Source organism: Corynebacterium lehmanniae, from assembly GCF_043161975.1.
GTDB classification, from domain to species: Bacteria; Actinomycetota; Actinomycetes; order Mycobacteriales; family Mycobacteriaceae; genus Corynebacterium; species Corynebacterium lehmanniae.
In genome coordinates this window covers 1,807,912-1,862,907 of record NZ_CP170998.1, presented here as the reverse complement: position 1 = coordinate 1,862,907, position 54,996 = coordinate 1,807,912, and the positions used below count along the sequence as shown (strand labels likewise).

The following is a 54,996-nucleotide window of genomic DNA, read 5'->3' as shown; positions in this document are numbered from 1 at the left end:
GGACAACCTCAAGTGCGAGGAGCTCGTGGCGTTCGCCACCTCCGCGGTCCGCTCGGCCACCAACTCCGCGGACGTGCTCAAGCGCGTGGAGAAGAAGACCGGCGTGAAGCTGAACATCCTCTCCGGCGAGGAGGAAGCGCGGCTGACGTTTTTGGCGGCGCGCCGCTGGCACGGCTGGTCCGCAGGCCGCATCACCAACTTCGACATCGGCGGCGGCTCCCTGGAGATCTCCACGGGCACCGAGGAGATGCCGGACCTGGCGGTGTCCCTGGACCTGGGCGCGGGGCGCTTGACCCACGAGTGGTTCGACACCGACCCGCCGGAGCGCAAGAAGATCAACATGCTGCGCGACTACATCGACGCGGAACTCGCCGGTCCTGCCGAGCAGTTCAAGGCGATGGGGGAGACCGGTCTGGCCGTGGGCACGTCCAAGACGTTCCGTTCCCTGGCCCGCCTCACGGGTGCTGCGCCGTCGTCCGCCGGCCCGTTCGTGCAGCGCACGCTTACCGCGCCGGGTCTGCGCCAGCTCATCGCGTTCATTTCCCGCATGACGGCGGCGGACCGCGCGGAGCTCGAGGGCATCAACTCGGACCGCTCCCACCAGATCGTCGCAGGTGCGCTGGTGGCGGAAGCTGCGATGCGTGCGTTGAATGTTGATAAGTTAGAGATCTGCCCGTGGGCCTTGCGTGAAGGTGTGATTCTCAAGCGCATCGACAAGGGGTCTTTGGACGCTGAGATTCAAGCCAAAAAAGGAGACGACAACTAATGGCCGACAAACAGCTCACAGTTGCCGAGCTCCTCGCGCGCGCCGAAAAGGAAAACCCGTCCGGCGCGCGCCGCCCGCGTCGCCGCCGCAGCCTCGAGGACGGCGGCGTTTCCGTCGCCGAGCTGACCGACTCGTTTAAGAAGGTCGAGGCCAAGCCGACGGAGGTGAAGCACTCCAGCGTGCCTATCGACGCACCTTCGGATACCCCCAAAAAGACCCCCACCCAGGCGCCGAAACCTGAGCCGACGCCGGCCGCGCAGAAGCCGGCGTCGAAGACCGAGCCGAAGCCGGTGTCGAAGGTGGCTCCGAAGCCGGTGCCAGAGGCCGAGACGAAGGTGGCGCCGAAGCTGGCTGACAAGCCCGCGCAGGCGGAGTCCGTGAAACTGCGTCCGGCAGCCAAGCCGGCTGAGCAGGCTCCCAAGCCGGTGGAAAAGCCGGCCACTGCACCTGTGTCGAAGCCGGTATCCAAGCCTGTAGAGAAGCCCGCCCGGCGCCCGCGGCTTCCACCACCACGAAGGTTCAGCCGGCCAGCGACGACACGACGGTGCTGCGCAAGGTCGAAGCTGAGCCCGAGGACGAAGCTAAGCCCGAGGGCAAGGCGGAGCCCGTCGTAAAGCAAGAGCTCGCGCAGTCGGACGACACGGGCGAGATCCGCACCGTCGACGCGCCGGAGCCGCAGGCGCGCGAGGACTCCCTCGACGCCCCTGAGGCCGAATACGACACCGACTACGAGGTCGAGGAGGCGTCGGTCAACCCGATCCTGCTGGTCCTGCTGGTGTTCTTCGGCGTGCTGCTGGGTGTGCTGGGCTTCCTGGCGTTCAAGTGGCTGTGGGCCAACACGATGGCGATTGTGGCGGTACTCGTCGGCGTCGCCGCGGTGGCAGCGGCGGTCGCCGCCGTCGGTGCGATGGCTGGCAGCCGCGACAAGGTCACCATGATCATCGCCGGCCTGGCTGCCGCGGTGGTGGCCTTCGGCCCGGCACTGCTGTAAAACGCGCAACGACTTTTCAAAGGAGCGACATGGAACGCATCGCCGTCATTGGTGCAGGCAATATCGGCGAGGCTTTCATCTCGGGCCTCGTTGCCAATGGGGTGGAGCCGGGGTCTATTACGGCGACGAACCGGTCCTCGTCGAGAAGCGGTGAGCTCGCGGAGCGCTACGGGGTGCGCACCACCTCCGACAACCGCGAGGCCGTCCGCGACGCGGACGTGGCGCTGCTGTGCATCAAACCCGCGCAGATCCTGGACGTCATCGCGGAGGTCGGCGAGGAGCTCACCGACTCCGGCTCCGCCACCGTGCTGGTCTCCATGGCAGCGGGCGTGACCCTCGCCGCGATGGAGGATGCCGTCTCCGCCGCCGGCACCCCGATCGTGCGCGTCATGCCGAATACGCCGATGCTGGTGGGCAAGGGTGTCCTCGCCGCCGCCTGTGGACGCTTCGTCAGCGACGAGCAGCGCGAAGCCGTCGTGGAGCTGCTGTCCGCCGCGGGGCAGGTCGTGGAGGTTGCCGAATCCCAGATGGATGCCGTGACCGCGATCTCCGGTTCCGGCCCGGCGTACTTCTTCCTGGTGGCTGAGGCGCTTGTGGACGCGGGCGTGTCCCTCGGCCTGCCGCGCGACCTGGCCGAGCGGCTCGCCTGCGCTACCGCCGCCGGCGCTGGCGCGATGCTCGAGGGCGGGGACAGCCCCGTGCAGCTGCGGGCGAACGTCTCCTCGCCGGCCGGCACCACGGTGCGCGCAATCCGCGAGCTGGAGGAGTCCGGCCTGCGCGGCGCGTTCTACCGCGCCACCGAGATCTGCGCGGAGCGCTCGGACGAGCTGGGCAAGTAGCCCAAATCCCAACTTTCACAACCGTTTCTGTGGGTTCACTGCCTGCACTTTGAAAATTTTCTTCCACTTAAGTCGCACTCGACGCTGGTTTCACGTTAGGGTGGTTCAAGCACGTGCGTGTTCGTCCTGCGGGAGGGGAAGCCTGCAGCGCGTTTGCGTGCCGAGAGGTATGAATTAGTGGTTAACGAAGATAAAGGAAAGTTCCTGACGGTTGCCGAGGTCGCGGAGATCATGCGCGTATCCAAGATGACCGTCTACCGCCTCGTTCACTCCGGCGAGCTGCCCGCCGTCCGCGTGGGCCGCTCCTTCCGCGTGAACGAGACGGCAGTGAGCGAGTACCTGGAGTCCTCCGTCTACGACGTGGGATAGTCCAAGGGTCTCATTTACAGGACCTCGAGAACACACCCGCCGCACCGGTTTTCCGGTGCGGCGGGTGTTTTTGGCCCTGAAAAGCCCTGCCGGTATGCTTTGAACGATCAGGTCGGCCACTTCCTGTGGGAGTGTGCACCTCCCACGAACCGCGGAAGCGGTTGCGCCGGCCGCGTACGTACGCACTTTGAACAGGAAAGAGGTAGCCCAATGGGTTCAGTGATTAAGAAGCGCCGCAAGCGCATGTCCAAGAAGAAGCACCGCAAGATGCTCCGCCGCACCCGCGTGCAGCGTCGTAAGCTCGGCAAGTAAGCCGCGAGCGTTCACCCGCCTCCGTTTCGGGAGGCGGGTTTTTCGTGTCCGCGGCAGGATGACCGTCCGAGGATGCTTACTTCTAAACGCTTACTTCTCGACGAACACCCGGCCGCGACCGCCGCGTCACTCGAGAAGTAAGCATCCTGGGGTAAGCATCTAGCGCCGGTAAGCATCCTGGGGTAAGCATCTAGCCCCGCCGGCGCCACCACCACACACCGGCCACAGCCAACACGGCCGGAACCACGCCGGCGCGCACCACCCGGCGCACGGAGCGGTAGTCGCGCACCGCCCAGCCCTGGGCCTTGGCGTGCTTGCGCAGTGCCCGGTCCGGGTTGATCGCCACCGGCGAGCCGACCATTTCCAGCATGGGCAGGTCGTTGATGCTGTCGGAGTAGGCGGTGCACTTGGACAGGTCCAGCTGCTGCAGCGCGGCCAGCGCCGCCACGGCGTGCTTCTTGCCGGGGCCGTGGAGGATGTCGCCGACGAGGCGGCCGGTGAACTTGCCGTCTTTTTCCTCCGCCACGGTGCCCAGCGCGCCGGTGAAGCCGAGCGTTTCGGCGAGTGCTTGGCCGATCTGCACCGGGGTGGCGGATACCAGCCACACCTGCTGCCCGGCGGCGAGGTGCATGGCGGCCAGCTCGATGGTGTCGGCGTAGGACTTCTCCAGCATCCGGTTGTCCACGATCTCCCGGCACGCCTGCTTGAGCTCCGCCACGCTCTTGCCCTTCACAACAGCCAGGGCCTGCTCGCGGCCCTCGGCGATGTCGTCGGCGTTTTCGGAACCGGAGACGCGGTAGCGGATCTGCTTGTGTAGCGCAGGGGCGAGCTCGGACAGGGTGATAAACCGCTTCTTAAACAGCCCCTGCGCCAAAAGGATCAGCGATGAGCCCTGGATGAGCGTGTTGTCCACATCGAAAAACGCGGCGGCTTCGGTGTCCTGGGGGATCTCCGGATCGGGCGGGGTGATCTTCTGGCGGCCGGCGGTTTCGAAGGCGCCGCCGACGGAGTCCACGCCGAGCGCGAAGTCGTCGATGTTGATGCCGAAGGTCTCTTCCACCGCGGCGGCTGCGGCGGCGCGGCCGGCGGTGCGCTGCGCGTCGTCGTCGAGCGGGGGCATCACGCGCTCCTCTAAGAAGCGGCGCAGGTTGCCCTGGGATTGGGACCACTGCGCGAGGATTTCGCGCTGATCAGACATGGAACTACGGGCCCTTTCGGGTGGGGGTGTTAGCGTGTGCAATCGTACAACGCCCTGGCAATGGCACTCACAGGAGGAGCGGGGATGAAAAAGGTGGAGCTGATGGTCCGGTCCACGTGCGGTTCGTGCGAGCGGGTGGCGGGCCAGATCGCGCCTGTCGTCGCAAAGCATGGCGTTCAGCTCGCGCTTGTGGACGTGGACCAAGACCCCGAGTTGGCCGCGGAGTACGGCGACCGCGTGCCTGTGGTTGTCATTGACGGCGAGGAGTTTGCCTGCTGGGAAGTGGACAACGACGACCTCGACGCGGAGCTGTCCAACTAAAGGACTATTCTCTAGTGTGATTTTCAACTGACTGGAGGGTTTTGCGTGAGTGTTCTGCTTGTGGGGATGTCGCACAGGTCGGCGCCTGTGGCCCTGCTGGAGCGGCTCAGCATGGACGCGGAGGTCCAAAACGGCACGGCGGGCGCCCTCATCGCGAAGCCGTCGCTGTCTGAGGCGATGATTATCTCCACGTGCAACCGCCTGGAGGTCTACACCGTCACCAACGCGTTCCACGCCGGGGTGGAGGATGTGCTGCGGGTGCTTGCGGACGTCTCCGGGGTCGACGCGGCTGAACTGCGCCGTTATCTCTACGTGCGCTACTCGGACGCGGCCGCGGAGCACATTTTCACGGTGGCGTCCGGCCTGGACTCGATGGTGGTGGGCGAGCAGCAGATCATCGGCCAGGTGCGTTCCGCCTACGTCGACGCCGTGGAGCGCGGCACCGTGGGCCCGAGCCTGCACTCGCTGGCCCAGGCGGCGCTGCACACCGGCAAGCGCGTCCACTCCGAGACGGGCATCGACGATTCGGGCGCGTCCATGGTCACCGTCGCGCTCGAGGAGGCGATGGAGCGAATGCTTGTCGACGACCTCCGGGGCAAAACCGCCCTCGTCCTAGGCGCCGGCGCGATGAGCTCGCTGGCCGCAACGCATCTGGGCAAGAAGGGCATTGACAAGCTGGTGCTGGCCAACCGCACCCGCGACCGCGCGGAGCGCCTCGCCGAGCACTCCCGCGAGGCCGGCGTGCCCGCCGAGGTGGTGGACTTCGCCGACCGCGCCTCGGTGCTGGACCGCGTGGACCTGGTGGTCTCCGCCACCGCCTCCGACGAGTTCACCATCACCCCGGCCGACATCCCCGGCCCGCTGGTGCTGGCGGATTTGTCGCTGCCGCGCGACATCGACGACGCGGTGACGGACATCGACGGTGTGCACCTGGTCAACATCGAGTCGCTGCACGAGAAGATGCGCGGCAGCGACGACGAGGACTCCCGGGCGCTGCGCCGCGCCGAGGAGATCGTGGCCGAAGAGGTGGACACGTTCGGCTCGGAGCAGCGCGTGCGCGAGGTCGCCCCGGCGGTGACGCGGTTGCGCCGCAACGCCGCGGAGATTTCCGGCCAGGAGCTGCAGCGCCTGCGCACCCGTCTGCCGAAGATGTCCGAGGACGACTTTGATCAGGTCAGCCGCATGGTCAAGCGTGTCGTCGATAAGCTTTTGCACCAGCCGACAGTGAAGATCAAGGAGCTGGCGGCAGCGTCGGAGACGGTGAGCGTGGAAGAGGCGGTCACCGAATTGTTCGGGCTGGAAAGCCCCTCCGTGGCGGTGGACGCGCAGAAGCTGCCGCTGCCCGAGGAACTGCACGGCAAGGAGAAGTAGATGTTCAAAATTGGCACACGCGGATCCCACCTGGCCACCACCCAGACCGGGCACGTCCGCGACGCGCTGGGCGAGCACGGTCACGCGGCCGAACTGCAGATCGTGACCACCCCGGGCGACTTGTCCCAAGCGCCCGTGGAGCGCATCGGCGTCGGCGTGTTCACCTCCGCGCTGCGCGACGCGCTGTTTCACGGCGAGGTCGACATCGCCGTCCACTCGTTCAAGGACCTGCCCACTGCCGACGAGCCGCGCGCCCACATGATCATCCCCGTGCGCGAGGACAGCCGCGAAGCACTCATCGCCCGCGACGGCCTGACCCTGGCCGAGCTGCCCGAAGGCGCGCGCGTGGGCACCTCCGCGCCACGCCGCGTCTCCCAGCTCAAGGCCGTGCGCCCCGACCTGGACATCCGCCCGCTACGCGGCAACATTGAGCGCCGCATGTCGTATGTGGAAGACGGCGAGCTGGACGCGATCATCCTGGCCTACGCAGGCCTCGTGCGCGGCGGATACGGCGACCGCGCCACCGAAGTCTTCTCGCCCGAGGTGTTCATGCCGGCTCCCGCCCAGGGCGCGCTGGCCGTGGAGTGCCGCTTCGACGACGCCGTGGCGCGCGAGGCGATTGACACACTTATCGACGCCTCCGCCACCGCCGAATCCACCGCCGAGCGCGCCGTGCTGGCCCGTTTGGAGGCGGGTTGCACCGCGCCGGTCGCCGCCTCGGCGGTGTTCGACGGCTCGGGCGTGACCCTGCGTGCCGGCGTGTTCGCCCTGGACGGCTCCCGCCAGCTGGTGGAGGAAGCCCAGGGGGCAGACCCGGCCGAGCTGGGCCGCAAGGTCGCCGAGGTGCTGCTGGAGCGCGGCGCCGCCGACCTGATGGAGTAGCGCTGGAGCGGCAGCTTTGCGGATCGTCTAGCAGTCTCGCTCGTGCTGCTAGACGATCCGCCTGCGCGCGAGGCATTTCCCCAGGTGATATTGGAAATGCTTCTCGGCAGCGGCGAGATCGTCTAGCAGAGTTACTGCGCTGCTAGACGATCCGGGGGTTGAGGCTCCGGGCGGTGCGGACGGAGCGGAATACAGCGCTGGTTTTGTTCTCGGGCTGAAGCATTTTATGGTGGAGATACCATACGTTCAATACCCTCCGCGCAATCGGGTCGGTGGGCCGTTGTGAGGCCGATCAACACCGCGAACCCAGCCGCGCGGGGGCGGTTTATTTGTGCCTAGAAGAGATTTCTCCATGACAGAGCCCACTCACACCCCCCAGCCGGGGAAGGTGATCTTCGTTGGTGCTGGACCGGGTAACCCTGAATTGCTCACGGTTCGCGCTCGCGAAGTAATGGAATCCAATTCTATCGCCCTCGTGGACCCTGAGGTGTCAGCGGGGGTCCGAAGTGTCGTCGCGGCGGCGCTGCCAGTGCCGAAAGCCAAGATGGACGCGGCCAACGAGCGCTACGAGAAAATGTGCGCGGAGGCGAAAGAGGCTGGCGCGCGGCGCAAGCCGCCCCGCCCAGAGGACCCGACTGCTGCGGAGTTGCAGGAGGTTGGGCTGGACGGCGGAGTGATCGTCGAGAAGCTGAAGCTCGCGCTTAACGACGCCGCGGAAGCGGTGGAGCGCGGCGAAGCCGGCGACGGCGACGTCATCCGCCTGGTATGCGGCAACCCGCTGACGCGCGACTCAGTGATGGAGGAGATCTCCGCGGTGGCCGCCGAGGGCATGGAGTTCCAGGTGGTGCCGGGGATGTCGCTGCCGTCGACGGTGCCGTCGTTCGCCGGAATCGCGCTGGGATCGACGTACACGGAAGCCGACCTCAACAACGGCGGCGTGGACTGGGACCAGCTCGCATCCGCTCCGCAGCCGCTGGTGTTCCAGGCGAACCAGGAGCACCTGGCGGAGATGGTGGAGCAGCTCACGCAGCGAGGCTTCCAGGCGTCCACCCCGGTGACGGTGACCACGCGCGGTACCACCCGCCTGCAGCGCACGTTCGACGCGACGCTGGGTACCGTGGGCAAGCTCGACGCAGAGCTGGAGGGCCCGCTGGTGGTCACCCTCGGCACCGCGGCGGACGACCGCTCGAAGTACTCGTGGTGGGAAAACCGGCCGCTGTACGGCTGGCGCGTGCTTGTGCCGCGCGCGAAGTCGCAGGCAGGGGTGATGAACGCCCGCCTGTCGCAGCACGGCGCGATCCCGCAGTCCGTGCCCACGATCTCGCTGGAGCCGCCGCGCAACCCGGCGCAGATGGACCGCGCGATCAAGGGCATCGTGGAGGGCCGCTACCAGTGGATCCTGTTCACCTCGGTCAATGCCGTCGATGCCGTGTGGTCGAAGTTTGAGGAGCTGGGCCTGGACGCCCGCTCGTTCGCCGGCGTGCACCTGGGCGCGGTGGGGCAGAAGACCGCCGACGCGCTGATCGCCCGCGGCATGCAGCCGGAGCTTGTGCCGCACCGCACGAAGCAGAACGCGGCCGGTCTGGCGGAGGCGTTCCCGGAGTACGTCGAGGACATCGACCCGGTTTCGCGCGTGCTGCTGCCGCGCGCGGACCTCGGCTCCGACGTGCTGGTGGACGGCCTGCAGGAGAAGGGCTGGGAGGTCGACGACGTGGTCGCCTACCGCACCGTGCGCGCCGCCCCGCCGCCGCCGGAGACGCGCGACATGATCAAGACCGGCGGCTTCGACGCCGTGTGCTTCACGTCCCCGTCGACGGTGAAGAACCTCGTGGGTATTGCGGGCAAGCCGCACTCGCGCACGATCATCGCCTGCATCGGCCCGGTCACCGAGGCGGAGGCGCGGGAGCAAGGCTTGCGTGTCGACGTCGTCCCGGAGGTCGCCGACATCCCCAACCTCGTCGACGCCCTGGCCGACCACGTGGCAGGGCTGCGCGCGTCGGGGCAGTTGCCGCCGCCGCGCAAGAAGCGTCGGAAGGCAGCGAAGGCTGAGAAGAGCGCCGGCGGGGACACCGCGGCCGCAGCCGGCTAGAAACGCGCCGGCTGGGTCGTGTCGGGTGCGCGTTCTAAGATGTGGCGCATGGCTGATTACGACTTGATTCGACGCCCCCGCCGCTTGCGACAAACCCCCGCTCTCCGTGAGTTTGTCACGGAGACGCGCCTGCACCCGGCCGACTTCATCCTCCCGCTGTTCATCGCCGACGGCATCGACGCTCCGCGCGAGATCCCGTCGATGCCGGGCGTGTACCAGCACACCCCGGAATCGCTGGTAGAGATCTGCCGCGAGGCGCTCGACGCCGGAGTGAAGTGTGTGGACCTGTTCGGCGTGCCGCGCGAGGAGGACAAGGACGCCACCGGCTCCGTCGCCGTTGCCGAAGACGGCGTGCTTAACCGCGCGATTGCGCTGCTGCGCAAGGAGTTCGGCGACGAGCTGATCATCATGGCGGACACCTGCCTGGACGAGTTCACGGACCACGGCCACTGCGGCGTGCTCACCACCGACGCGCACGGCAGGGAAGTGGTGGACAACGACCCCACCGTGGAGATCTACTGCGACATGGCGGTGGCTCAGGCGCGCGCGGGCGCGCACATTGTCAGCCCGTCCGGCATGATGGACGGCCAGATCGAGCAAATTCGCAGGGCGCTTGATCGCGCGGGTTTCGCCGACGTCGCCATCATGGCCTACTCCGCGAAGTACGCCTCCAAGTTCTTCGGGCCGTTCCGCGACGCGGTCGGCTCCTCGCTGAAGGGCGACCGCCGCACCTACCAGCAAGACCCGGCGAACGTGCGCGAGTCGCTTTTGGAAACGGAGCTGGACATCGCCGAAGGCGCGGACTTTGTCATGGTCAAGCCCGCGCTGCCGTACCTGGACGTGCTGGCCAAGATCGCGGAGATGTCCCCGGTGCCGGTGGCCGCCTACCAAGTCTCCGGCGAGTACGCCATGCTCAACGCGGCCGGTCAGAACGGCTGGATCGACTACGAGGAGACGATGATGGAAGCACTGATGTCCATCAAGCGCGCCGGGGCAGACCAAATTTTCACCTACTACGCCATCGAGGCAGCAAAGAGGCTCAATGGTTAGCTTGCCCCCAATGAATCCGGGATCACCGAGCCGGGTGGGACCGGAGGCCGTCGAGAAGCACAAGGGCTCCATGCCCGAAGCTGTGCGCTACATGCTCGCGGCCTGGACCGTGATGATCGGCGGGGAACTACTGCACCAGATCTTCGCCGTGGCGGCGAGCGTGATCGACCCGTCCGCGCTGCGCGAGGTGGCCAAGGAGCGCGCCACCAACGGCGACGGCGAGGTCTCCGAGGCGCTGATGAACGCCAGCGTGTACGGCTCGATCTTCATCATGGCGCTGCTGCAGCTCGGCGTGATCCTGCTGTTCGTCTTCGCGCTGCGCGCGGTACAAAAACAGGCGAAATGGGCGGAAAACGCCCGCAGGCTGCTGCAGATCTTCTCCGTCTTCTTCGCCCTGCGCATGGTCACGCTGTTCATGATGGTGCCGGCCTCCACCGCGGTGCCGACGGCCATGTTCGGCATAGACGGCGTCATCCAGATCATCCTTGGTGTTGCGGGCATCCTGGGCATCATCTATTCAGTTGACAAGGATTCCGTGGCGTGGACCAAGCCGCCCAAGGACAAAACCAGCGGTAATGCTGATGCGGCGGGAGCGCCGGAGAAGAAGGAGAGCTAAGCGGTGGCAGGGATGTTCCCAACCATGGTGTCGGACCCGAACGACAGGAACCGGCGCTTCACCGGCGAGGTCGGCCCGGCGTGGCCGAAGCCGCTGAAAATCGGCTACTACCTGTGCCTTACCGCGGCGGTGCTGATGTTCGTCATCGCGTTTTTGACCATGGCCAACGGGGTGCCGGACCGGCTACCGGATACGTGGATGATTGAGGGGGCCGACGAGGAGCTCATTGATAGATTCGCGCGCAACCTGCGGGTCTACACCTGGGGCAGCATCATCCTCGGCGCACTCATTACCTCGTGCTGCGCCTACCTGCCAAAAGGCTCGAAGGTGGCGCGTCGCTGGCTGGCCGGGTTCATCGGCCTGGCGGTGTTTTTGCAGCTGGCCAGCTTCTTCGTCGGCGTGGCCGGCTGGGCCGCGTTCGTGGTGGTCGGCGTGCTGGTCTTCGCCCTGTTCTTCATGTTCCGCCCGGCCGCCAACGCGTTTGTAGATAAGCGCAGCGGCGACGTCTGGGAAGGCGTGGAATGAGCAAATACGAGGGCGGGGACCTGGAAAAGCTCAGCACCACCGGGCGCGAAGGCGCCAAGTTGGAGCAGCTGAGCGGCGAGGAGCTCGACAACTACATCGAGGCGGCCCGCGACGCCGCCCGCCAAGCTGGCATCGACCCAGCCACGGCACGGCGCGACCTGGACGGCGAGCTCGTGCGCCCCAACGCCTCCTACGCCTTCGAACTGCGGGGAGTGGAAGACGGCCCGCAGCTGACGGAGATCGAGGACGCCCTGGAATCTATGGAAGGCGTCTCCGCCCGCCTGGTGTACCCCACCCGCATGGCGTGGGTGACCGCACCGGCGACCATGCCGCCGCACCACCTGATCAAGATCATCGAACAATTCGGCGTTACCGCAGTGATCACGGACTCCACGCTGCAACGCCGCGCGCACGGCCGGTACTGGTCGGAGCACCCGATGCCGCGCCGCGCCAAGCACCACCGCAAGGAAGAAGCGGCACACCTGCTCGCCCGCGCCCAAGGATTCGTGCAGAACAAGCCCCGTACGGGGCGCCGCAGCGGCGACGTGCTGTTTACCGCCCGCGACTTGGTTACCCCGGGAAGGCTTTGGCTGGCGGTGGTGCTGACCATACCGGTACTGCTGCTCACCTACGTGCCCGCCCTCGGGTTCCCCGGCTGGCAGTGGGTAGCGTTCGCCCTGACCACCCCGGTGGCGCTGTGGTGCGCCTCCCCGTTCCACCGCGCGATGGCCGGCGGCGTGCGCCGCGGCCTTTCGGCACTGGACGGCGCGAGTTCCATCGCTATCTTGGCGGCCTACCTGTGGTCATTCGCCGTGCTGCTGTTCACTGAGGCGGGCCACATTGGCTACGAGTCCAGCGGCGCCTGGGCGCCGCTGGAGATCGGCCGCGGCCCGGAGCTCTACCTCGAGGTCGCCTGCACCGTGACCACGTTGCTGCTGCTCGGCCGCTTCTTCTCGATACGCGTGCGCACAAACCTGCTGGACGAGCTGGAGGCGCGCCGCCCCGGCGCGGAGTCCCTTTACGAGGTCACCCACCGCAAGAAGGGCGGCGGCTGCGAGCGGCTCCCGGCCACAGAGATCATGCGTGGCGACGACGTCCGTGTGCGCGCCGGGCAGGTCATCCCCGTCGACGGAGAGGTCGTCGGTGGCTCCGGCGAAATCGGCTGGGAGCTGGTGAACACCCACGACAGTCCGCAGATAAAGGTAGGCAAGCGCGTGGTCGCCGGGTCCGTGGTGCGCGAAGGCGACATCAAGGTCCGCGCCGTCCGCGTCGGCCACACCACGCTGTTGACCGCTGTGCAACGTTGGCTGGAGGAGGCGTCGCGCCATCAAAACGCCGCGACGATGGTCTCCACCCGGTCTGCCAGCATGCTCATCCCGGCCGCGTACGCGATTGCCGTGCTGGACTTCGGCCTGTGGCTGCTGTTTACGGGCAACGTCAACACCGCGGCGTCGACAGCCTTGGCGATCCTGATCGTGGTCGCCCCGTTCAGTTTGGCCATTTCGCCGGCGCTGGCCATCCGCCAGGGCATCGAGGCTGCCGTGCGCAACGGCGTGCTCATGCGCGACGGCAACGCGCTGCGGATTCTGTCCAAGGTGGACACGGTGGTGTTCAACCGCGTGGGCACGCTCGTGCTGCCGGAGATGCACGTGGAAACGGTCACCGCCGCAGCCGGGGAAAGCAGCGAGCTGGTGCTGCGCATCGCCGGCGTGCTGTCCGCGGACTCGGACCACCCGGCCTCCCGCGCCATTGTGAAGGCGGCCCGCGAAGTGCGCGACGCCCGCACCGGGGACCCGCGCCTGCCGGACTGGATCGAAGTCAGCGACGACACGATCACCCCGGACGGCGAGTTCGGCGGCCGCGTCACCGCCACCTGGGGTAACGGCGATAACGCCCGCACGCAAACGTACGACGCCTCCCTGTGGCGCCCGACCAACCTCTCCCAGCTCAAAGGCAAGCTGTCGGTGGCCGCCACCACCGGCGGCACCCCGGTGGTGGTGCGCTGGGACGGCAAGGACCGCGGCGTGATCACCTTGTTCGACCCCGCCAAGGAAGACGCCATTGAGGCGGTGGACACCCTGGAATCCATGGGCGTGGAAACCGTGATGCTCTCGCGCGACACCTACCCGGTGGCGCGCCGCTTCGCGGACTTTTTGGGCATCTCGCAGGTGCTCGCCGGCATCCGCTCCAATGAGAAACCCGCCGCGGTGCGCGCCCTGCACACCCAGGGCGGCATCGTGGCCATGGTGTGCGATTCCAGCGTGCTGCCGGTGCTGCGCGTGGCGGACTCCGGCATCCTCTACGCCGGCGAGGACCTCTACAGCACCAAGGTGCCGAACTGGAACAACGTCAGCGACGTCGTGCTTATCCGCAACGACGTCATGGCTGTGCCCCAGGCCATCGAGCACGCCCGCCGCGTCAACCGCATCGCCGACAGGAACCTGTGGTTCGCCGGAATCTACAACGCGGCCGCCATCATCCTCGCGGCCGCGGGCGTGCTGCCGCCAGTGGGCGCGACCCTGCTCATGCTGGGAAGTTCCCTGCTTGTGGAGTACAGCTCCCGCCGCGCCAGCCGGTTCCGGGTTCACGGCCTGCGCCGGTAGGCTTGAGTGCCATGACCAGACGCGACCTCCCCAACGCACCACTGCTCGAGGCGGCCCACGGCCGCACCCCCTCGCGCACCCCGGTGTGGTTCATGCGCCAGGCCGGCCGCTCCCTGCCCGAGTATCGCGAAGTGCGCGAAGGCATCCCCATGCTGGACTCGTGCTTCATGCCGGAGCTGCTCGCGGAGATCACGCTGCAGCCGGTGCGCCGCCACGACGTCGACGCCGCGATCCTGTTTTCCGACATCGTGGTCCCGCTCAAGGCGGCGGGCGTGGACGTGGAGATCGTGCCCGGCCGCGGCCCGGTGATGGGGGAGGCGGTGAGGGGGCGGAGTGACGTCGAGAAGCTGCCTGTGCTTGACGACGAAGTCGCCGCCGTGTCCGATGGCATCCGCATCATCCTCGACGAACTGAGCGACACCCAAGCCTTGATCGGGTTTGTCGGCGCGCCGTTTACGCTGGCCAGCTACCTCGTCGAGGGCGGACCGAGCAAGAACCACGAGAAGACCAAGGCGATGATGCACGCCGAGCCGGAGACCTGGCACGCGCTGATGCGCCGCTTGGTGCCCACCATCGTCGCCTTTCTGCGCACGCAGGTCGAAGCCGGCATCGACGCGATGCAGCTGTTCGACTCCTGGGCGGGTTTCCTCACCGAAGCGGACTACCGCGAATTCGTTCTGCCGTACTCGGTGGAAATCCTCGAATCCGTGGCAGGAGAGATCCCGCGCATCCACTTCGGCGTGACCACCGGCGAACTGCTCGGCGCGATGTCCGAGGCCGGCAGCGAGGTCATGGGTGTGGACTGGCGCGTGCCGCTGGACACGGCCGCGACGCGGTTCGCCTCCCCGCGCGTGCTGCAGGGCAACCTGGACCCGGCCATGCTGTTCGCCGGCACCAACGTGGTGCGCGGCGAGGTCGCGCGCATCAAAGCCGAGGCCGCGCGTGCCATTGCAGCTGGCGACGCTACCGGGCACATCTTCAACCTCGGCCACGGCGTATTGCCCACCACCGACGCGGACGCGATCACCGAAGCCGTAGCGATCATCCACGAGGAGAGCTAATGAACATTGCCATCATCGGCGCAGGTCTTGCGGGGCTGACCGCCGCATACGAGCTTCGCAGCACGGGCTCCGCCCGCGCAGGGGAAGAAGACGACCTCAAGGTCGACGTCTACGAGGCCACCGACCGCCTCGGCGGCAAGCTCCACACCGTCGCCTTCGAGGCCGGCCCCACCGACATGGGCGCCGAGGCGTTCCTGGCGCGCCGCCAGGACGCCGTGGAATTCTTCACCGAGCTCGGCCTCACCGACTCCCTGGTGGAGCCCTCCGGCCTGCGCTCGCTGGTGTGGGTCGACGGCGAGGCGCGCGCGCTGCCCACCGGTGGGGTGATGGGCATCCCGTCCACCTCCGAGACTGTCAAGCACCTGGTCAGCGAGGACACCGCGCAGCGCATCGACACCGAGGCCGACCGCGAAGGCTTCGACTGGGAAGTCGGCGGCGACGTCAACGTCGGCAAGCTTGTGCGCGAGCGTTACGGCGACGAAGTGGTGGACAACATCGTCTCCTCCCTGCTCGGCGGTGTGTACTCCTGCATCGCCGACGACCTCGGCGTGCGCGCGACCATCCCGCAGCTAGCGGAGGAGTTCGACCGCCTCGCCGCCGACGGGCCAGTGCACCTGTCCACCGCCGTGGCCAACCTGGAGCGCTCCCGCCGCGAGATGCCCACCGGCCAGGGCGCGGTGTTCAAGACGTTCCGCGACGGCTACCAGGAGCTCTACGAAACCCTTGCCGAAAAATCCGGCGCCGACATCTACATCGACGCGTTTATTTCGGCCATCAGTCTCGAAGGCTCGGCTGAGGCACCGAAGTACCGCCTCAAAGGCGGGGAGGACAAGGCCTACGACCACGTCATCCTCGCCGTACCCGCCCCCACCGCGGCGCTGCTGCTCAAGGACATTGCGCCCGAGGCCTCCGAGGCGCTGAAAACCGTGAAGCTGGCCAACTCGGCGGTGGTGGGCATGCGCTTTGCCACCGACGAGGGCCTGCCGCAGAACTCCGGCGTCCTCGTATCCACCGGCGCCGAGGACGTCCACGCGAAGGCGTTCACGTTCTCCTCGCGCAAGTGGCCGCACCTCGCCGAGCGCGGCGGGGCACTGGTGCGCGCCAGCTTCGGCCGCTTCGGCGACAACGTCGCCATCACCGCCTCCGAGGACGACCTCGTGGACTGGGCCCTCGACGACCTCGAAACCATCACCGGCTTCGACGGCCGCGCCGCCGGCCTCGAGGAAATCTACGTCCAACGCTGGCTCGGCGGCCTGCCCCGCTTCGACGAGAACCACCTCGCCACCGTGTCCAAGGTGCGCAGCCTGCTTCTCGACGAACCAAAGGCCTCCCACATCTCCCTCACCGGCGCGTGGGCCGGTGGGGTCGGCGTGCCGGCGGTTATTGCCGATGCGAGGGCCGTGGCGGCAGCTGCCGTCGCAAAGCAAAAGCCCTAAACCAGCGGGAGGTCCCGGCTGCCAGTGCGCTCTGGAAGCTCGAAGTTGTCGAAGCCGCCGTATTCCCGTGAAAGCTCGTAGATGAGCCGGCCGGCATCGACAGGGCGTGTGCCTCGGTCGGATTCGTTTTGTGGTGTTTCCATGTTGCGCCTCCTCTCTGAGTCGCGTGCACGCAGAACCTAGCACCTCATTCTCCGCTTGGGTAGGGGGTGCGGGCGGATGTGCACTAGGTTGATCACCTATGGAAGAACACGCGGATCCACGCGAGAGGGCTGCCGAGCCTGCTGAGCCTGCCGAGAAGGAATGGTGGGAAGAAGACGGCCTGCCTTGGAACGGCAAACCCACCAAAGCCGACTACTGGTGCCTGGGCTGGTTCGGCTTCGTCGGCATCTTCGGCCTGGCCATGATCCCGCTGCGGGCGTGGCTTTTGGGCCTGGACCCGCCGATCATGCTGGCGCTGACAGGCTCACGCGTCGGCGCCGCGTCCACCGGTGCGCTCGCCGCGGTGGGGGAGGCGCCGCACTGGCTGCTGTTCCTGCTCATCGGCTCGATCGTGAACATCAAGTTCGACTGGATCTACTGGTGGGCCGGCAAACTCTGGGGCCGCGGGATCCTCGACGTGCAGGCCGCGAACTCGCCGCGCGCCGCGAAAAACATCGAGCGCGTGGAGAAGTGGGCCATCAAGCTGGGCTGGCTGGGCATCTTCCTCGCCTACGTGCCCATCCCGCTGCCGATCGCGTTCGTGGTGTTCGTGCTCATGGGCATGACCGGGATGCCGCTGTGGAAGTTCATGGTCCTGGACTTCATTTCCAAAACCATCTGGTCCTTCCTCTACCTGGGCCTGGGCTGGTGGATCGGTGAGCCGGTCGTGATGGTGCTGGAGCAGTACGCCAAGGTGGCCAACTGGATCGCCATCGCGCTGCTGGTGGTGGTGTTCTACGGCATCTTCCGCAACCAGGGGAAGAAAAAGCCCGAAGCCGAGGTCGTGGGCAACGAGATCGAGGCCGGGCGGTAGGGCGGCCGGGCGGCGCCGAAAGTCGAGCGGCGGAGGTCGAGTTCGCCCTGTTTTAGGCCCGGACTCGACCTCCCGGACTCGACTTTCGCGTCGCTGGACCGAAGGGGGCCTGACAGATTCCGCCGGGCGTCTGCGCCGACCTGGGGCGATGGGGGCAGCCTGACAGATTCCGCCGCGAAGTGCCGGGCACCAGGGCGCGGCTAACGGTTGACCACGACGGTGGAGAAGTCCTCGTCGCCGTGGCCGGCGTCCTGCTGCGCCTCCAACGACGCCAGGGCGGCGGAGACGGCGGGCAGGTCCTGGTCAGCGGACGCGAGCATCAGGCGGGCGTCCTTGGCGATGGCGTCGGCGGTGAAGTCGCCGGGCGAGGTAGAGCGCTCGCCAAGCAGGAACGGCGACTTCATGTTCACAATGAACTCCAGGCCGGTGGAGTCGAGCATGTCCACCACCTGCTCTTCCGACAACCCCTGGGATTCGCCCAACACCAGCGCTTCCTTGAACCCTTCGATGGTGACGGCCAGGGCGAGGTTGGCAAGCAGTTTGCCCACGGCGGCGCCGGCGGCGGTGTCCACCTCCTTCAGCCGCTCAGGGTTGGCGGCGGCCCAGGGGGCAACGACGTCGGCGACTTTAGAGCGTCGAGAGGCATCGGCGCCCCCGACGTACACGCCGAGCTTGCCGGCGCGCGCGGGCGGGAGCGAGCCGACGACCGGGGTGTGCACGTAGCCGGGCACGGCGTCGGCGAAGGCGGCGGCGTCCGCGGGCGAGATGGTGGTGGCGTCGGCCCAGGTCACGCCCTCGGGGATCAAACCTGGCTCGATCACCACCTCACGCACGATGTCGGGGCCGAACAGGCAGGTGATCACCAGCTCGGCGCCCTCGACGGCTTCCGCGGGGGAAGACGCAGCCTGAGCCCCGCGCGAGACCAACGGCTCGGTCTTCTCGGCGGTGCGGTTCCATACGGTCAGTTCGTGGTCGTCGACAAGCTTGAGCGCGAGCTCCGTGCCCATGCGGCCGAGGCCTAAAAACGCGATTTTCATATGGCCTAGGATAGACAACCATGACTGCGGAAAAGCCGACTTCAGCTAACACCCAGCGCTCGCACGAACTGTTCGAGCGGGCGCAGAAAACCACCCCGGGCGGCGTGAACTCGCCGGTGCGCGGCTTCGGCTCGGTGGGCGGGCAAACCCGCTTCATCCAGAGCGCGCACGGCTCGAAGCTTGTGGACGTGGACGGCAACTCGTACGTGGACCTGGTGTGCTCCTGGGGCCCGATGGTGCACGGCAACGCCCACCCGAAGATCGTCGAGGCCGTGGAGAAGGCCCTGCGCAACGGCCTGAGCTTCGGCGCGCCCACGGAGGCGGAGATCGAGATCGCGGAGCACATTGTGAAGCGCACGTCGGTGGAGGAGGTGCGCATGGTCAACTCCGGCACGGAGGCCACCATGTCCGCCGTCCGCCTGGCGCGCGGGTTCACGGGCCGGCCGAAGATCCTCAAGTTCGAAGGCTGCTACCACGGCCACGTGGACGCGCTGCTGGCGTCTGCGGGCTCCGGCATCGCCACGTTCTCCCTGCCGGATTCCCCGGGTGTCACTGGCGCGCAGGCGAAGGACACCATCGTGGTGCCGTACAACGACATCGAGGCGGTGGAGCGCGCGTTCCGCGAGAACGAGGGCGAGATCGCCGCGGTCATCGCCGAGGCGGCCGCGGGCAACATGGGCACCGTCGCCCCGCAGAACGACTTCAACGCCAAGCTCAAGGAGCTCGCGCATCTCAACGGCGCGCTGCTGATCCTCGACGAGGTCATGACCGGTTTCCGCACCTCCTACGCCGGCTGGTACGGCGTTGACAACGTTGCGGGCGACCTGACCACCTTTGGCAAGGTCGTCTCAGGCGGCCTGCCCGCCGCGGCGTTCGGCGGCCGCCGCGACATCATGGAGCACCTCGCGCCGAACGGCCCCGTCTACCAGGCGGGCACCCTGTCCGGTAACCCGGTGGCGATGGCGTCCGGCCTGGCCTCGCTCGAGCTGGCCAGCGAGGACATCTACCCGACGCTGAACAAGAACGCGGATCTGCTGGAGCGTTTGCTTCACGACGCCCTCACGGCCGAAGGCGTCACCCACCACATCCAACGCGCGGCGACCATGCTCTCCGTCCGGTTCGGGGAGGGCGAGGGCCACAACTTCGCCGACATGCAGGCCGCCGACACGTTCCGCTACGCCCCGTTCTTCCACGCCCTGCTGGACGCTGGCGTGTACGCGCCGCCGAGCGCGTTTGAGACCTGGTTCGTCTCCACCGCTCTGACGGACGAGGACTTCGGCCGCATCGAGGACGCGCTGCGCTCCGCCGCGAAGGCCGCCGCGGCGGCGAAACCCGCGGAGGCCTAAATGACCAGGACGACGGTGCACCTGGTGCGCCACGGCGAGGTGTACAACCCGAAGAAGATCCTCTACGGGCGCATGCCGGGCTACCACCTGTCTTCCCGCGGCAACTCCATGGCCGTGGCCACCTCAAAGTTTTTCCGCGGCCGCGATGTGGTCTACCTTGCGGCGAGCCCGCTTGAGCGCGCGCAGGAAACAGCCCGCCCGATCGCGGAGGTCACCGGCTGCGAGGTGGACACCCGCGAGGACATCCTGGAGGCCGGCAACACCTTTGAAGGCCTGCGCACGAAGGGGTGGCGCTCGCAGCTGATCAACCCGATCCGCTGGCGGCACATGACCAACCCGTTCGAGCCGAGCTGGGGCGAGCCCTACCAGGAGATCTTCGAGCGCATGTGGTCCGCCGTCGAGGATGCCCGCGACAAGGCCGAAGGCCACGAGGCCGTGATGGTCAGCCACCAGCTGCCGATTGTCACCGTGCAGCGCCACGTGCAGGGCAAGCGCCTGGCGCACGCGAGCCGCAACTGCGACCTGGCGAGTGTGACCTCACTTGTGTTTGACGGCGGCAGTGTTGTTGACTGGGCCTACAGCACTCCTGCCCAGCACATTTGAGAGGTACTATGCGCAAGCTTTTCGCCGCGCCGCTTTGTGCGGCCGCGCTTTTGCTGACAGCCTGCTCCGGCGCGGACAACGGCGGCAACTTCGCGTTCCACTCGCCGGGCGGGCAGACTGAAATCTTCTACGAGGAGGCGGACCGCAAGCCCCTGGCCGGCTTCGAGGGCGAGTCGCTTCTCGACGAAGGCCAGACCATCGCCCTGAGTGATTTCGAGGGCGAGATCGTTGTGCTCAACGCGTGGGGCCAGTGGTGCGCGCCGTGCCGCGCGGAAGTGGACGACTTGCAGCAGGTGCACGAGCATTTGCAGGAGCAGAACTCCGGCACGGTGCTGGGCATCAACGTACGCGACCCGAACCCGCAGATCGCGCGGGATTTCCTGGCGGATAACGGGGTGACCTACCCGTCCATCTACGACCCGCCGTTTAAGACCGCCGCCAACTTGGGCGGCGTGCCGTCCTCGGTGATCCCGACGACGATCGTGCTGGACAAGCAGCACCGCCCGGCGGCGGTGTTCCTCCGTGAGATCACCGCGGACGATCTGCTCGAGGTCATCGACCGCCTCGACGGGGAGGCCTAGGTGGGCTTCGCCGATTTTGTCGCCGATGGCCCGCTGCTGCTCGGCCTGCTCGCCGCCGCGGTTGCCGGGTTAGTCTCGTTCGCCTCGCCGTGCGTGATCCCGCTGGTGCCGGGCTACATCTCGTATCTGACCGGCGTGGTCGGCGGCGAGATGACGCTGGATGAAAAGGGCGCGCGCGTGTCCCGCAAGCACTGGGCGGTCGCCGGTGCTGCCCTGCTGTTCATCGCCGGGTTCACCGTGGTGTTTCTGCTTGCCACCGTCACGGTGTTCGGCGCGGTCAGCGCCATCGCGCTCAACGCGCAAACGCTCACCCGCATCGGCGGGGTGGTCACCATCCTCATGGGCCTGGTGTTCATGGGGGCTGTGCCCGCGCTGCAAAAAGACACCCGCTTCCAGCCGAAAAAGTGGACCACCATCATCGGTGCGCCCCTGCTCGGCGGGATCTTTGCACTCGGCTGGACACCGTGCCTGGGTCCCACACTGACCGCCATCGTCTCGGTGTCAGTGGGCACCCAGGGCTTCACCGCGGCGCGCGGCGTGCTGCTCGTCATCGCGTACTGCATCGGGCTGGGCTTGCCGTTTCTGCTTGTCGCGTTCGGCTCGTCAAAGGCCGTGCGCAGCATCGACGTGCTGCGCCGCCACTCCCGCGGCATCCAGATCGCTGGCGGCGTCGCCATGATCGTTGTCGGCATCATGCTGCTCACCGGCGCCTGGGACGTGTTTATCGGTTGGTCGCGCCAACTCGTCGACGGATTCGGAGGGACGATCATCTAAATGAAGACGGCACAGACCTGGCTGAAAAAGGCGTGGCACTGGCTCACCAGCATGCGCACCGCGCTGATGCTGCTGTTCGTGCTGGCCGTGGCGTCCATCCCAGGCGCGCTTCTGCCGCAGCGCACCGTGTCGTCCTCGCTGGTGGACGACTACCTCAAGGCCAACCCCACCACCGGCCCCATCTACGACAAGCTGCAGCTTTTCGACGTCTTCCAGTCTACGTGGTTCCTCGCCATCATCCTGCTGCTGACCATCTCCCTGGTCGGCTGCATCATCCCGCGCTCCATCGACCACTGGCGCGCCTACAAGGCCAAGCCGACGCGCGCGCCCAAGTACTTGGGGCGCATGCCGCACCACGTGGAGGGGGAGGTTGCGGGGGCGCCGGAGGACGTCGAGAAGCAGTTGCGCAAGCAGCTGAAACGCTGGCACGTGGCGTCCTACAAACCGGACGAGGACCGCGCCGGGGCGTTCTCGATCTCCGCGGAGCGCGGCTACACCCGCGAGCTGATGAACCTGATTTTCCACATCGGCATCGTCGCCATGATCCTCACCTTCGTGGCCGGCCGCATGGTCTTCTACGAAGGCCAGGTCATCGTGGTCACCAACTCCGAGGCCGAATCCGCGGTGCCGGTGGAGCAATCGCGGGTGTTCTGCAACACTTCGCCCGCCAACTTCGACGTCTTCCGGGCAGGCCCGCTTTTCGACGGCACCGGCCTGACCCCGTTTTGCTTCGAATCCCAGAACTTCTCGGCCACCTACCTGAATAACGGGCAGGCCAACGAGTTCTCCTCCGACATCACCTACACCGACGACCTGTCGGTCCCGCAGGAGGAGTGGACGCCCACGAGCCTGGCGGTGAACCACCCGCTGCGCGTGAGCGGCGACCGTGTCTACCTGCAGGGCCACGGCTTCGCCCCGCAAGTAACCATCACGTGGCCGAACGGGGAGACCCGCACGCAGATGATGCAGTTTCGGCCCACTGACGTGTTCACGTTCCTGTCCTCCGGCGTGATGCGCTTCGACCCGCCCGCCGGCATGTACCCGGACCTGGCGGAGCGCCGCCAGCACCAGATCGCCATCGAGGGCAACTTCGCGCCCACCGCCCGCTGGGCCGGGCCGAACGGCGACCAGCTGCAGTCCGCGTTCCCCTCCATGGACGACCCGGCAGTGTCCGTGGACGTCTACGTCGGCGACGCAGGCCTGGACACCGGCCGGCCGCAAAACATCTTCGTGCTGGACCAGTCCCTGGTGGCCGACGGGCGCCTGGAAAAGGTCTCCCGCGTCCAGCTCACCCCCGGCTCCGAGGCCACCGTGGACACCGGCGACGGCGAGGTGAAGGTGCGCTTCGACGGCGCCGCCGAGTACGCCAACTACCAGATCTCCCGCGACCCGATGCAGGTGTGGGCGCTGGTCTCCACCGCGATCATGCTCGGTGCGCTCGCCGGCTCGTTGGCCATCAAGCGCCGCCGCGTGTGGGTAAGAATTCGCCCGGGTACCTCGGGCCACACCCACGTCGAAATCGCCGGGCTCGCCCGCACCGACCGCGCCGGGTGGGGCCGTGAATTCGACGACATCGCCGCCGCCATCCTCGGGCTCGACCCCGACGACGATGAGGGCGAGCAGGGGGAGTTCAACCCCTATGACCTTTGATAACGCCTGCTAGTGGGGTAGGTTATGGGCATGCTCGTCAACACAACCATGGCGGAGCTGTCTGACCTGACGTTCCGCACCGCATTCATCGTCTACATCGTGGCGCTGATTCTGGCGTTCATCTACTACGGCCGCGTCAACAGCGTCATCGAGGCGCGCCGCGAGGCCCTGGCGGAGCAGAAGGTGCTGGTTGGCGCTGGGGGACCGGAGGTCGTCGAGAAGCAAAAGTCCGACGAGGACATGATCGCCAACGCCCGCAAATGGGCCGGCATGACCCAGGCGCTTGTCTGGGTCGGCGTGGCGCTGCACCTGGTGGCGTTTGTCACCCGCGGGCTCGCCGCCGGGCGGTTCCCGCTGGGCAACCTGTACGAGTACATCCTGTTCATGACCGCCGTGATCATGGTCGTCGCCGCCGTGGTGGTGCAGCGCAAGAACTGGCACACCGTCTGGCCGTGGCTCCTGTTCCCCATGGTCATCGCGATGTTCTTGAACTCCACGGTGTTCCACATGCAGGCCGCGCCCGTGGTGCCCGCGCTGCAGTCCTACTGGATGCCAGTGCACGTGTCTACGGTGTCCATCGGCGCGTCCGTGGGCCTGGTCTCCGGCGCGTTCGCCCTGCTGTACCTGCTGCGCATGCGCCAGCCGCGCGGCGAAGAACACGGATTCCTGGGTGCGATCCTCCGCCCGCTGCCGGACGCGAAAACGCTGGACCAGATCGCGTACAAAACCGCGGTGGTGACGCTGCCGCTGTTCGGCATCGGCATCGTCTTCGGTGCCATCTGGGCCGAGGTGGCCTGGGGCCGTTTCTGGGGCTGGGACGCCAAGGAAACCGTCTCCATGATCACCTGGATCCTCTACGCCGCCTACCTCCACGCGCGTGCCACGGCCGGCTGGAAGTCCACCGCCGCCGCCTGGATCAACGTATTCGCCATGGCCATGACGATCTTTAACATGACTTACGTCAACACCGTGATCGCCGGCCTGCACTCCTACGCGGGGCTGAACTAGTGAAGGTCCTGATCACCGGCGGGGCCGGCTACATCGGCTCCACTATTGCGTCGTGCTGCGCGGACGCCGGGATCACCCCGGTGATTCTGGACGATTTCTCCACCGGCCTGCGCGTCTTCGGGCAGCGCTTCGCCTGCTACGAGGGCGACGTCGCCGACGTGGACTTGCTGGAGCGGGTGTTCGCGGAGCACCCGGACATCGACGCGGTGATCCACTGCGCCGCCAAAATCGTCGTGCCCGAGTCCGTGGAGCAGCCGCTGGTCTACTACGACAACAACGTGGGCAAGGCCATCACGTTGCTGCAGGTGTTGGCGCGGCACGGCGTGCGCCGGTTCGTGCTGTCCTCCACGGCGTCGATGTACGAGCCGGGCGAGGACTACATGGTGGACGAGACCAGCGCCGTGGATCCCCAGAGCCCGTACGCGGCGTCGAAGTGGCTGCTTGAGCGGGTGCTTCGCGACGAATCCGCCACCGGCCGCCTCGGCGTTGTCGCCCTGCGCTACTTCAACCCGATCGGCGCCGACCCCGCGCTACGCACCGGCCTGCAGAACCCGCACCCCACCCACGCCATGGGCAAAATGATCGAGGCCCACGCCGCCGGCGAGCCGTTCACCGTCACCGGCGTGGACTGGCCCACCCGCGACGGCTCCGGCCTGCGCGATTACATCCACGTCTGGGACCTCGCCCGCGCGCACGTGGCGGTGCTGCAGCGCTTCGACTCCGTGGTGGGGGATTCCGGCTACGACGTGATCAACCTCGGCACCGGCCACGGCACCACCGTCTTCGAGCTCGCCGAGGCGTTCGGCGAAGCCACCGGCACACCGCTCGAGGTCCGCACCGGCCCCGCCCGCCCCGGCGACGTCGTCGGCAGCGCGTCGCGCACCGACAAAGCGAAGTCTGTCCTGGGGTGGTCCGCGGAGCGCTCGCTTGTCGACGGCGTCCGCGACGCCCTCGCCTGGTCCGAGAAACTGCCCGCAGTGCTCGCCGAGGAAGAGGGCCTGAAGGAGGCCGGCCGATGAGCGACGCCCACCACAAACCCCGCAACAAGCAGGGCAAACCCGCAAGCGACGACCCGGTGCTGCTGGCGCTGGGCGAGCAGATCGCCTTACGACGCCGCTCCGCCGGCCGCCTCCAACAAGACGTCGCCGACGCCGCCGGGGTCTCCCGCTCCACCCTGCACACCATCGAGCACGGCGGCGCCGGCGTGCGCTGGGAGAAGGTCATCGCCGTCGCGGCCGAGCTCGGCCTGCGCGTCGGGTTCACCGAGGCGTAGGGGGTTCCGCCGGCCGCCGCGCCTGGGCCTCCCGGCCGCGTTCCGCCCCCGCCGCTGACACTCCGCGGCGGAATCTGTCAGAGTGGCCCTATCTGCCCAGGTCGGCGCAAACGTCTGCCGTGATCTGTCAGGAACCCGGCGCCTTTTCGAAATTTGTTCACTCTCAGGCTCGTCCCGGGTGAACAAATTCCGGGCGACCGGGTAGCGACCTGGGGGAATGAAGCTCGCCGCCCCGAGAAATGGGCCCAAAACCCGAATTTGTTCACTGAGCTAGTGAACAAATCTGGACAGGGGCCGCCTAGCCCCAAATATCTAGCTGTCGTCGCGGCGCCGGCGGCGTTCTTCTTCCTCCCGGCGCTTGCGCTCGGCCTCTTCACGCGCGCGGCGCTCCTTGAACCGGTTCTTTTCGATGTTCCAGAGGAACTCTTCGTCGTCGTCAGGCCCCTTGATCACGGGTTTCTGCTCGACCTGCCGCTGCGAACCGCCGCGCAGCGACCCGTAGCGCTCGGCGGAGCCGGGGCCGAACGCGCGCCAGAGCAGCACGGCGGCCAGGACGACCAATGCGAGGAGTAGCAACCTTCCCATGGTTTTAAACATACTTGGCCACCGGATAGGGTGAACAACCGTGACTGATCAACGTTCTCCGCAGGTAGACCCCGGGGCGAAATCGAGGGCGAACAAGGCCGTGGCCATCTACGGCTTGGACCGCCTGCTTTTGTTCATCGCGCTGACGGTGGTGATCCAGCTCGCCGCGGTGCTCATTGGCGCGCCGGTGCCGGTGATTATGTCGGCGCTGCTGGCGCTGATTGTGGCGTTCCCGCTGTCGATGCTGCTGTTTAAGCGCCACCGCATTGAGGCGAATGAGGCTGTCGCGGAGCTGAAGCACCAGCGCCAGGCGCGCAAGGACTGGATTCAGTCCGAGCTCGCCGAACGCTAGCTCGCTAATCGACGCACCAAAGGTTTAGTCCCGCCTCAGCTCATGGCTGAGCGCCTCCAGCTCGCCGCCGCCGGCCATCTGGTGGGTCAGCTCCTCGAGGGTGACCTCGGAACGGGGCGCGTCGAGCTCCTGGTGGCCGAGCTTCAGGATGGTGAAGTGGTCGCCCACCAAGAAGGCGTGGTGGGGGTTGTGGGTGACTAGCACGACGGCGATGCCGCGATCGCGGGCGGCGGCGACCATGCGCAGCACCGCCCCGGACTGCTTCACGCCAAGCGCCGCGGTGGGCTCGTCAAGGATCAGCACGCGGGCGCCGAAGTAGACGGCACGGGCGATGGCGATGACCTGGCGTTGGCCGCCGGAGAGGTTGCCGGCCTCGACGTCCACGTCGGGGATGTCAATGCCCATCTCTAGGAGCTGCTCGGAGCAGATCCGCTTCATCTCGGCCTGGCGCAGCACACCGAGCGCGCTGGTGAGTTCTTGGCCGAGGAAGAAGTTGCGCCACACGCTGAGCTCGTCGACGATCGCCAGTGTCTGGTGGACGGTGGCGATGCCGGCGCTGATGGCGTCGCGGGGGGAGGTGAGGGTGGTGGCGGAGCCGTCGATAAGCATGGTGCCCGAAGTGGGCTGATGCAGGCCCGACAGGATTTTGATCAGGGTGGATTTGCCGGCGCCATTGTCGCCGAGCACGCAGGTGACTTCGCCTTCGCGCACGGCGAGGTTGACGCCGCGCAGCGCCTCGAAGCTGCCGTAGGACTTGGTGATGTTTTCCAGTTCGATGACAGCCACTTAGCGCCCCTTGGTGTATTTAGCGAAGGAGGTGTTGGCGAGCACCGCCACCAGCAGTGTCGCGCCGAGGAAGAACTTGAACCAGTCCGGGTTCCAGCCGGCGTAGACGATGCCCTGGTTGGTCATGCCGAAGATCAGCGCGCCGATGGCGGTGCCGACGGCGGTGCCGCGCCCGCCCGTCATGGCGCAGCCGCCGATGACCGCGGCGATGATGTAGAGAAATTCGTTGCCCACGCCCTGGCCGGCCTGGATGGAGTCGAAGGCGAACAGGGTGTGCATGCCGACGAACCACGCGGCGAAGCCGATGCCCATGAACAGCAGAATCTTCACGCGGCGCACCGGCACGCCGACGGCGCGGGCGGCGTCGGCGTTGCCGCCGACCGCGGTGATCCAGCCGCCGAGCTTGGTGCGGAACAGCACGAACGATGCCACGGCGACGAAGAAGATCCACCACAGGACGGTCACCGAGATGCGCACGTTGCCGATGTGGAACTCGCCGGCGAACACGGCGTGGGCGGACGGGAAGCCCTCCATGTCCGCGATGGTGGGGGTGGCCACCTGGCCGGTGACCAGCTTCGTCACCGCCAGGTTCAAGCCTTGGAGCATGAGGAAGGCCGCCAGGGTGATCAGGAAGGAATCGATGCCGGTGCGCGTGACCAAAAAGCCGTTGAGCGCGCCGATGGCCAGCGAGATCCCCAGCGCGAGGAACGCGCCCACCCACGAGTTCAGGTGCAGGTTGTAGTTCAGCATCGTCGCGGCCAGCGCGGCGGTGGTCACGGCGACACCGGAGGAGAGGTCGAACTCCCCGCCGATCATGAGCATGCCCACCGCAAGCGCCACGATGCCCAGGGTGGAGCTGGCGTACAGCGTGGTGGCCAGCGCCTCAAAGGAGCGAAACGCCGGCGCCACGGAGAGGAAGAAGACAAAGATAGCGATGAAGCCGAGGAGGCTGGCAAACTCCGGGCGGCGGATCAGGCGCGCGAACCCGGTGCGGGTTTTCAGGCGGTCGTCCCTCATCGCATGCCCGCTTTCGCGGCGTCTTCGACCTTGTCCACGTTAGTGGCGTCCACGAAGCTCGGGCCCGTGTAGACGGGGCGCCCGCCGCCGAGGGTGCCGCCGTTGCGTTTTGCAATCCACAGCGAGTCCACCGCCAGGTAGCCCTGCAGGTACGGCTGCTGGTCCACGGCCCACGCCACACGCCCGTCCGCGATGGCGCCAACGAGCTCCGCGTTGGTGTCGAAGGTGGACACCTGCGCCTGCGCGCCGGACTGGGCGACGGACTCCACGGCGCGCATCGCCACCGGCGCCTGCAGCGCAAACACGGTGTCGAAGGAGCGGTCCTGGGAAAGCTTCGAGGTGATGGTGGACTGCACGGCGGTGAGGTCCTGGCCGTTGACGTACAGCAGCTCCACCGCGTTTGAGTCGCCGCCGAGGCCGTCGCGCACACCGGCGCAGCGCGCCTCCTGCGAGGAGTTGCCCTGCTCGTGGATCACGCACAGCACCTTCTTCTTGCCTTCCTCCTTGAGGCGCTCGCCGGCGGCGCGGCCGGCCACGGTCTCGTCCTGGCCGAAGAAGCCGGTCAACCCGTAGTCCTGGTACGCGGTCATGCCGGCGTTCAGGCCGACCACGGGGATGCCGTGGTCCACGGCGTCGCGCGCCGCTGGGCCGATCGCCTCCGCATTCGGCATGGTCACGGCGATGCCGTCCACGCCCGCGTCCACCGCGGAGCGCACGAGGTTCGCCTGGTTGGGCGCCTGCGGGTCGGATGAGTAGCGCAGCTCGATGTTGTCCTTCTTCGCGGCGTCCTCGGCGCCCTTGCGCACGAGGTCCCAGTAGGTGTCGCCGGGCGCGCCGTGGGTGACCATCGCCACCACGTACCGCGGGGTGTCCACGCCGCCCGCCGTGCCGCCGCCGTCTTCGTTGCGGGGGGCTCCGCCTGTCGACGAGCATCCGCCCAACACCGCTGCCACCGTCAGTAGCGCGGCTGCCACAGTTTTCCGTGCCTTCCTCATTGCCAAAGTGTGAACCACTGCACTCGGGTGCGTCAAGCGGACTAGACGTATTGACCGGAGACGTCAATTAATTGGCTGAGATCCGCCACGCTGGGTAAACTCTGCCTCATGTACTCAGGCATCGCTTCCATGAAGCTGCGTTCCGCCCGCTGACGGCGGCGGGACCCCTTCTGATCTCTCGTCTGCCGTCCTGGCCATCTGCCGGGCGGTCATTTAGTGCTGCCCGGCTCCATGACGAGCTGAAAGTACGAAATGCCAATCACACCAACCTTGCGGTCATGTGTGTGGAACGGAACGCCCCGCGGGCCAGTCGCACACATCCGTGCCGAATCAATCCACATCACCTTGGGAGACAGGCACCTCCTGAACGGGCTGGATGTCACCGTCTCCGCCGGCTCACGCCTGGCGATCGTCGGCGACAACGGCCGTGGTAAGACCACCTTGCTCCATATCTTGGCGGGGCTCCTGACCCCTGACTCGGGAGTAGTGACCCAGATGGGTTCCCTCGTCCTGGTCAAGCAGGACATGCCCACCGAAGGCAACCGCACCGTCGGCGATCTCATCGCCGAAGCGACAGCTCCCTCCAGGGCTGCACTTGAGGCACTCGACGTGGCGAGCGCAGCACTCGCCGCAGGAAACGACGCGGCCGATGCCTATTCCGCAGCGCTCGAGACCGCCACGCTATTGGATGCCTGGGATGCAGAAAGGCGCGTGGACATCGCACTTGCAGGCCTTGACGCTTGCAGCGACCGCGCTCGCATACTGTCGACCTTGTCGGTCGGGCAACGGTACCGGGTCCGGCTTGCCGTCGCACTTGGATCGACCCCTGACCTGCTCCTGCTGGACGAGCCCACGAACCACCTCGACGCTGCAGGACTGTCCTTCCTAACCGAACGACTGCGTGATCACCCCGGTGGCCTGGCTCTGGTCAGTCACGACCGCGCTCTGCTGCGTGATGTGGCGACTACCTTCCTGGATCTCGACCCGACCCGAGATGGCGTGCCGCGAACCTACTCGGGCGGCTACCAAGGCTGGATTGAAGGCCGCCGACGAGAACGCCTCGTGTGGGAACAGGACCACGCCGCCCAGGTCGCCCGGCACAATGAACTGACACGCGCTGCAGCCGAGGCACGCTCCCGCCTGTCTCAGGGGGGATGGAGACCTGACAAGGGCACAGGCAAGCACCAACGCGCCACACGCGCTGCTGGAGTGGTCCAAGCCTTCAACCGACGTATAGAAGACCTGAAACGTCATGAGATCGACGTGCCGGCACCGCCACTGCGTCTAGCGTGGCCCGCCTCGACAACTCGTGCCGGGCAGAGCATCATGAACGCCACCGAAGTTACTGTGAAGGACCGGTTGGACACTCCGGTGTCGGTTGACGTGAACGGCGGTGACCGGTTGGTGGTCACCGGACCAAACGGCGCGGGAAAGTCCACCTTGTTGGCAGTTCTTGCACAGCGTCTGGCCCCCACCACGGGACATGTGCGAGTGAACCCGAGAGCACGCATCACTCTGCTGTCTCAAGAGGTCTCCGACTGGGATCACTCCAGCCCCGCACACGAGGTCTACGAGGCGTACCTAACAAAGCTGGGCCGCCGATCTCAGGCGCCTACTCTCGGCTCGCTCGGGCTGCTCGAGGCCTCTGCAACCAACACGCCCGTGGGGCGCCTGTCGCAAGGACAGCAACGCCGACTCCACCTGGCCATGTGTCTGGCACAGGACCCAGACCTGCTGCTCCTGGACGAACCCACCAATCATCTGTCATCGAACCTCGTCGACGACATCACCACCGAGCTCCAACAGGCCTCCTGCGCGGTGATCGTCGCCACCCATGACCGGCAGATGCTCCACGACTTTTCCGACTGGCCCCACCTGAACCTTGACTTGAAGGACATGCCATGAACCCGCTTCACCCCTTGACCATCCCCACGTACCGCCAGTTGTTCGCAGCGATGGTGCTGACCATCTTCGCCCAGGGCGCCTGGGCCCTCTACCTGACCATGCAGACCCTCGACCTGGGCGCCACGCCAGCCACCTTGTCGGGTGTCGTGGCCTGGAGCGGCATCGGCCTGCTTGCGGGATCCCTCCCAGCTGGCGTAATTGCCGACCGGATCCCCAACAAATCCGTCATCGTGGGTGTGCTCGCCCTGAATCTCGCCATCGCGACCGCGATGTCCACAGCAGCAATCCTCGACTTTGTCACCTTCTGGATGCTCGCGGTCTCCGCGTTCATCAGTGGCGCTTCAACCGCCTTCTTCTTCCCCGCCTACACGGCACTGGTGCCAGTCCTGGTGGATAGCGACGACCTCATGGCCGTCAACGGCCTCGAAGGCGCCACCCGTCCCTTGGTCGGGCAGGCACTTGCGCCCGCTGTCGTCGGAGCGCTCATCGGCGCAAGCATGCCCGCCGCTGGCGGGTACCTCATCGCAGCAGCAATCGGACTTGGCCTGCTCGCGGCCCTGCGGCTTCCCACCCCCACCCGCGCCGAAACGGAGGCCAATGCCGACGCTGCGGCAGACTCACCGATCACCGATCTGCTCGATGGCTTCCGCTACGTTTCCCGCACACGCTGGGTTCGCTCCAGTGTCCTGTTCGCGGCCGTCATGGGACTGGTCGTGACCGGACCACTCGAAGTCCTCCTACCCGCTCTTATGCGCTCCTCGCATGACAATGGACCTGCCCTCTACGGGGCCGTCCTGGCTGCCCTCGGCGCGGGCGGGTTGGTGGGCTCCCTGCTGGCGGGGTCGTGGCGCACACCGGAACGCTTCCTGCCCGCAATGGTCGGCGTCTGGGCGCTCGGATGTCTGCCCTTGTCCATCCCGGCGCTCACCAGCAATCCGTGGGCCATCGGTGCAGGACTCGCGTTCTACGGGGCGCTGATCGGGATCGGGATGGTCATCTGGGGAACAGTGCTTCAAGAGCACGTCCCCTTGGAGATGCTCGGCAGGGTCGCCAGCCTCGACTTCTTCATTTCCATCGCCTTCATGCCTCTGTCCATCGCCCTCACCGGACTCTTCAGCCGCTTCATCGACTCCAGAACTCTGTTCATCACCGCCGGCCTGGTGCCACTGGCCACGGCAGCACTGCTCCTAGCCCTGGGTCAACTCAAGATGCCACAGAAGACGCTGGCCGAGGCATGAGAGACCTAAGACACGCCAACATCATCCTCACACCTCTCCACCGCTTTGCTACCGCGGCGAGCTCGACGGCTGGTTGCACTGGGTTTTCACGATTGACCAACGTTTGAGGTCAGTACAGCTAGAACACTCCGGCGATCAGCAGCATGGCCGGCAGGGCCAGGAAGGTAGTCAGGAACACGGTGTCGCGGCAGATCACTTCACCCGAGCGGTACGTCGCCGCGTAGTTGTACACGTTCTGCGCCGTGGGCAGCGCGCAGAGGATCAGCGCGGCGTACATCTCTTCCGGCCCCAGGTGCAGAAGCTTTGCGACGATCCACGCCACCGCCGGCATACCCACCAGCTTCAACGCGGTGGCGGTGAGGGTGGGGCCACGGTGGCTTGTCAGTACCTTCTCGCCGGTGAGTGAGGCGCCGAAGCTCATAAGGATCAGCGGGATGGACGCCCCGCCCAAGATCTCCAGCGGCGCCAGCACCGGCTCTGGCACGGTCCAGGATGCCGCGGAGACGGCGAAGCCCGCGAACGCCGCGACCACCACGGGCGCGGTCAGCCCGGACAGCACGGACTTGGCAACGCCGGAGGAGCTGCGGTTCAGCCCGGCGATGACGATGGGGGAGAGCACCGCCATTTGGAGGACGAGGGCGGGCACGACGAAGGTGGCGTCGCCAAGCACATAAGTTGCAATGGGCAGGCCGATGTTGACGGAGTTGTAGTAGCTCGACGACGCCGCACCCGCCATCGTTTCCGTCGCGTCCTGGCGGAAGAAGAGCGCGCTGATCGCCCAGTAGATGAGCATGGTCACCACCGTGGCGACGGCGATGACCAGGATGACCGGGGAGAAAAACGCGTCCGTGTCCGAGACCGCCACCGAGGAGAAAATCAGCGACGGGGTGGCTACGTGGAACGCGATGCGGTTGAGCTGCAGGCGCTGCTCGCCCGGCCCGATGACGCCCTTGTGGGCCAGCCACCACCCCGCCGCGATGACGGTGAAGATGATGGCGAAACCGGTGAGGACGTCAAGCATGCCCGTGAGTGTATCGCCGGGGCTGGGGGTGGTCGCGTTTGGCAATGTGGCAAATTTTTGCCACATTGCGAAAACGCGACACCTAGCTGTGATGTCCAGGGACGTTGTTCTGGCCCCCGCCCGTAATGACACCGTGCCGATTCAAGAAGTATCTGTCCAGACCGCTTGCCATTGAAGGCATGTTAGAGTTTGGGGCATGTCGAGTCCCGAATCAGACAGGTCAGGGGTTGTCGGTCACACCGCCAGCCCCTTGAACCACTAGTTACGACGCCCACGATCTGTGTGGGCGTATGTCTGGCGTACCCGGGGCGCTGGCCGTGGTGACAAGAAGAACCATTTCTTGATCTCACACCTCGGAGTACTCGATGCCTTTTGCCCTCTACATGCTTGCCCTGGCGGTCTTCGTCATGGGCACTTCAGAATTCATGCTCGCGGGATTGCTCCCCGCGATCGCGACCGAACTTGACGTCTCGGTCGGCACTGCGGGCCTGCTGACCTCCGCATTCGCAGTCGGTATGGTCGTCGGCGCGCCAGTGATGGCGGCATTCGCTCGCCGTTGGCCACCGCGGCTCACATTGATCGTTTGCCTTCTCGTGTTCGCGGGAAGCCACGTCATCGGAGCGATGACACCAGTGTTCTCTCTCCTGCTCATCACCCGGGTGCTCAGCGCTCTCGCAAACGCAGGATTCCTCGCCGTAGCACTGAGCACGGCCACTACCCTCGTGCCAGCGAACCAGAAGGGGCGTGCACTGTCGATCCTGCTCTCCGGCACGACGATCGCAACCGTCGTGGGCGTCCCCGCCGGGGCACTGCTCGGCACAGCGCTGGGCTGGCGAACGACGTTCTGGGCGATCGCCATCCTCTGTATTCCCGCGGCCGTTGGAGTCATTCGTGGCGTCACGAACAATGTTGGTCGGAGCGAGACTAGCGCGACCTCACCAAGGCTCCGTGTCGAGCTCAGCCAGTTGGCGACGCCGCGGCTCATCCTGGCCATGGCACTCGGAGCGCTGATCAACGGAGGGACCTTTGCGGCATTCACCTTCCTGGCACCCATCGTGACCGAGACCGCGGGCTTGGCCGAAGCGTGGGTGTCCGTCGCGCTGGTGATGTTCGGCATCGGATCGTTCCTTGGCGTCACGATCGCAGGACGACTATCAGATCAACGACCTGGCCTCGTGCTCGCAGTCGGCGGACCGCTATTGCTGACAGGCTGGATCGTGTTGGCAGTGGTCGCATCTCATCCCGTTGCGCTTATCGTCCTCGTCCTCGTTCAGGGATTCCTGTCGTTCGGCGTCGGCAGTACTCTGATCACGCGTGTGCTGTATGCAGCATCGGGTGCGCCAACGATGGGCGGTTCGTACGCAACCGCAGCATTGAATATCGGAGCTGCAGCGGGGCCCGTGCTTGGTGCGCTCGGGCTCGCGACCGGGCTGGGGCTGCTCGCGCCGGTTTGGGTCGCTTCGGTGCTGACAGCGATCGCTCTCGTCATCATGCTTCTCACCAGACGCGCGCTTACGAAGACCGCGGCGGAGGCCAATTGATGACCCATCCGAACGCTCTTCTCACTCCTCGTGCCCGTCTCCGGTTAGCTCGGCTGATTGTCGAAGACGGCTATCCGGCCACGATCGCCGCAAAGATGTTCATGGTCTCCCCGATCACTGCCCGGAAATGGGCAGGCCGCTACCGGGAAGAGGGTGAGTTTGGGATGCAGGATCGCTCCAGCAAGCCGCACCGGATCCCAGGCAGGACGCCCGAGCATGTCAAGAAGAAGATCATCAACCTGCGCTGGCGGCTTCGACTGGGGCCAGCCCAGATCGCTGCGCGACTTGGTCTCTCGACGTCGACTGTTCACGCGGTCCTCGTCCGTTGCCGCGTGAACCGCCTCTCGCATATCGATCGTGTCACTGGCGAGCCATTGCGGCGATATGAGCATCCTCATCCGGGATCGTTGATTCATGTCGATGTCACGAAGTTCGGCAACATCCCCGACGGCGGTGGACATCGTTACGTAGGTCGGCAGCAAGGCGCACGGAACAAGCTCGCGACTCCGGGATTACCACGAGGAAAAGATCACAAGCCGCGCACCGGGACGGCGTTCGTTCACACAGTCATCGACGACCACTCCCGCGTCGCATACGCAGAAATCTGGTCGGATGAGCAGGCGAGCACAGCGGTGGGAGTTCTCGAACGCGCCGTGGCCTGGTTCGCCGAACGAGGCGTGACCGTCGAGCGAGTCCTATCCGACAACGGGTCGGCATACAGATCCCACGCATGGAGGGACTTCTGCGCTCGGCTCGGCATCCGACACAAGCGGACACGCCCCTACCGGCCGCAGACGAACGGGAAGATCGAGCGATTCCACCGCACGCTCGGGGACGGCTGGGCCTATGCCAGGTTTTACGGTTCAGAGGCCGAACGACGCCTGGCGCTGCCCGGCTGGCTCCACTTCTACAACCACCACCGACACCACTCTGCGATTGGCGGCGTACCCTTCGACCGACTCAACAACGTCCCTGGACATCACACCTAGCGCGACGCCAACGGCGCGTACGGCACGGCCTCGCCGATACCGGCGAACTGACCCCAGAACGACCAGCCGAACCACGCGAACGCCACCGCGGTGACCACGGCCCAGGCCAGCATGGTCTTACCGTTCAGCCCCAGCACCGGGATGAGCTCTTTGCCCGAAGCCCCGCCGCGAACCTTCAAAACGCTCGCCACCGCCAGCGGCAGCGCCACCAGAGCCGCTAGCGCAGACACGGTGGTCATCGACAGCACCACTGAGATGAAGAACGGGAACAAGGTCAGGACGGTGAAGAGGGTGCGCGCGTTGTCGTCGCCAAGCCTCACCGCAAGTGTGCGCTTGCCGGCGGCCGCATCGGTTGGGATGTCGCGGATGTTGTTGGCCAGGTTCACCGACGCGGAGATCGCGCCAATGGCCAGCGCGCACAGGAAGCCTTCCCACGACACCATTCCGGACTGGGTGTATTCGGTGCCCATCACGGCGACCAGCCCGAAGAACACAAACACCGAGAGTTCGCCGAAGCCGGAGTAGCCGTAGGGGCTGTCGCCGCCGGTGTAGAACCACGCCGCGGCGATGCACAGCGCGCCCACCAGCACGAGCCACATCGCGCCGGCCACCGCGGACAGGATCACGCCGAACACCGCGGCGGCGCCGAACGCGATAAACGCCGCAAGCTTCACCTGTTCCGGCGCGGCCAGCCCGGAACCGGTTAGGCGCGTCGGGCCGGTGCGGTCGTCGTCGGTGCCGCGGATGCCGTCGGAGTAGTCGTTGGCGTAGTTCACGCCGATGATCAGCGCCCACGCCACTGAAAGCGCGAGCACGGCGCGGCCGGGGTGGGCCTGCAAGGTCAGGGCCGCCACGCCGGTGCCGGCGATGACGGGGGCGAATGCGTTGGGCCAGGTGTGGGGGCGGGCGGCTTCCCACCAGTCGCGGGGTGTGGCGGTGTGAGTCCCAGTGTCAGTCATGCCCTCCATCATGCACCCTCCCTCGCCGGTCGGCTAGGGTAATGCGCCATGTGGATTGACTACGCCGTGCGCCAAGGGTTCGTGGCCACCGGCGCATTCGTTCGTCTCCCGTTGCTGCTCAACGCGGCGCACAACTCGGACAAGCGCTTCCCGGCAGACGGCGAGACCGTCATTTCCTTAACCACCCACGGCACCCGTTTGCGCTCGGCTGCCGCGGCGATTGCGTCGCTGCTGGTGGGCACGGTGCGCCTGCCGGTGCACCTGTGGCTGGACCCGGTGGATTTCCACGCCCGGTGGCCGGACGCGCTGCAGTCGCTTGCGAATCGCGGCCTGCAGGTGCACGAATCCACCGGCGGCTTGGGCCCGCACACCAAGTACTACGGCACGTTCCAGCAGTACCCGGACCGCAACGTCATCACCGTCGACGACGATGTGCTCTACCCGCGCACGTTTGCGCAGAAGCTCATCGACGCTCCTTCGGCCTCCACCATCACCGCCTACCGCGCCCACAGAGTCGTGCTGGACGAAGAAGGCATCGCCCCGTACAAGAAGTGGCGGCCGGTAAGGAGCACAGAGCCGTCGATTTTGCACTTCGCCACCGGCGTGGACGGCGTGCGCTACCCGAAGGAGATGGTGCGCTACGTCGCCGAGCGCGGCACGGAGTTTTTGGACCTCGCACCACGCGCCGACGATGTGTGGCTGAACCACTGCGCCCTGAGCGCCGGGTTCCCGGTGAAGCAGGTTTCGGAGCGCTCGGCGAACTTTCCGCTGGTCCCGGGCTCGCAGCGTGTGCGCCTGTCGCGGGTGAACCTCTCCGGCGGCAACGACGTCCAAATCGCGGCGACGTATTCAGCAGAAGACGTAGCCAAGCTGCGCGCCGCGGAGTAGCGTTTGGCCGGTGAATGACACAGCCTCCAAGAGGTGGCTCGGCCCCGCGCAACTAACTGCGCTGGGCTTTCTAGCTCTGATCCTCACCGGCACAGCGCTGCTTTCCATGCCGTTCGCCTCCGCTGACGGCGCGCCTACAGCGCTGATGAGCGCGCTGTTTACCGCCACGTCCGCGACCACTTTGACCGGCCTGGTCACCGAGGACACCGGCAGCCACTGGAGCCTGGCCGGACAGTTCATTGTGCTGGCGCTGATCCAGGCCGGCGGCCTGGGCATCATGAGCATTACCTCGCTTACCGGCATGCTGCTCACCGGCCGGGTGAAGCTGCGTTCGCGGTATGCCACGGCAGCTGAGGGGCGGCCAATTTTGGAAGGTGGGGTGAGGCGGACGCTCGTGGCAACGCTGCTGCTCACCTTCTTTTTTGAGGGGGTGGTAGCGGTGATCTTGGGCATTCGCTTCGCCACCGTCTACGGCATGGCGCCGGGGCGCGCCGCATACGAGGGCGTGTTCCACGCGATTTCCGGGTTCAACAACGCCGGCTTCGGACTGCGTCCGGACAGTCTGGTCTCCTACAACACGGACGGGTGGATCCTCATCCCGTTGGCGGGTGCGTTGATGATTGGCGGGCTGGGCTACCCGGTGCTTTCCGAGCTGGTGCGCCGCGGCCGCGAGCAGATGCGCGGGCTGGTCCACGGCGCGCCGGTGAGCTCGCGGCGGCTGTCCATCACCACCCGCATGACGCTGCAGGCGACCGCGTTTCTGGTGGTCAGCGCCACGCTTATCATCGCACTACTGGAGTGGCGCGGCTTCCTCGCCGGCATGCCAACCAGTGTCAAGTGCCTCAACGCGTTCTTTTCCGGGGTGACGCCGCGCACCGCGGGGTTCAACTCTGTCGATTACGCCGAGGCGCACCCGATCACGCTGATGGTCACGGACATTTACATGTTCATCGGCGGTGGGTCCGCGGGCACAGCCGGCGGCATCAAGATCACCACCGCGACCGTGCTGCTAGCGGCCATGCTGGCGGAATTCAAAGGCCGCGACGCCACCACCGTGGGCCACCGCACCGTGCCAAAAAGTGTGGTGCGCCAGGCCATGACGGTGGCCGCGGCGGGACTGGTAGCGGTGACCGCAGGCGTAGCTACGCTGCGTATTTGCGACCCCCAGTTCACCGCCGACCAGGTCAACTTCGAGGTCATCTCGGCGTTTGCCACCACGGGGCTTTCCACCGGCATCACCGCGGATTTGTCCACCCCGTCCCAGCTCGCGCTGTGCCTGCTGATGTACCTCGGGCGCATCGGCCCGTTCACACTCGTCGCAGCGCTGGCGCTGCGCACCGTTTCCCGCAGGTTCGACTACCCCACAGAAAGGCCGTTCATTGGTTAACTTCCCCCGTTTCACGTCCACGCAGCGTTTGAATATCCCGCCCGTGGTGGTCATTGGCCTGGGCCGTTTCGGCGGTGCGATCGCCCAGGAGCTCACCCGCTACGGCGTGGAGGTCCTAGGCGTCGACGCGGATGAGCGGCTGGTACGCGAGCATGCGCCTTTGCTTACCGACGCCACCGTCGCCGACACCACCGACCCCGAAGCCTTACGCCAGCTCGGTGTTCACGACGTCAAACGCGCTGTACTCGGCATCGGCTCCGCGCTGGAGGCGTCCATCCTGACCGCCTCCAACCTGGTGGATCTAGGGGTGCCCGACATTTGGGCGAAGGCTGATTCGGAGTCCCACGCCCGCATTTTGCAACGCCTCGGCGTGCACCACGTGGTGCGCCCGGAGCACGACACCGGCCGCCGGGTGGCGCATCTGCTCGGCGGGAGGTTCCAGGATTTCGCAGAGTTGGCGGAGAACTACGGCGTGATCAAGATGGCCCCGCCGCGTGCGCTGCTGTCCGGCCCCTGCGACGCGGAAAAGCTGTGGGACAAGCACCGCGTGCAGGTGGTCTCCGTGCGCAACAGCAACGGCGAGTGGCAGCCGTTTGTGCCGGGCCAGGAGCTCTCCCCGTCGAACCTGATTGTGATGGCGGGTGCGCCGGACGACTTAGAGCGTTTCTCCCAGCAGTAGGGGCATGTGGCAGTCTTTGGACCAGTTCTGCTGGGAGTGGTTCTGTCTCAGCTGGTAAGTCTCAGTCCATCTGCAGCACGGTGCGAAGTTCCGCGAACAGCTCCGGGCGCAGCCGGTGGAGGACCGACCTGCCCAGGCGGCTCTTTTCTAGGAGGCCAGCCTCGGTAAGTTTTTTGAGGTGGTGGGAAACCGTCGGTTGGCTTAGCCCAGAGCGTTGCGTCAGTTCGCTCACGCTCATCGGCTCGCAGCCCTCTTCGGCGAGCCAGGAGAGTAGTTGCAGCCGGCCGGGGTCCGCCAAAACTTTGAACAGGGCCGCGTAACGCGTCGCGTCGTCTGCGGAGAGCAAGCCGGAGCCCAGCGAGCAGCAGTCGAGGCCAGTGTCTGCTGTCGTGGCGACAGAATCTTTCATGCTTCCTACCTTTTCATATTGACAGCGATAAATGTGCCTTTTAGTGTTCGTATTGATAATCGTCAATAGATAAGGATTCCAGATGGAAGACACAACCTCTCAGCCAGTAGAGCGCATGTCATTTCTTGACCGCTTCCTACCGGTGTGGATCATGCTCGCCATGGCGGCGGGCCTCGCCCTCGGCCGCGCAGTGCCGGGGCTTTCGGGCGCACTCGAGTGCCTTGAAGTCGGCGGGATCTCGCTGCCGATCGCGCTCGGCCTGCTTGTGATGATGTACCCGCCGCTGGCCAAGGTGCGCTACGACAAAACCCGCGAGATCGCCACCGACAAACGGCTCATGACCGTATCCATCATTTTGAACTGGATTCTTGGCCCCGCGTTCATGTTCGCGCTCGCGTGGATGTTCCTGCCTAACGAGCCGGAGCTGCGCACCGGCCTGATCATCGTCGGGTTGGCGCGCTGCATCGCCATGGTGCTGGTGTGGTCCGACCTCGCCTGCGCAGACCGGGAAGCCACCGCCGTGCTGGTGGCCATCAACTCGGTGTTCCAGGTGCTCATGTTCGGCGTGCTTGGCTGGTTCTACCTGCAGGTCCTGCCGTCCTGGCTGGGCCTGGAGACCACCTCGGTGGATTTCTCCTTCTGGGCGATCGTCTCCTCCGTGCTCGTCTTTTTGGGCATCCCGCTGCTGGCCGGGCTGCTGTCTCGCATCATCGGTGAGCGCACCAAGGGCCGCGACTGGTACGAAAACACCTTCCTGCCCCGGATCTCCCCGCTGGCGCTGGTCGGCCTGCTGTACACGATCGTGCTGCTGTTTTCCCTGCAGGGCGACCAGATCCTGTCCAGGCCGTTGACTGTGGCCACGGTGGCGCTGCCGCTGCTGTGCTACTTCGTGGGCATGTTCGCCGTGGCACTTGTGGTGGCCAAACTCTCCGGCATGGACTACGCCCAATCCGCCTCGGTGGCGTTTACCGCCGCCGGCAACAACTTCGAGCTCGCCATCGCGGTGGCGATCGGCACCTTCGGCGCCACCTCCGCCCAGGCGCTGGCGGGTACGATTGGCCCGCTCATCGAGATCCCGGTGCTCGTCGGCTTGGTCTACCTCATGCGGGGGATCGGCCCGAAACTGTTCCCCGGTGACCCAACCCTGCCTAACCAAAGGAGCCTTACATGAAGCCCTCAGTCCTGTTCGTCTGCGTCGGCAACGGCGGCAAGTCCCAGATGGCGGCGGCGCTCGCCGAGAAGCACGCGGGTAGCCAGCTCGGCATCCACTCCGCAGGCACCAAACCCGGCACGAAGCTGAACCAAGAATCGGTCGAGGCGATTGCAGAGACTGGCGCCGACATGTCGCACGGCACGCCCAAACCCATCGATCCGGAACTGCTGCGCAGCGTTGATCGCGTCGTGGTGCTCGGCGAAGACGCGCAGGTGGAAATGCCTGACGGCGCCCGCGGCACGCTGGAGCGCTGGCGCACCGACGAACCCTCGCACCGCGGCATCGAGGGCATGGAGCGCATGCGCCTCGTGCGCGACGACATTGACGCCCGTGTGCGTTCGCTTATCGACGAACTCCTGTAGCGCCTTAATACGCCGGGATCATCGGGATTCGCTGCTTGTTGCGGAACCTCGACGCCTGCATGCGCGCCGGCGAGGTGCCGCGGTAGTGGGTGGTGGAGGGGGAGGTTGCGTACTTCGGATTCGTGGACGGTTTGCGGGAGCGTAGCTTCTCGTGCCTCACACCACCGCATTGTGGCACGAATTACACGGTTGTGCTTTGCGAGTGGTTGCTTTCGAAACGCACGGGCCCCAGTCAACGCGTTTGCTACTGCGGCGCATTGACTTTGTATCCCGCATCCGCAAGCAAAAGCACTGCGCGAGGCAAATTGTCCTGGATTACTCGGTCCACTTCTGCGTCGTAGTAACGGTTGCGGTGGGCGCTAAGAGATTCGTACCATCCATCCTCCGTTGCAGCGCCGAATTCTCGGACAAGCAATTCAATTACATCCGTCAGATGCAGCCGGAACTGCGAACCACCCATGGGGAAGTGGATATCTTGTTGCTGTGCTGCGATTTCATATTTTCCTGCTCGGGCCAATAGCAGCCCGAGTGGTACCGAATCGGCATGGAACTGAAAATGTGAAGCGGGTTTGTTTCGAGCGTGCGATTCATACTCGAATCGCACAACCGGCACGGGTTTCTTTCTTGCGCGAACTTCTATTGAACATACTTTTCTCAACTTCGAGCTCGCCTGAGGCTGCCTCATGCCGGAGTAGGTAGTCATAGCGTAGGACAAGGCGGTCACTACCCGAGTGAGCAATTGTTACAGGATATGTTCCCTCGACAATGGCTCGTTCACCATCGGCCAGAACTTCTGCGTTAATCGGGGACGATCCCTCCAAGGTCGTCTCCAGCAATTGGACGGTCATGAGCATTAAATCTCGTACCGCATCTTCGATCCCCCGCGGTGAAGTCACGCTACTCCATACCGGAGCCACATGCAGGCATCGTATCTGTCGAGCAAACGCTCTTCGTCGTACTCGATCGCACCAGCGTCTCGCAGACGGCGAAGGTGATCAACGGTCAGAGGGGCCATCTGTGCCTTCAAATCGGCAAGTTCGCGGTCTAATTCTTCAGTGGTCCTTCGAATCGGCGGTGATACCTCGTTCATGGCACCTCCATTCTTGTTTTGCAGTTTTGGCGTAATAGTTTGGAAAGTAGCACGGCTTTGATTGGTTTAGCAGCGCTTCGATTCGTTATCGCCCCTGGTGAGGACGGATGAGTGATTCGCGCGTCATGGAAGAACGCTCCAGGAAGATTTCGTCGCTCCCGATGCGGAAGTGGCTTATACAGTCAGCATGCGGTAGTGGGTGGTGGAGGGGGAGGTTGCGTACTTCGGATTCGTGGACGGTTTGCGGGAGCGTAGCTTCTCGTGCCTCACACCACCGCATTGTGGCACGAATTACACGGTTGTGCTTTGCGACGATCCTCCGGTAGCCCGCCGCCAGGTGCCCTGCTGAGAGCGGCTTGTGGTTGCGTCCCTTAGTGTGGTGTAACGCTTGCTGATGGTGGGCCCTGGCAGATATAGGGGCGGCCATCGTCAGTAACCTTTCGACTCAACTACCACATCTCACCGAAAGGCACATGACGATGACCGCTGCTCCGCATTCTATCGACCCTGCAACCTATCTGGACGATCTGCTGGCACAGGCCTCCCCGGATCTGATGCGGCAGATGCTGCAAGGGTTTATCAACCAGATCCTCTCCGCCCAAGCTGACACCGTTTGCGGGGCTGAGTATGGTGTCGCTTCTGCCGAGCGGGTCAACCACCGCAACGGGTACCGTCACCGCGACCTTGATACCCGTGTGGGCACGATCGATGTGGCGGTGCCGAAACTGCGCCACGGCGCGTTCTTCCCGGACTGGCTGTTAGAGCGCCGCTCACGGGCCGAACGCGCCTTATCGACTGTGATCGCGACCTGCTACCTCAAAGGGGGTTCCACCCGCAGGATGAATGACCTGGTGGCAACACTTGGGATTGCCAATATGTCGAAATCTCAAGTCTCGCGCATGTCGGAAGAACTCGACGAGATGGTTACAGATTTCAAAAACCGCCCACTCGATCCCGGCGGGTACGCCTACCTGTCGTGCGACGCGCTCACGATCAAAGTCCGTGAAGGCGGCCGGGTGGTCAAATGCTCCGTACTGCTTGCCACTGGGGTCAACGCCGACGGCTACCGCGAAATGCTCGGCATGCATGTCGCCACCGCGGAATCCAACGCATCGTGGAAAGGCTTCTTCCAAGATCTAAAAGCCCGCGGGCTGCGTGGTGTCTATTTGGTCACCAGTGACGCCCACGAAGGCATCCAGCACGCTATCTCCGAAGTGCTGCCTGATGCATCCTGGCAGCGGTGCCGCACCCACTTTGCGAAAAACCTCTACGAGAAAGTCCCGAAAACACAATGGCCGATGGTCTCGGCGATGTTCCAGACAATCTTCCAGCAACCCGATGCCGCATCCACCTGGGGACAAGCCCGCGAGGTAGTTGACCTGTTGGAACCGAAATTCCCGCAGGTTGCGGCGTATCTAGAGGAATCCCTCGATGAGGTGTTGGCGTTTACCGCAGCCCCGAAACCAGTCTGGACGAAAGTCTGGTCAAACAACCCCACCGAAAGGTTAAACCGGGAGATCCGCCGGCGCACCGACGTCATCGGCATCTTCCCGAACCGCGAATCCATCATCCGGCTCGTCGGCGCTGTCCTAGCCGAACAGCACGACGACTGGATCCAGCAAAAACGCTACATGTCACTGTCCGCACTCGAACACACCAAACAACTCATGCACCACTCAGGAGATGATCATGGCGACCATCACCAGCTAACCGCCTAACCACAACCCCGAACTACATACCGAGCCGAAAGCTAGACGGCTACACCACTACACGGGACTTGACCCGGCTTGTTGGTAGGGGTGTTGTGGAACGGTGGTAGGGCTGGATTCCGACTAGGTGGTAGGGCCGGGCGGCTGACCTTGTCGGGGCCAGCGGCCGGGCCTCTCATCCGGTCGACTACGACATGCGTCAAAACCTCGCGCACGCTCAGACAACCGTAGACAGCTAACCTTCACTGACCGGCGAAACCCGACTTCGCTTCTGGGCTCTCGTCGGTCAACCCCCGGCTGCGGTACCAACTAACCGGAAACAGGCAGTACCCCGGATCCGCAACCGCGGTACCAACTACCCGCGCTCAGCAGCGCCAGCACAAGTTGTGCCAACGCCACCTACACAATGACCGAAATCAGGGAGCCCTACCACCTATCCGGAAAACCCCGACCAACTACGCGGATTGCCCCTACCAACTACGCCGAAACGGCACGCCCCACCGAGGCAGCCGGGGCAAACACCGATCGACGCGAGCGGGTAGAGGTTCGTAAAGGTTGACGAGCTGAAAATCTGACCTGGGGCAACTACGGAATCCTTCGCGGGGCTTAACAGGATGCCGGCACCTTATGCGATCCGAAACAGCGCGAGCACCCAACTCCAGGCAATACCTTCGGACTTGGTAGCTACACTGCTGACCCATGCCGACCCGGCAGCACTATCGCCGGTGTCATCTGCGTGGGGATTGGAAGTAGTTATCAACGCTGCTTTCTAAGACTTCACTCCGTCGAGGGAAACGAATCAGATCGGAAAGACGCCGTGCCATGGTCGCATCGCCCCGGCAAAAAGGAAGACAATCGCCTATGAACTAGCAGACAATCTGGAAAGCGGCACCAAGTCATCGCCATCTTGCAAGGCCCAGAACTCTTCGCCCTTGAGGTTCGTTACGCCGAGGAAGTGCGCGGCTTCATCCAGCGAGTCAAAAACGTTGATGCCATCGATGACAAGGTGGCCGTCCTCATTAATGACGGCATCGACAATCCAATCTGGATCAACCGGATCGAGAAGGTCGCCGGATTTCAATAGTTCGGCCTCAAAGAACTCTTGCAGGGTCCTAGACCCGGCACGTTCTTCAACGTCAGACGTAGAAATCACCGGTGCGGAGTCAGCTGTGATGTGTGCGAAAGCACCACGGATAACCTGGGCAATGAGCCTGCGGCGGTTGGAGAGGAACTCGTCGTAGGCCATGTTTTCCCAACCTTCTGGAATGGCGTGCCAGTACATCTGTTGTTTCAGCCATTCCTCGCCCTGCGAGCGCTTCTCGACGAGTTCTTGCCAATAGTCCTTTGGGGCGCGATCTGAAATATGGATGTTGGTAGCCCAATCAGTTGGTGCGAAGTTCGCTACCTGGTTGATACGCTTGAAGTCCGTAATCCCCAAAACCTTTTCCTGGTATTTGCGGGGGAATAGATGGTGTCCCTCTGTGCCTTTAGCCGCGGGTTGGTTGGGATCCATCCAATCACGGACGCGTTCGTTAAGCATGAACAACTTTGCATCCAGGATGTTCAGCGCAGCGAGGTAGCACTGGTAATGTGGCGATAGGGAAGCGCCTGATGTGACTAGGTTCTGCGGTAGATTGAAGCGCCAGTAGTCTTCGGTGAGCTGAGTGTCAATCGTACGGTTAAGCAGCTCTTCGAAGCCCTCCGCGTCGCCTTTGTTCAGCGCAGCAATCTGGTCGAGATCCTTCTGGATTTGGGATTCCGATGAGCCCGTGTAGCGGGCGGTGAGTTGCGACATGAAGAGCCAGCGGGCAACCAGCGCGCGAAGGCGAGCGAGCTCGACACCGAAATCGTTGCGTCCTAGCAAAAAGATGACGTAGGAGTAGATGATATTCATGTGCGAGGTGACGTTCCGGTTCGTTCGGAATCCAGCTGCCTGAATCGACCGGATGAACTCCGTCCAATTGGTGGGATTTACCACGACCGGAAGAGCCTCCTTGAGGAGTCCTAGTTCGCGTTCTTGGCGCTCAGGGTTCACGCGACCGGTGTGTCGTTCCTTTGCCTGAAGGGCGGCGTACGCATCTTGCAGACGGCCTCGCCGCTGCCCGACAGCGACCATCGCGCGCACGATGTGTCCGTTCTCAACGTCAATATACGGGTTGTGAGCCGTCCACCGGATTTCCTTCCCCAATGCGGAGCTCGCATGGGCTGGGGACATACGGGAGTTGCGTGAAAATTCCTCGATTTGCTCACGGCCTTCTGGCCAAAAGACGCTGAGCCACGTCAGAATGTAGTCGTATGCCTTTAGACGAACTCCTTCTGAGTTGATGCGCACGAAGACGTCAGCAACGAGGCGCTTGTCAGCCTCGCTCTGAAGGTGAACGACGTTAAACTGATATTTCTCCAGCCCAGACAGTTTGCTAAAAACCTCATGAACTGCCTCTTTTTCTTCATCGCTGAGAGTTTCGCCAGACTCTTCATACCTCTCGAAAAATGTCTTTGTTGCCTTGTAGGAGCTGGCGAAATAGGTCGAAATGTCTTCGATCCACTCCGGGGATTTAGCAATAGGTGGTGTCCGCACCTCAAACTTCTCACTAAATGGATTGAACGCAATACGGATCTGCTTCTCGTTATAGTTAACGTCCCGGACAGGAAAGCCTTTTATCGCGGCATAAAGACTGGTCAAGCGCTGCTGGCCATCGATAATCTGGTGCTGGCCGATGAAATTCGCGTCACCTGAAATTGATCGAGACTCACCATCGGCAGCAACGTCCCAAAACATAAGCTCGCCTACTGGGTAGCCGCGGTACATCGAATCAAAAAGGTCACGGACCTTCGATGTGGGCCAGACAAATGGCCTCTGGAGATCTGGAAGTTGAATTTTTCCAGAGTGAACGTCATTGACTAGTTGCTGCACTTCCCACGAGACAGTGCGGAAGATGGAGGCCATGGAGAGAGACCTTTCTAAAAAAGAAGAGAAGGAATCGATACGTTTTTAGAGTAGCGTGCACTTCCGAAACCTCAGCGAGTGAGGACGCTGATCTGTTCGAGCGGCAAAACTTGAAGTGCCCCGGGTTTTGTTCCTAAGCATTTGCTTTGATTTCTATTACTTCTTGACCGGGGTGGTGTCAGAAGTTCTTCGATGTAGGCAGTCGGGTCGATATGATTGGGATCAGCGGCGATCGTGGGTTTCTTCCTTTCGAGCAGATGTAGGAGTTGATTCGAAAGGTACCCGCGATGGTCGCTGTATGCGCACCTGCACGAGGCTCACCGCGGGCTACAGATACACCACACTAAAGGACACAACCCTTGGGGCTACCGTAATTCGCAAGTAGGTGGAGGATCCACTTTCGGTGCGTCGTCTGTCGAGCAGGGCATCGGGAGTTAAGGTCGGCATGGCGAAGGAACATAATCATAGCCCGCTTAAGCGGGGGTAAAGCTACCTTGGGCGAGATTTCGAAGCAATACCGCCCGCCCTAGCGATTAACCACCAAATCGCAGCGGTGGCGAGCACAGTCGCGCTTATCGACGCCACCGCATCCACCACCGTCGCCTCTGCCAACCCCGCGACCTTCACATGGAATGGATCGGTTACGAACGAGAGAGTATTCGCCACCGCGTGCACCGCGAGCGCCGCCTCCAATCCGCCCGTTGACCACGTTAAGAAGGCGCCGCAGAGCGCGAAAGCCAGCACGTCGAGCTGGCCGCCCCAACCGTAGTTGTGTACAGACACAAACAGCAGCGCCGGGACCACGTATGCCACCCACGGCGAGCGGGTCCACTGGCCAACCACCTGCACAAGCGAGCCGCGGAATACGAGTTCCTCCGACAGCGCCTGCAGCGGGATGAGTGCAATGAGGATGCACAATGCACCGAACCTCGCCAGGGTAAACCCGCCGTCAGACCCTGCGGTCGCGTTCTCGGGAGCGCGGGCCACCGAGAATGCAAGCTGCACACCAAAGACCACCAGCGCAGGTATCAACGCTATTCCGAAGATGCGCCACCGAAAGCGATGCTCCGTCGACCACAGAGCGGTTGGCGTCGACCGCGTACACGCGCGGCGAGGAACGCAGCTGGGATGGTTGCCGCATACATAGATCCGGCCGCCAGAGCGAGCCAGGGCGTATCTACGAACTCGAAGTCGCCCATGGCTTTTAGTGCAGGGTTGAAGACCTGGTCGGCGGCGTCGAAAAGCGCGAGCATCGCGGCAAAGATTCCGAAAAAGAGCACGAACACAACGACGAACTCCAACAGCGGGCGCCACCACGCGACGTGCCTTGCGCCTTCACGCCCGAGGAGATGATAGGCGGTCATACCTTCAATGTACGCCGGTCAAGTCTTGGGAAGTGGTGTATCTGGCTTTCGAGTATGTGGTTAGTTTCGGGGGTGGGTGCTTGGAGCCGTCTCGGAGGCGGGGTTGAGTAAGTATTAGGCGGCGATTGCCTTGCTGTCGGTGGCAGTGGCGCCGACGAGGTTGGCAGCGATGATCTCCTTGATGTGGGACAGTCTGGCCAGCAACAAGTAGCGTGTTTGCTGAATCCACTCATCGTGTTGTTCCGCAAGGACGGTCCCTACCAGCCGGATGACGGCCTCACGGTTTGGGAAGACCCCGACGACGTCGGTGCGACGTCGGATTTCTCGGTTGAGCCGTTCGGTGGGGTTATTGGACCAGATCTTGGTTCATACCGGTTTCGGTGCAGTAGTAAAAGCTAACAGCTCATCGAATGATTCCTCCAGGTAGTCGGCCACTTGAGGAAACTTCTGCCCGCAGAACCCTACAACCTCACCGGATAAGCGAATGCATATCCGATGCGTCAGCGTTGAGTAGTCCGCCGTCAAGGTATCGCCTGCACCAACGAAGCCAGTGTCAACGGGCATTCCGCCAAAAGGCGTTCGTCACGCCAAATGGTTCCGGAGGTCACTGTCTCAGCCCTTCGGGCAGTAATAGGTTTAGTTCGTCTCGACTGAACTCCCTCAGTCCTTGCTTCTGAAGTCGATCACGCGCAATGTTAAAGCTCTTGTTATCTGTCCTGGGAACGGATGTATAGACCGATTTGGTTTGTTCTACAAGCCTGTCTCTTTCCTTGCGGACTTCCTCATCACTCATCGAGTTGAAGTCAGCCAAACAAGCCAAGTACTGCCGCTGGAGATACCAAAGTTGATCGGCAGCCTTCTGATGGTTTGCTATTTGCGTTCCCAGTTCGAACCGAAAGCTATACGAGTTAAGCGCAAGGAGCGCGAAAGTGAGTAGTCCCGTAGCTACCGTCGCCCATTGCTGCTGCGTCACAAAGATACCAACGATGCCAGCAGTTGAAGCCGCAGAAAGAAAGATTTGGGAAGTTTTGATTCTCCGCTCCGAGCGCGCAAGCCTCGTACGCTGTTCTTCCTGCGCGGCGTGAGAGTAGACCACATTCCCATACTCGTTCTCGAGCTGGGAATACAGCCTGTCGCGTTCAGGACTTCGGGAATCGGTCATCGAAGATCAGCCTCCAAAACTCTGTTGCTTGGCATGCGTCCGTCGCATCAATCGCAGTCTTGGCATTGTCCGCGTAAAGCGCTAGAAGATCCACCATAGGAGGTGGAGCAAATGCGTCAATTCGTCGACGTGTACCCGGAGCTACAACAACGCCACCACGGGCAAACTCGTTCTTCCAGTATTCGAAGAAGTCTCTGGTGTGCCAGTCGAAATATAGGTATGGCAAGTTATCAGCCCACTGGCTCTGTTCCCAGTATTCGAACGCCATTGCGTCCAGTGCCTGCCCGCTGAAGTACCGCCCCTGTTTGTTCCACGCCCTGAGCATCCGGCAAAACTTCTTCAGCCCACCTGGGTGATTCTTGCTCAGGTCATTGAACACTTCCAGCTCACGGCGCGGGTTCATTGTTGACCAAGAGCCGCCGTCATGCGTGTCTGGGTAACGGTACGTGCCGGGCGTTTCCGCCCGAAACACGGGGACTATTTCGAATCGAACTCCATCTGTGAACTCGGCGACGACGACTTGTCCGTCCCCACGCAGCTTGGTTTGGGGATAGGTCGCACTGAGACTTCGTTTCACTTTTTGGAGTAGCTCGGATGGCCCGTTCCCACCAAACAGGGATCGCGTCCAAGCGTTGTTGTATTCACCGGGCGGTAGCTCCACGAGAATATCGATATCACTCGTTGAGATCGCTGTACCGCGACCATATGACCCGGCGTACCAGGAGTGATCTGTGTCTGAGGAAGTTCCCCAAAAGTCCACATTGATGCGCCGTGTGATGGCATGGTATCGATTGCGCACCGCGCTGACTGTCGCCGGAGTCATCCGGAGATTCGCTTCGAATTGTCGAAACAATCGGTTTTCGTCACTCATCGCCTTCTCGCCTCCTGCCAATAGTCGCTGGCGAGCAGAGTATCTGCCCAACGCCCACCCATACCGCTGCAGGCAGTGCAGTCTGATCTTCGAAACCCGAACTTCGCGTCATCTTAGCTGGTGTGAGGACAAGCTCCTTGAAACAACGAAAGCCTCGAATGTGAACCTTGGTGATCACGACACCAGCTCCCCAAGGCCTCGCGCCAGGGGTAGCGCTCGGTCGAGCTTGGCAGCAATGCGCTCCTGCTCATCCACAGGCGGAACTGGAACGGGTACTACTTTCAGCTTCTCGACTGAGAGTCCAGGTTGTGCTGTTGCGGTGGCGTACTGATTCAAGTTCAGTTGCTCTAATGCTATAGCCGCCCAAGTGGAAGATGTATGCCCAAATGTCTCGACTACTACCGCATGCTCAGTCGCGAAAAAGCGCCCCGAAGCCACATTGATATTGCCACAAAGAGCGCCTTGACGACCGATGAGCGGGTAGGTTCCGTCTCTGTTGTAGTCGGCCACGTAACCCCTGATCCCGTTACCTCCGTAGCACGGGTACTCGCCAACTTCAGATATGTTGCCAACGGCGACGTTCTTGCCCGCCTGCATGTTGAACACGCGGCCTAGACGCGACCAAACCCAACTATCTGGAAGGTCAAAGGGCTCGTCCATTTTGTCCACTGGTGGCAGTGGTTTCTGCTTTCTGATTTTGCCCTCCTTTTCGAGTTGCCGGCGTTCGGTTCTGATGGTTTCGAGGAGTTCTTCTGCGGTGCCGTCGTCTGGGCGTTGGTCGGTGAGCTTGCCGCTGGTGGCGGCTTGAAGGATCGCGCGTTCGATTGCTTTGGCGAACTCGCGGTCTAGATGCTCTCTCTCTCTCGAGTTCAGCAAGTTGATCGATGAGCGGCAGAACCTCATCAAGTTTAGCGATGATGCGCTCCTGCTCCATTGGCGGAGGCAACGGGATCGGAAGATTCGCAATACTCTCGGAATTGAGCGTGTTGCCTTTGATTGCCGCTTTGGAATCACCCAATTGCGAAAGCAGAGGAAGCGCATGTGACAGATAGGTGCTGAACGACTCACCTGCTGACATAGCAGGGAATATCGAGACGATAGCTTCGTTATGAACGGCATCTCGACCCAGGAAACTGCAACGTCCGATGGTCAGTTTGAAGCTCATGATGAGAGTACCCGCTGGAGAGGGCTGTCCACCAAAGCACTCGGCAATGGCAGCGGCACTGACACCTTCCTTCGTTGACGCAATTGATCCACCCTGCGTCATATCTGAAATCGATACCCACGGAACTTCCGAAGGCGACCAGAACTTGGGTTCGGCTCTCTTTGGGGTCTTCCCAATCCGAAATTGATTGACATCTTGGAAACGCACCCACTCCCAGCTAGTCGGAATTGCAAACGGCTGGCTTTGCTCGGTCACGGGCCGGAGAGCCTTCTGCTTCTGGAGTTTCTTCGCTTTGACCAGTGCGGCGCGTTCTGTCTTAATCTGTTCAAGGAGTTCTGTGGCGGTGCCATCTTCTGTTCGTTGGTCGGTGAGTTTGCCGCTGATGGCGGCTTGGAGGATGGCGGCACGGAGGCGGTCGGCGATCATTCGGTCACCGCCAGGAGCGCTTCGATTTGGGCGATCTTGGCGTCGATTTGCGCGTCGAGTTCGGCTCGTTTGGTCTTGTAATCAGCGATTGTTTCTTCTGGGCTGAGCACGACGGTTGTTCGTTGCGGGAAGCCGCAGAGGTCAAGGTTGTAGCCGCCCGCGGTGAGTTGTTCGACGGTGAAACGTTGGGCCTTGGGGTTGCCGTCTGCGTCTTCGATCTCTCGGCGATCCATCCACCACTCAGCGGCGTCGGCCAGGTGTTCCCTCAGCATTGGTCTGGTCTTGGAAAACGCTTTGTATCCTTCGGGGAGGTCTACTCGGTAGTACCAGGTCTCCTTGGTTGTACCTGTGTTGTCGAAGAACAGGAGGTTGGTGGCGATTGAGGTGTAGGGCGAGAACACAGAGCCCGGCAGGCGAATGATGGTGTGGAGGTTGAACTCCTTGAGGAGCCGTTCCTTCAGTGCGAGTTTTGCGCCGTCGTTGCCGAAGAGGAACCCGTCGGGCAGTACGACCCCGGCTCTTCCGTGTCGTTTGAGCCGGTAGGTGATGAGCGCGATGAATAGGTCTGCGGTTTCAGAGGAACGGAAGGCTTGCGGGAAGTTCGCTTTGACCGATTCTTGCTCGGTGCCGCCGTAGGGCGGGTTCATGGTGACGACGTCGAACTTCTCGCTGTCTTTGAAGTCGCGCACGTTGCGTTCGAGTGAGTTGCCGTGAATGAACTGGGGCTGGTCGACGTCGTGTAACAGTAGGTTTGTCACGCCAAGTAGGTACGGCATTGGCTTCTTCTCAATGCCGTAAACGCTGGAGCGGTATGCCTCGCGGTCTTCGACGCTTTCGACCTGTTCGTTGAGGTGTTTGAGCGTTGAGGTGAGAAACCCGGCTGTTCCGGCTGCGAAGTCCGCGACGGTCTCTCCGAGCCTGGGGTTGATCATTTCGATCATGAAGTCGGTGACCGCGCGCGGCGTGTAGTACTCACCTGAGCTGCCCGCGCTTTGGAGTTCTTTCAGCAAGGTCTCGTAGATCTCACCAAAAGCATGCCGTTCTGTATAGTCCTCGAAGTCAATCTCGTCGATCAGGTTAACGAGTTGACGGATGAGGATGCCGTCCTTCATGTACTGGTTCGAATCCTCGAACACTGCTCGAACCACGGATTGACTGAGCGGCGTCGATGCGGTGATCGGCAGCGATTTGAGGACTGGGAAGAGTTCAGTGTTGAGGAACGTCAGCAGTTCCTCACCGGTCTTGGAGCGTCCGTCTTTTCGGTCGGGTGCCCAAGATCGCCAGCGGAGATGTTTGGGGATGATCGACTGGTAGGCGGGGTTGTGGAACTCCCAGTCGGCTTCTTTCGCGTCGTAGACCTTAAGGAACAACAGCCAGGTGAGTTGGGCGATGCGTTGGGCGTCGCCGTCGACCCCGGCGTCTCCGCGCATGATCTTGCGGGAGGTTGAAATGAACGAGTTCAGGCTCATTGGCTACTTGTGCTCCTTATGCAGCTTCGTAGAGGGCGTCTTCGAGTTCACGAATGGCCTGGAGGTAGGCGTCGCGTCCTCCGAAGAGGCGAGCAATTTTCTGCGGTGACCCGTACTGGGTGAATGGGTCAACGCTGAGGATTCTGGTTGTTTCGATTTCAGATATACCGATATCTGCGTACTTATCCAAGAGCGCTTCCAAGACTTCGCGGCACGTGTCTGAGTATTTGTGGAGGTAACCGCGCTTCTTGACGTGATCGATACGCTCTTGTTTGGTCAGTGGAGGCTTGTCGAAGGCAACGTGGAGGATTAGGTCGAAATCGTCAACGTCGAAGAACCTACCATCAGCTTCTTCGCGTATCGCCTCAAGGAAGACGCCACGGCTGCTGAGCTGGCCGATGAGTTCGTCCTTTCGCTCGGCCTGCGACCAAGCGGTAAGGAACGAGTCGAGGCTGGAGTACGTGTTCAGCAATGACCGCTTCGAGAAGTCGCGGATCGATTCGGTCACGAGCTTGCCGGTGACGGGATCGACGTACTGGACGCGCTCGTTGAGCAGTTTGACTTCGACACCGCGAACTCGCACCTTGCCTTGCTTTTCAGGGTCTGTGTCGTCGATCCAAGGCGGATCGCAGATGATCACATCATCTGGGCCGAAGTCCTCGATGTCATCTTCAGACCCGGGGTTTTCCACGGTTTCGTCGTCTTCTGGCCATTCGGGTTCGGGGATCTCGTCGTCATCTCCAGGCTCGGG

58 protein-coding genes and 1 pseudogene (2 of these 59 cut by a window edge) are annotated in these 54,996 nt (G+C 64.0%); 37 read left to right on the top strand and 22 right to left on the bottom strand.

Annotated features, from left to right (window positions below; all coding sequences use genetic code 11):
- From ACF3NP_RS09045 to ACF3NP_RS09020, 6 genes are all read left to right on the top strand, one after another.
- Nucleotides 1-766 carry the 3' portion of a Ppx/GppA family phosphatase gene (locus ACF3NP_RS09045; protein ID WP_239307410.1) on the top strand. 200 nt of this gene lie to the left of the window's left edge, so 766 of the gene's 966 nt are visible here — the last part of the coding sequence; its start codon lies off the left edge, out of view; its stop codon occupies nt 764-766.
- Nucleotides 766-1,380 (top strand): hypothetical protein, encoded by a 615-nt coding sequence (locus tag ACF3NP_RS09040; protein ID WP_392398636.1) that lies wholly within the window; start codon nt 766-768, stop codon nt 1,378-1,380. The genes ACF3NP_RS09045 and ACF3NP_RS09040 overlap by 1 nt, the downstream gene beginning before the upstream one ends.
- Nucleotides 1,311-1,757 (top strand): hypothetical protein, encoded by a 447-nt coding sequence (locus tag ACF3NP_RS09035; RefSeq protein WP_392398635.1) that lies wholly within the window; start codon nt 1,311-1,313, stop codon nt 1,755-1,757. The genes ACF3NP_RS09040 and ACF3NP_RS09035 overlap by 70 nt, the downstream gene beginning before the upstream one ends.
- A gap of 29 nt (nt 1,758-1,786) precedes the next feature.
- Complete coding sequence (gene proC, locus ACF3NP_RS09030) at nt 1,787-2,596, top strand: pyrroline-5-carboxylate reductase (RefSeq protein WP_181889703.1); 810 nt, start codon at nt 1,787-1,789, stop codon at nt 2,594-2,596.
- Nucleotides 2,597-2,773: 177 nt separating this feature from the next.
- Nucleotides 2,774-2,965, top strand: coding sequence for a helix-turn-helix domain-containing protein (locus ACF3NP_RS09025; RefSeq protein ID WP_034997092.1), 192 nt, complete (start codon nt 2,774-2,776; stop codon nt 2,963-2,965).
- Between the two features lie 210 nt (nt 2,966-3,175).
- Entirely contained in the window at nt 3,176-3,277 is a 102-nt protein-coding gene (locus ACF3NP_RS09020) for a 30S ribosomal protein bS22 (protein WP_003855542.1), read from the top strand.
- 190 nt (nt 3,278-3,467) lie between these two features.
- On the opposite strand, the gene ACF3NP_RS09015 is transcribed toward ACF3NP_RS09020, so the two are convergent.
- On the bottom strand, nt 3,468-4,475 hold the full coding sequence (locus ACF3NP_RS09015; RefSeq protein WP_181889704.1) for an HAD family hydrolase: 1,008 nt from the start codon (nt 4,473-4,475) through the stop codon (nt 3,468-3,470).
- A gap of 84 nt (nt 4,476-4,559) precedes the next feature.
- Here ACF3NP_RS09015 and ACF3NP_RS09010 point away from each other — a divergent pair, with 84 nt between their 5' ends.
- The 10 genes from ACF3NP_RS09010 (at nt 4,560) to ACF3NP_RS08965 (ending at nt 16,429) form a co-directional block, all read left to right on the top strand.
- Complete coding sequence (locus ACF3NP_RS09010; RefSeq protein WP_070475288.1) at nt 4,560-4,796, top strand: glutaredoxin family protein; 237 nt, start codon at nt 4,560-4,562, stop codon at nt 4,794-4,796.
- 66 nt (nt 4,797-4,862) lie between these two features.
- Nucleotides 4,863-6,167: a glutamyl-tRNA reductase gene (locus ACF3NP_RS09005; protein ID WP_202032279.1), complete on the top strand. Its 1,305-nt coding sequence runs from the start codon at nt 4,863-4,865 to the stop codon at nt 6,165-6,167.
- A complete protein-coding gene (hemC, locus tag ACF3NP_RS09000; protein WP_181889706.1) occupies nt 6,168-7,049 on the top strand; it encodes a hydroxymethylbilane synthase in 882 nt (293 codons plus the stop codon).
- 352 nt (nt 7,050-7,401) lie between these two features.
- Complete coding sequence (locus tag ACF3NP_RS08995) at nt 7,402-9,138, top strand: uroporphyrinogen-III synthase (protein ID WP_181889707.1); 1,737 nt, start codon at nt 7,402-7,404, stop codon at nt 9,136-9,138.
- A gap of 48 nt (nt 9,139-9,186) precedes the next feature.
- Nucleotides 9,187-10,188 (top strand): porphobilinogen synthase, encoded by a 1,002-nt coding sequence (hemB, locus tag ACF3NP_RS08990; protein ID WP_370642067.1) that lies wholly within the window; start codon nt 9,187-9,189, stop codon nt 10,186-10,188.
- 10 nt (nt 10,189-10,198) lie between these two features.
- Complete coding sequence (locus ACF3NP_RS08985) at nt 10,199-10,804, top strand: hypothetical protein (protein WP_181889709.1); 606 nt, start codon at nt 10,199-10,201, stop codon at nt 10,802-10,804.
- Nucleotides 10,805-10,807: 3 nt separating this feature from the next.
- Nucleotides 10,808-11,329, top strand: a complete 522-nt coding sequence (locus tag ACF3NP_RS08980) for a hypothetical protein (protein WP_181889710.1) — start codon at nt 10,808-10,810, stop codon at nt 11,327-11,329.
- Nucleotides 11,326-13,932, top strand: a complete 2,607-nt coding sequence (locus ACF3NP_RS08975; protein WP_181889711.1) for a heavy metal translocating P-type ATPase — start codon at nt 11,326-11,328, stop codon at nt 13,930-13,932. Before ACF3NP_RS08980 ends, ACF3NP_RS08975 begins: the two co-directional genes overlap by 4 nt.
- 11 nt (nt 13,933-13,943) lie before the next feature.
- Nucleotides 13,944-14,993: a uroporphyrinogen decarboxylase gene (gene hemE, locus ACF3NP_RS08970; protein ID WP_181889712.1), complete on the top strand. Its 1,050-nt coding sequence runs from the start codon at nt 13,944-13,946 to the stop codon at nt 14,991-14,993.
- The gene (locus ACF3NP_RS08965; RefSeq protein ID WP_392398634.1) at nt 14,993-16,429 is read left to right on the top strand and encodes a protoporphyrinogen oxidase; all 1,437 of its coding nucleotides are present in this window, start codon (nt 14,993-14,995) and stop codon (nt 16,427-16,429) included. The genes hemE and ACF3NP_RS08965 overlap by 1 nt, the downstream gene beginning before the upstream one ends.
- Here the strand turns inward: ACF3NP_RS08965 and ACF3NP_RS08960 are convergent.
- On the bottom strand, nt 16,426-16,572 hold the full coding sequence (locus tag ACF3NP_RS08960; protein WP_181889714.1) for a hypothetical protein: 147 nt from the start codon (nt 16,570-16,572) through the stop codon (nt 16,426-16,428). The genes ACF3NP_RS08965 and ACF3NP_RS08960 overlap by 4 nt on opposite strands.
- A 98-nt stretch (nt 16,573-16,670) precedes the next feature.
- On the opposite strand from ACF3NP_RS08960, the gene ACF3NP_RS08955 reads away from it, so the two are divergent.
- Nucleotides 16,671-17,444 (top strand): DedA family protein, encoded by a 774-nt coding sequence (locus tag ACF3NP_RS08955; RefSeq protein ID WP_181889715.1) that lies wholly within the window; start codon nt 16,671-16,673, stop codon nt 17,442-17,444.
- A 200-nt stretch (nt 17,445-17,644) separates the two neighbouring features.
- Here the strand turns inward: ACF3NP_RS08955 and ACF3NP_RS08950 are convergent, their stop codons facing one another.
- Nucleotides 17,645-18,481: an NAD(P)-dependent oxidoreductase gene (locus ACF3NP_RS08950; protein WP_181889716.1), complete on the bottom strand. Its 837-nt coding sequence runs from the start codon at nt 18,479-18,481 to the stop codon at nt 17,645-17,647.
- Nucleotides 18,482-18,501: 20 nt separating this feature from the next.
- On the opposite strand from ACF3NP_RS08950, the gene hemL reads away from it, so the two are divergent.
- Genes hemL through ACF3NP_RS08910 form a run of 8 tightly spaced genes read left to right on the top strand, consistent with a single transcriptional unit; the run spans nt 18,502 to nt 25,716 of the window.
- Nucleotides 18,502-19,827: a glutamate-1-semialdehyde 2,1-aminomutase gene (gene hemL / locus ACF3NP_RS08945; protein ID WP_181889717.1), complete on the top strand. Its 1,326-nt coding sequence runs from the start codon at nt 18,502-18,504 to the stop codon at nt 19,825-19,827.
- Nucleotides 19,828-20,430 carry a histidine phosphatase family protein gene (locus tag ACF3NP_RS08940; RefSeq protein WP_181889718.1) on the top strand — a complete coding sequence of 201 codons (603 nt, stop codon included), beginning with the start codon at nt 19,828-19,830 and terminating at the stop codon, nt 20,428-20,430. It begins immediately after the preceding gene.
- A gap of 8 nt (nt 20,431-20,438) precedes the next feature.
- Complete coding sequence (locus ACF3NP_RS08935) at nt 20,439-21,011, top strand: TlpA family protein disulfide reductase (RefSeq protein ID WP_070475275.1); 573 nt, start codon at nt 20,439-20,441, stop codon at nt 21,009-21,011.
- The gene (locus ACF3NP_RS08930; RefSeq protein ID WP_181889719.1) at nt 21,012-21,785 is read left to right on the top strand and encodes a cytochrome c biogenesis protein CcdA; all 774 of its coding nucleotides are present in this window, start codon (nt 21,012-21,014) and stop codon (nt 21,783-21,785) included.
- The gene (gene resB, locus ACF3NP_RS08925) at nt 21,786-23,435 is read left to right on the top strand and encodes a cytochrome c biogenesis protein ResB (RefSeq protein ID WP_181889720.1); all 1,650 of its coding nucleotides are present in this window, start codon (nt 21,786-21,788) and stop codon (nt 23,433-23,435) included.
- A gap of 30 nt (nt 23,436-23,465) precedes the next feature.
- Nucleotides 23,466-24,443 carry a c-type cytochrome biogenesis protein CcsB gene (gene ccsB / locus ACF3NP_RS08920; protein WP_181889721.1) on the top strand — a complete coding sequence of 326 codons (978 nt, stop codon included), beginning with the start codon at nt 23,466-23,468 and terminating at the stop codon, nt 24,441-24,443.
- Nucleotides 24,443-25,462 carry a UDP-glucose 4-epimerase GalE gene (galE, locus tag ACF3NP_RS08915; protein WP_181889722.1) on the top strand — a complete coding sequence of 340 codons (1,020 nt, stop codon included), beginning with the start codon at nt 24,443-24,445 and terminating at the stop codon, nt 25,460-25,462. The genes ccsB and galE overlap by 1 nt, the downstream gene beginning before the upstream one ends.
- Nucleotides 25,459-25,716 carry a helix-turn-helix domain-containing protein gene (locus ACF3NP_RS08910; RefSeq protein ID WP_301612498.1) on the top strand — a complete coding sequence of 86 codons (258 nt, stop codon included), beginning with the start codon at nt 25,459-25,461 and terminating at the stop codon, nt 25,714-25,716. Before galE ends, ACF3NP_RS08910 begins: the two co-directional genes overlap by 4 nt.
- A 312-nt stretch (nt 25,717-26,028) precedes the next feature.
- Here ACF3NP_RS08910 and ACF3NP_RS08905 read toward each other — a convergent pair whose 3' ends face one another.
- Nucleotides 26,029-26,301 (bottom strand): hypothetical protein, encoded by a 273-nt coding sequence (locus ACF3NP_RS08905; protein ID WP_181889724.1) that lies wholly within the window; start codon nt 26,299-26,301, stop codon nt 26,029-26,031.
- A 40-nt stretch (nt 26,302-26,341) separates the two neighbouring features.
- On the opposite strand from ACF3NP_RS08905, the gene ACF3NP_RS08900 reads away from it, so the two are divergent.
- Entirely contained in the window at nt 26,342-26,653 is a 312-nt protein-coding gene (locus ACF3NP_RS08900) for a DUF4229 domain-containing protein (protein ID WP_083290284.1), read from the top strand.
- Between the two features lie 24 nt (nt 26,654-26,677).
- Here the strand turns inward: ACF3NP_RS08900 and ACF3NP_RS08895 are convergent, their stop codons facing one another.
- The 3 genes from ACF3NP_RS08895 to ACF3NP_RS08885 are packed head-to-tail and all read right to left on the bottom strand — an operon-like array spanning nt 26,678 to nt 29,451.
- Nucleotides 26,678-27,439: an ATP-binding cassette domain-containing protein gene (locus ACF3NP_RS08895; RefSeq protein ID WP_181889725.1), complete on the bottom strand. Its 762-nt coding sequence runs from the start codon at nt 27,437-27,439 to the stop codon at nt 26,678-26,680.
- Nucleotides 27,440-28,456: an ABC transporter permease gene (locus tag ACF3NP_RS08890; RefSeq protein ID WP_085956873.1), complete on the bottom strand. Its 1,017-nt coding sequence runs from the start codon at nt 28,454-28,456 to the stop codon at nt 27,440-27,442. It lies immediately after the preceding gene.
- Nucleotides 28,453-29,451 (bottom strand): substrate-binding domain-containing protein, encoded by a 999-nt coding sequence (locus tag ACF3NP_RS08885; RefSeq protein WP_181889726.1) that lies wholly within the window; start codon nt 29,449-29,451, stop codon nt 28,453-28,455. Before ACF3NP_RS08885 ends, ACF3NP_RS08890 begins: the two co-directional genes overlap by 4 nt.
- 252 nt (nt 29,452-29,703) lie before the next feature.
- On the opposite strand from ACF3NP_RS08885, the gene ACF3NP_RS08880 reads away from it, so the two are divergent.
- Together ACF3NP_RS08880 and ACF3NP_RS08875 are read left to right on the top strand one after the other, a co-directional pair.
- Nucleotides 29,704-31,356, top strand: coding sequence for an ABC-F family ATP-binding cassette domain-containing protein (locus tag ACF3NP_RS08880; protein ID WP_070475266.1), 1,653 nt, complete (start codon nt 29,704-29,706; stop codon nt 31,354-31,356).
- Nucleotides 31,353-32,594, top strand: coding sequence for an MFS transporter (locus ACF3NP_RS08875; RefSeq protein WP_070475265.1), 1,242 nt, complete (start codon nt 31,353-31,355; stop codon nt 32,592-32,594). Before ACF3NP_RS08880 ends, ACF3NP_RS08875 begins: the two co-directional genes overlap by 4 nt.
- A 118-nt stretch (nt 32,595-32,712) precedes the next feature.
- Here the strand turns inward: ACF3NP_RS08875 and ACF3NP_RS08870 are convergent, their stop codons facing one another.
- The gene (locus tag ACF3NP_RS08870) at nt 32,713-33,615 is read right to left on the bottom strand and encodes an AEC family transporter (protein ID WP_181889728.1); all 903 of its coding nucleotides are present in this window, start codon (nt 33,613-33,615) and stop codon (nt 32,713-32,715) included.
- 290 nt (nt 33,616-33,905) lie between these two features.
- On the opposite strand from ACF3NP_RS08870, the gene ACF3NP_RS08865 reads away from it, so the two are divergent.
- The 3 genes from ACF3NP_RS08865 to ACF3NP_RS08855 are packed head-to-tail and all read left to right on the top strand — an operon-like array spanning nt 33,906 to nt 36,145.
- Entirely contained in the window at nt 33,906-33,959 is a 54-nt protein-coding gene (locus ACF3NP_RS08865) for a chloramphenicol resistance leader peptide (RefSeq protein WP_011113070.1), read from the top strand.
- 21 nt (nt 33,960-33,980) lie between these two features.
- A complete protein-coding gene (gene cmx / locus ACF3NP_RS08860) occupies nt 33,981-35,156 on the top strand; it encodes a chloramphenicol efflux MFS transporter Cmx (protein ID WP_005297378.1) in 1,176 nt (391 codons plus the stop codon).
- Nucleotides 35,156-36,145, top strand: coding sequence for an IS481-like element IS5564 family transposase (locus ACF3NP_RS08855; protein WP_011113072.1), 990 nt, complete (start codon nt 35,156-35,158; stop codon nt 36,143-36,145). The genes cmx and ACF3NP_RS08855 overlap by 1 nt, the downstream gene beginning before the upstream one ends.
- Here ACF3NP_RS08855 and ACF3NP_RS08850 read toward each other — a convergent pair.
- Nucleotides 36,142-37,113 carry a 1,4-dihydroxy-2-naphthoate polyprenyltransferase gene (locus ACF3NP_RS08850; protein WP_181890042.1) on the bottom strand — a complete coding sequence of 324 codons (972 nt, stop codon included), beginning with the start codon at nt 37,111-37,113 and terminating at the stop codon, nt 36,142-36,144. The two genes, ACF3NP_RS08855 and ACF3NP_RS08850, sit on opposite strands and share 4 nt — an antisense overlap.
- Before the next feature lie 39 nt (nt 37,114-37,152).
- Here ACF3NP_RS08850 and ACF3NP_RS08845 point away from each other — a divergent pair, with 39 nt between their 5' ends.
- The 3 genes from ACF3NP_RS08845 to ACF3NP_RS08835 are packed head-to-tail and all read left to right on the top strand — an operon-like array spanning nt 37,153 to nt 40,058.
- A complete protein-coding gene (locus ACF3NP_RS08845; protein WP_070844917.1) occupies nt 37,153-37,992 on the top strand; it encodes a glycosyltransferase in 840 nt (279 codons plus the stop codon).
- A 10-nt stretch (nt 37,993-38,002) separates the two neighbouring features.
- Nucleotides 38,003-39,379, top strand: a complete 1,377-nt coding sequence (locus ACF3NP_RS08840) for a TrkH family potassium uptake protein (protein WP_070844916.1) — start codon at nt 38,003-38,005, stop codon at nt 39,377-39,379.
- A 46-nt stretch (nt 39,380-39,425) separates the two neighbouring features.
- A complete protein-coding gene (locus ACF3NP_RS08835) occupies nt 39,426-40,058 on the top strand; it encodes a potassium channel family protein (protein ID WP_181890043.1) in 633 nt (210 codons plus the stop codon).
- A 61-nt stretch (nt 40,059-40,119) separates the two neighbouring features.
- On the opposite strand, the gene ACF3NP_RS08830 is transcribed toward ACF3NP_RS08835, so the two are convergent.
- A complete protein-coding gene (locus tag ACF3NP_RS08830; RefSeq protein WP_070844914.1) occupies nt 40,120-40,467 on the bottom strand; it encodes an ArsR/SmtB family transcription factor in 348 nt (115 codons plus the stop codon).
- Between the two features lie 115 nt (nt 40,468-40,582).
- Here ACF3NP_RS08830 and arsB point away from each other — a divergent pair, with 115 nt between their 5' ends.
- Nucleotides 40,583-41,638, top strand: coding sequence for an ACR3 family arsenite efflux transporter (gene arsB, locus ACF3NP_RS08825; protein WP_392398633.1), 1,056 nt, complete (start codon nt 40,583-40,585; stop codon nt 41,636-41,638).
- On the top strand, nt 41,635-42,042 hold the full coding sequence (locus ACF3NP_RS08820; RefSeq protein WP_181889731.1) for an arsenate-mycothiol transferase ArsC: 408 nt from the start codon (nt 41,635-41,637) through the stop codon (nt 42,040-42,042). The genes arsB and ACF3NP_RS08820 overlap by 4 nt, the downstream gene beginning before the upstream one ends.
- A 4-nt stretch (nt 42,043-42,046) precedes the next feature.
- Here the strand turns inward: ACF3NP_RS08820 and ACF3NP_RS08815 are convergent, their stop codons facing one another.
- Nucleotides 42,047-42,202, bottom strand: a complete 156-nt coding sequence (locus ACF3NP_RS08815; RefSeq protein ID WP_181889732.1) for a hypothetical protein — start codon at nt 42,200-42,202, stop codon at nt 42,047-42,049.
- A gap of 84 nt (nt 42,203-42,286) precedes the next feature.
- A complete protein-coding gene (locus ACF3NP_RS08810) occupies nt 42,287-42,745 on the bottom strand; it encodes a hypothetical protein (RefSeq protein WP_181889733.1) in 459 nt (152 codons plus the stop codon).
- 866 nt (nt 42,746-43,611) lie between these two features.
- Between ACF3NP_RS08810 and ACF3NP_RS08805 the strand changes: the two genes are divergently transcribed.
- The gene (locus tag ACF3NP_RS08805) at nt 43,612-44,850 is read left to right on the top strand and encodes an IS256 family transposase (protein ID WP_181890044.1); all 1,239 of its coding nucleotides are present in this window, start codon (nt 43,612-43,614) and stop codon (nt 44,848-44,850) included.
- An 850-nt stretch (nt 44,851-45,700) separates the two neighbouring features.
- Here the strand turns inward: ACF3NP_RS08805 and ACF3NP_RS08800 are convergent.
- The 10 genes and pseudogenes from ACF3NP_RS08800 to hsdR all read right to left on the bottom strand — a co-directional run.
- Nucleotides 45,701-47,788: a GmrSD restriction endonuclease domain-containing protein gene (locus ACF3NP_RS08800; protein ID WP_181889734.1), complete on the bottom strand. Its 2,088-nt coding sequence runs from the start codon at nt 47,786-47,788 to the stop codon at nt 45,701-45,703.
- A gap of 489 nt (nt 47,789-48,277) precedes the next feature.
- A complete protein-coding gene (locus tag ACF3NP_RS08795) occupies nt 48,278-48,793 on the bottom strand; it encodes a CPBP family glutamic-type intramembrane protease (RefSeq protein ID WP_181889735.1) in 516 nt (171 codons plus the stop codon).
- Between the two features lie 29 nt (nt 48,794-48,822).
- On the bottom strand, nt 48,823-49,152 hold the full coding sequence (locus ACF3NP_RS08790) for a hypothetical protein (RefSeq protein ID WP_181889736.1): 330 nt from the start codon (nt 49,150-49,152) through the stop codon (nt 48,823-48,825).
- Between the two features lie 114 nt (nt 49,153-49,266).
- A pseudogene (locus ACF3NP_RS08785) lies at nt 49,267-49,623 on the bottom strand (transposase); the annotation flags it as partial.
- 133 nt (nt 49,624-49,756) lie between these two features.
- Nucleotides 49,757-50,314, bottom strand: coding sequence for an SLATT domain-containing protein (locus tag ACF3NP_RS08780; RefSeq protein ID WP_181889737.1), 558 nt, complete (start codon nt 50,312-50,314; stop codon nt 49,757-49,759).
- Nucleotides 50,292-51,185, bottom strand: coding sequence for an SMODS domain-containing nucleotidyltransferase (locus tag ACF3NP_RS08775; protein ID WP_181889738.1), 894 nt, complete (start codon nt 51,183-51,185; stop codon nt 50,292-50,294). Before ACF3NP_RS08775 ends, ACF3NP_RS08780 begins: the two co-directional genes overlap by 23 nt.
- Nucleotides 51,186-51,359: 174 nt before the next feature.
- Nucleotides 51,360-51,782 carry a restriction endonuclease subunit S gene (locus ACF3NP_RS08770; RefSeq protein WP_392399144.1) on the bottom strand — a complete coding sequence of 141 codons (423 nt, stop codon included), beginning with the start codon at nt 51,780-51,782 and terminating at the stop codon, nt 51,360-51,362.
- A gap of 46 nt (nt 51,783-51,828) precedes the next feature.
- A complete protein-coding gene (locus tag ACF3NP_RS08765) occupies nt 51,829-52,776 on the bottom strand; it encodes a restriction endonuclease subunit S (protein WP_392398632.1) in 948 nt (315 codons plus the stop codon).
- Nucleotides 52,773-54,245 carry a class I SAM-dependent DNA methyltransferase gene (locus ACF3NP_RS08760; protein WP_181889740.1) on the bottom strand — a complete coding sequence of 491 codons (1,473 nt, stop codon included), beginning with the start codon at nt 54,243-54,245 and terminating at the stop codon, nt 52,773-52,775. Before ACF3NP_RS08760 ends, ACF3NP_RS08765 begins: the two co-directional genes overlap by 4 nt.
- Nucleotides 54,246-54,261: 16 nt before the next feature.
- A protein-coding gene (hsdR, locus tag ACF3NP_RS08755; RefSeq protein ID WP_181889741.1) for an EcoAI/FtnUII family type I restriction enzme subunit R crosses the window boundary here: on the bottom strand, nt 54,262-54,996 show its 3' portion. Its footprint extends 1,668 nt past the window's final position; the window shows 735 of its 2,403 coding nt (coding positions 1,669-2,403); the start codon falls outside the window, past its right edge; the stop codon is at nt 54,262-54,264.

What these genes read in the sequence shown, in the direction of transcription:
- ACF3NP_RS09040 (WP_392398636.1), top strand. Translation starts at nt 766, where the DNA reads ATGGCCGACAAACAGCTCACAGTTGCCGAGCTCCTCGCGCGCGCCGAA.
- proC (WP_181889703.1), top strand. Translation starts at nt 1,787, where the DNA reads ATGGAACGCATCGCCGTCATTGGTGCAGGCAATATCGGCGAGGCTTTC.
- ACF3NP_RS09020 (WP_003855542.1), top strand. Translation starts at nt 3,176, where the DNA reads ATGGGTTCAGTGATTAAGAAGCGCCGCAAGCGCATGTCCAAGAAGAAG.
- ACF3NP_RS09015 (WP_181889704.1), bottom strand. Translation starts at nt 4,475, where the DNA reads ATGTCTGATCAGCGCGAAATCCTCGCGCAGTGGTCCCAATCCCAGGGC.
- ACF3NP_RS09010 (WP_070475288.1), top strand. Translation starts at nt 4,560, where the DNA reads ATGAAAAAGGTGGAGCTGATGGTCCGGTCCACGTGCGGTTCGTGCGAG.
- ACF3NP_RS09005 (WP_202032279.1), top strand. Translation starts at nt 4,863, where the DNA reads ATGTCGCACAGGTCGGCGCCTGTGGCCCTGCTGGAGCGGCTCAGCATG.
- hemC (WP_181889706.1), top strand. Translation starts at nt 6,168, where the DNA reads ATGTTCAAAATTGGCACACGCGGATCCCACCTGGCCACCACCCAGACC.
- ACF3NP_RS08995 (WP_181889707.1), top strand. Translation starts at nt 7,402, where the DNA reads ATGACAGAGCCCACTCACACCCCCCAGCCGGGGAAGGTGATCTTCGTT.
- hemB (WP_370642067.1), top strand. Translation starts at nt 9,187, where the DNA reads ATGGCTGATTACGACTTGATTCGACGCCCCCGCCGCTTGCGACAAACC.
- ACF3NP_RS08985 (WP_181889709.1), top strand. Translation starts at nt 10,199, where the DNA reads ATGAATCCGGGATCACCGAGCCGGGTGGGACCGGAGGCCGTCGAGAAG.
- ACF3NP_RS08975 (WP_181889711.1), top strand. Translation starts at nt 11,326, where the DNA reads ATGAGCAAATACGAGGGCGGGGACCTGGAAAAGCTCAGCACCACCGGG.
- hemE (WP_181889712.1), top strand. Translation starts at nt 13,944, where the DNA reads ATGACCAGACGCGACCTCCCCAACGCACCACTGCTCGAGGCGGCCCAC.
- ACF3NP_RS08965 (WP_392398634.1), top strand. Translation starts at nt 14,993, where the DNA reads ATGAACATTGCCATCATCGGCGCAGGTCTTGCGGGGCTGACCGCCGCA.
- ACF3NP_RS08960 (WP_181889714.1), bottom strand. Translation starts at nt 16,572, where the DNA reads ATGGAAACACCACAAAACGAATCCGACCGAGGCACACGCCCTGTCGAT.
- ACF3NP_RS08955 (WP_181889715.1), top strand. Translation starts at nt 16,671, where the DNA reads ATGGAAGAACACGCGGATCCACGCGAGAGGGCTGCCGAGCCTGCTGAG.
- ACF3NP_RS08950 (WP_181889716.1), bottom strand. Translation starts at nt 18,481, where the DNA reads ATGAAAATCGCGTTTTTAGGCCTCGGCCGCATGGGCACGGAGCTCGCG.
- hemL (WP_181889717.1), top strand. Translation starts at nt 18,502, where the DNA reads ATGACTGCGGAAAAGCCGACTTCAGCTAACACCCAGCGCTCGCACGAA.
- ACF3NP_RS08940 (WP_181889718.1), top strand. Translation starts at nt 19,828, where the DNA reads ATGACCAGGACGACGGTGCACCTGGTGCGCCACGGCGAGGTGTACAAC.
- ACF3NP_RS08935 (WP_070475275.1), top strand. Translation starts at nt 20,439, where the DNA reads ATGCGCAAGCTTTTCGCCGCGCCGCTTTGTGCGGCCGCGCTTTTGCTG.
- resB (WP_181889720.1), top strand. Translation starts at nt 21,786, where the DNA reads ATGAAGACGGCACAGACCTGGCTGAAAAAGGCGTGGCACTGGCTCACC.
- ccsB (WP_181889721.1), top strand. Translation starts at nt 23,466, where the DNA reads ATGCTCGTCAACACAACCATGGCGGAGCTGTCTGACCTGACGTTCCGC.
- ACF3NP_RS08910 (WP_301612498.1), top strand. Translation starts at nt 25,459, where the DNA reads ATGAGCGACGCCCACCACAAACCCCGCAACAAGCAGGGCAAACCCGCA.
- ACF3NP_RS08905 (WP_181889724.1), bottom strand. Translation starts at nt 26,301, where the DNA reads ATGGGAAGGTTGCTACTCCTCGCATTGGTCGTCCTGGCCGCCGTGCTG.
- ACF3NP_RS08890 (WP_085956873.1), bottom strand. Translation starts at nt 28,456, where the DNA reads ATGAGGGACGACCGCCTGAAAACCCGCACCGGGTTCGCGCGCCTGATC.
- ACF3NP_RS08885 (WP_181889726.1), bottom strand. Translation starts at nt 29,451, where the DNA reads ATGAGGAAGGCACGGAAAACTGTGGCAGCCGCGCTACTGACGGTGGCA.
- ACF3NP_RS08880 (WP_070475266.1), top strand. Translation starts at nt 29,704, where the DNA reads ATGCCAATCACACCAACCTTGCGGTCATGTGTGTGGAACGGAACGCCC.
- ACF3NP_RS08875 (WP_070475265.1), top strand. Translation starts at nt 31,353, where the DNA reads ATGAACCCGCTTCACCCCTTGACCATCCCCACGTACCGCCAGTTGTTC.
- ACF3NP_RS08870 (WP_181889728.1), bottom strand. Translation starts at nt 33,615, where the DNA reads ATGCTTGACGTCCTCACCGGTTTCGCCATCATCTTCACCGTCATCGCG.
- cmx (WP_005297378.1), top strand. Translation starts at nt 33,981, where the DNA reads ATGCCTTTTGCCCTCTACATGCTTGCCCTGGCGGTCTTCGTCATGGGC.
- ACF3NP_RS08855 (WP_011113072.1), top strand. Translation starts at nt 35,156, where the DNA reads ATGACCCATCCGAACGCTCTTCTCACTCCTCGTGCCCGTCTCCGGTTA.
- ACF3NP_RS08850 (WP_181890042.1), bottom strand. Translation starts at nt 37,113, where the DNA reads ATGGAGGGCATGACTGACACTGGGACTCACACCGCCACACCCCGCGAC.
- ACF3NP_RS08845 (WP_070844917.1), top strand. Translation starts at nt 37,153, where the DNA reads ATGTGGATTGACTACGCCGTGCGCCAAGGGTTCGTGGCCACCGGCGCA.
- ACF3NP_RS08830 (WP_070844914.1), bottom strand. Translation starts at nt 40,467, where the DNA reads ATGAAAGATTCTGTCGCCACGACAGCAGACACTGGCCTCGACTGCTGC.
- arsB (WP_392398633.1), top strand. Translation starts at nt 40,583, where the DNA reads ATGTCATTTCTTGACCGCTTCCTACCGGTGTGGATCATGCTCGCCATG.
- ACF3NP_RS08820 (WP_181889731.1), top strand. Translation starts at nt 41,635, where the DNA reads ATGAAGCCCTCAGTCCTGTTCGTCTGCGTCGGCAACGGCGGCAAGTCC.
- ACF3NP_RS08810 (WP_181889733.1), bottom strand. Translation starts at nt 42,745, where the DNA reads ATGACTACCTACTCCGGCATGAGGCAGCCTCAGGCGAGCTCGAAGTTG.
- ACF3NP_RS08805 (WP_181890044.1), top strand. Translation starts at nt 43,612, where the DNA reads ATGACCGCTGCTCCGCATTCTATCGACCCTGCAACCTATCTGGACGAT.
- ACF3NP_RS08800 (WP_181889734.1), bottom strand. Translation starts at nt 47,788, where the DNA reads ATGGCCTCCATCTTCCGCACTGTCTCGTGGGAAGTGCAGCAACTAGTC.
- ACF3NP_RS08790 (WP_181889736.1), bottom strand. Translation starts at nt 49,152, where the DNA reads ATGACCGCCTATCATCTCCTCGGGCGTGAAGGCGCAAGGCACGTCGCG.
- ACF3NP_RS08780 (WP_181889737.1), bottom strand. Translation starts at nt 50,314, where the DNA reads ATGACCGATTCCCGAAGTCCTGAACGCGACAGGCTGTATTCCCAGCTC.
- ACF3NP_RS08775 (WP_181889738.1), bottom strand. Translation starts at nt 51,185, where the DNA reads ATGAGTGACGAAAACCGATTGTTTCGACAATTCGAAGCGAATCTCCGG.
- ACF3NP_RS08770 (WP_392399144.1), bottom strand. Translation starts at nt 51,782, where the DNA reads ATGCAGGCGGGCAAGAACGTCGCCGTTGGCAACATATCTGAAGTTGGC.
- ACF3NP_RS08765 (WP_392398632.1), bottom strand. Translation starts at nt 52,776, where the DNA reads ATGATCGCCGACCGCCTCCGTGCCGCCATCCTCCAAGCCGCCATCAGC.
- ACF3NP_RS08760 (WP_181889740.1), bottom strand. Translation starts at nt 54,245, where the DNA reads ATGAGCCTGAACTCGTTCATTTCAACCTCCCGCAAGATCATGCGCGGA.